The organism is Salinispora pacifica DSM 45544 (genome assembly GCF_000378845.1).
Lineage (GTDB): Bacteria > Actinomycetota > Actinomycetes > Mycobacteriales > Micromonosporaceae > Micromonospora > Micromonospora pacifica.
Genome location: NZ_KB905359.1, coordinates 5205411 through 5261597, shown reverse-complemented (window position 1 = coordinate 5261597; position 56187 = coordinate 5205411). Strand labels below are relative to the sequence as shown.

The 56187-nt window shown below is 67.3% G+C and carries 56 protein-coding genes and 10 pseudogenes (1 of these 66 cut by a window edge); 44 read left to right on the top strand and 22 right to left on the bottom strand.

Annotated elements, in window-relative coordinates; genetic code table 11:
* Window positions 1-53 precede the first annotated feature (53 nt).
* Entirely contained in the window at window positions 54-542 is a 489-nt protein-coding gene (locus tag SALPAC3_RS0124135; RefSeq protein ID WP_018223736.1) for a hypothetical protein, read from the bottom strand.
* Between SALPAC3_RS0124135 and SALPAC3_RS0124130 the strand changes: the two genes are divergently transcribed.
* Complete coding sequence (locus SALPAC3_RS0124130; protein WP_026185862.1) at window positions 543-1202, top strand: acVLRF1 family peptidyl-tRNA hydrolase; 660 nt, start codon at window positions 543-545, stop codon at window positions 1200-1202.
* Window positions 1203-1384: 182 nt separating this feature from the next.
* A pseudogene (locus SALPAC3_RS28145) lies at window positions 1385-1474 on the top strand (methyltransferase type 11); the annotation flags it as partial.
* A gap of 114 nt (window positions 1475-1588) precedes the next feature.
* Here SALPAC3_RS28145 and SALPAC3_RS0124125 read toward each other — a convergent pair.
* Window positions 1589-2101 carry a GNAT family N-acetyltransferase gene (locus SALPAC3_RS0124125; protein WP_018223734.1) on the bottom strand — a complete coding sequence of 171 codons (513 nt, stop codon included), beginning with the start codon at window positions 2099-2101 and terminating at the stop codon, window positions 1589-1591.
* An 826-nt stretch (window positions 2102-2927) separates the two neighbouring features.
* Here SALPAC3_RS0124125 and SALPAC3_RS0124115 point away from each other — a divergent pair.
* The 7 genes from SALPAC3_RS0124115 (at window position 2928) to SALPAC3_RS28130 (ending at window position 7116) form a co-directional block, all read left to right on the top strand.
* Window positions 2928-3227 carry a type II toxin-antitoxin system Phd/YefM family antitoxin gene (locus tag SALPAC3_RS0124115; RefSeq protein WP_188117102.1) on the top strand — a complete coding sequence of 100 codons (300 nt, stop codon included), beginning with the start codon at window positions 2928-2930 and terminating at the stop codon, window positions 3225-3227.
* Window positions 3224-3466 (top strand): type II toxin-antitoxin system RelE family toxin, encoded by a 243-nt coding sequence (locus tag SALPAC3_RS0124110; RefSeq protein WP_018223732.1) that lies wholly within the window; start codon window positions 3224-3226, stop codon window positions 3464-3466. The genes SALPAC3_RS0124115 and SALPAC3_RS0124110 overlap by 4 nt, the downstream gene beginning before the upstream one ends.
* 607 nt (window positions 3467-4073) lie before the next feature.
* Complete coding sequence (locus tag SALPAC3_RS28140) at window positions 4074-4331, top strand: hypothetical protein (RefSeq protein ID WP_157632345.1); 258 nt, start codon at window positions 4074-4076, stop codon at window positions 4329-4331.
* A 391-nt stretch (window positions 4332-4722) separates the two neighbouring features.
* The gene (locus SALPAC3_RS29460; protein ID WP_157632344.1) at window positions 4723-5046 is read left to right on the top strand and encodes a NucA/NucB deoxyribonuclease domain-containing protein; all 324 of its coding nucleotides are present in this window, start codon (window positions 4723-4725) and stop codon (window positions 5044-5046) included.
* Between the two features lie 16 nt (window positions 5047-5062).
* Window positions 5063-5608 (top strand): hypothetical protein, encoded by a 546-nt coding sequence (locus SALPAC3_RS28135; protein ID WP_157632343.1) that lies wholly within the window; start codon window positions 5063-5065, stop codon window positions 5606-5608.
* 416 nt (window positions 5609-6024) lie between these two features.
* Window positions 6025-6159 (top strand): hypothetical protein, encoded by a 135-nt coding sequence (locus SALPAC3_RS29130; protein ID WP_269744927.1) that lies wholly within the window; start codon window positions 6025-6027, stop codon window positions 6157-6159.
* A gap of 576 nt (window positions 6160-6735) precedes the next feature.
* Window positions 6736-7116 carry a hypothetical protein gene (locus tag SALPAC3_RS28130; RefSeq protein ID WP_157632342.1) on the top strand — a complete coding sequence of 127 codons (381 nt, stop codon included), beginning with the start codon at window positions 6736-6738 and terminating at the stop codon, window positions 7114-7116.
* Between the two features lie 399 nt (window positions 7117-7515).
* On the opposite strand, the pseudogene SALPAC3_RS26270 reads toward SALPAC3_RS28130, so the two are convergent.
* The 3 genes and pseudogenes from SALPAC3_RS26270 to SALPAC3_RS29525 all read right to left on the bottom strand — a co-directional run.
* A pseudogene (locus SALPAC3_RS26270) lies at window positions 7516-8190 on the bottom strand (transposase); the annotation flags it as partial.
* On the bottom strand, window positions 8175-8621 hold the full coding sequence (locus tag SALPAC3_RS29530; RefSeq protein WP_456300022.1) for a group II intron maturase-specific domain-containing protein: 447 nt from the start codon (window positions 8619-8621) through the stop codon (window positions 8175-8177). The pseudogene SALPAC3_RS26270 and the gene SALPAC3_RS29530, both read right to left, overlap by 16 nt.
* A 1567-nt stretch (window positions 8622-10188) precedes the next feature.
* A pseudogene (locus SALPAC3_RS29525) lies at window positions 10189-10562 on the bottom strand (IS1380 family transposase); the annotation flags it as partial.
* 35 nt (window positions 10563-10597) lie between these two features.
* Between SALPAC3_RS29525 and SALPAC3_RS0124070 the strand changes: the two are divergent.
* Window positions 10598-11485 carry a hypothetical protein gene (locus SALPAC3_RS0124070; protein WP_018223724.1) on the top strand — a complete coding sequence of 296 codons (888 nt, stop codon included), beginning with the start codon at window positions 10598-10600 and terminating at the stop codon, window positions 11483-11485.
* Between the two features lie 29 nt (window positions 11486-11514).
* Here SALPAC3_RS0124070 and SALPAC3_RS27650 read toward each other — a convergent pair.
* Window positions 11515-11835: pseudogene (locus SALPAC3_RS27650) on the bottom strand (DsbA family protein); the annotation flags it as partial.
* Between the two features lie 304 nt (window positions 11836-12139).
* A complete protein-coding gene (locus SALPAC3_RS28980) occupies window positions 12140-12277 on the bottom strand; it encodes a hypothetical protein (protein ID WP_018223722.1) in 138 nt (45 codons plus the stop codon).
* A gap of 1217 nt (window positions 12278-13494) precedes the next feature.
* On the opposite strand from SALPAC3_RS28980, the gene SALPAC3_RS0124050 reads away from it, so the two are divergent.
* The 10 genes and pseudogenes from SALPAC3_RS0124050 to SALPAC3_RS28120 all read left to right on the top strand — a co-directional run.
* Complete coding sequence (locus SALPAC3_RS0124050; RefSeq protein WP_026185859.1) at window positions 13495-16152, top strand: phosphoenolpyruvate synthase; 2658 nt, start codon at window positions 13495-13497, stop codon at window positions 16150-16152.
* Window positions 16149-17834: an AMP-binding protein gene (locus SALPAC3_RS0124045; protein WP_018223720.1), complete on the top strand. Its 1686-nt coding sequence runs from the start codon at window positions 16149-16151 to the stop codon at window positions 17832-17834. Before SALPAC3_RS0124050 ends, SALPAC3_RS0124045 begins: the two co-directional genes overlap by 4 nt.
* The gene (locus SALPAC3_RS0124040; protein ID WP_018223719.1) at window positions 17831-19504 is read left to right on the top strand and encodes a hypothetical protein; all 1674 of its coding nucleotides are present in this window, start codon (window positions 17831-17833) and stop codon (window positions 19502-19504) included. Before SALPAC3_RS0124045 ends, SALPAC3_RS0124040 begins: the two co-directional genes overlap by 4 nt.
* A complete protein-coding gene (locus SALPAC3_RS0124035; protein ID WP_018223718.1) occupies window positions 19504-19764 on the top strand; it encodes an acyl carrier protein in 261 nt (86 codons plus the stop codon). The genes SALPAC3_RS0124040 and SALPAC3_RS0124035 overlap by 1 nt, the downstream gene beginning before the upstream one ends.
* Window positions 19761-20861: an SDR family oxidoreductase gene (locus SALPAC3_RS0124030; RefSeq protein ID WP_018223717.1), complete on the top strand. Its 1101-nt coding sequence runs from the start codon at window positions 19761-19763 to the stop codon at window positions 20859-20861. The genes SALPAC3_RS0124035 and SALPAC3_RS0124030 overlap by 4 nt, the downstream gene beginning before the upstream one ends.
* The gene (locus SALPAC3_RS0124025) at window positions 20858-21838 is read left to right on the top strand and encodes a nucleoside-diphosphate kinase (RefSeq protein ID WP_018223716.1); all 981 of its coding nucleotides are present in this window, start codon (window positions 20858-20860) and stop codon (window positions 21836-21838) included. The genes SALPAC3_RS0124030 and SALPAC3_RS0124025 overlap by 4 nt, the downstream gene beginning before the upstream one ends.
* Window positions 21805-22743, top strand: coding sequence for a UbiA prenyltransferase family protein (locus SALPAC3_RS0124020; RefSeq protein WP_026185858.1), 939 nt, complete (start codon window positions 21805-21807; stop codon window positions 22741-22743). The genes SALPAC3_RS0124025 and SALPAC3_RS0124020 overlap by 34 nt, the downstream gene beginning before the upstream one ends.
* Window positions 22743-23630 carry an LLM class F420-dependent oxidoreductase gene (locus SALPAC3_RS0124015; protein WP_018223714.1) on the top strand — a complete coding sequence of 296 codons (888 nt, stop codon included), beginning with the start codon at window positions 22743-22745 and terminating at the stop codon, window positions 23628-23630. Before SALPAC3_RS0124020 ends, SALPAC3_RS0124015 begins: the two co-directional genes overlap by 1 nt.
* Window positions 23627-24586 carry an AfsA-related hotdog domain-containing protein gene (locus SALPAC3_RS0124010; protein ID WP_018223713.1) on the top strand — a complete coding sequence of 320 codons (960 nt, stop codon included), beginning with the start codon at window positions 23627-23629 and terminating at the stop codon, window positions 24584-24586. The genes SALPAC3_RS0124015 and SALPAC3_RS0124010 overlap by 4 nt, the downstream gene beginning before the upstream one ends.
* 274 nt (window positions 24587-24860) lie before the next feature.
* Window positions 24861-24974 (top strand): annotated as a pseudogene (locus SALPAC3_RS28120) (alpha/beta fold hydrolase); the annotation flags it as partial.
* 17 nt (window positions 24975-24991) lie between these two features.
* Here the strand turns inward: SALPAC3_RS28120 and SALPAC3_RS0124005 are convergent.
* Window positions 24992-26191 carry an FAD-dependent oxidoreductase gene (locus SALPAC3_RS0124005; RefSeq protein WP_018223712.1) on the bottom strand — a complete coding sequence of 400 codons (1200 nt, stop codon included), beginning with the start codon at window positions 26189-26191 and terminating at the stop codon, window positions 24992-24994.
* Between the two features lie 94 nt (window positions 26192-26285).
* Here SALPAC3_RS0124005 and SALPAC3_RS0124000 point away from each other — a divergent pair, with 94 nt between their 5' ends.
* Window positions 26286-26876, top strand: coding sequence for a TetR/AcrR family transcriptional regulator (locus SALPAC3_RS0124000; protein ID WP_018223711.1), 591 nt, complete (start codon window positions 26286-26288; stop codon window positions 26874-26876).
* A 79-nt stretch (window positions 26877-26955) separates the two neighbouring features.
* On the opposite strand, the gene SALPAC3_RS0123995 is transcribed toward SALPAC3_RS0124000, so the two are convergent.
* The 4 genes from SALPAC3_RS0123995 to rpmB form a co-directional block, all read right to left on the bottom strand.
* A complete protein-coding gene (locus SALPAC3_RS0123995; RefSeq protein ID WP_018223710.1) occupies window positions 26956-27777 on the bottom strand; it encodes a S1 family peptidase in 822 nt (273 codons plus the stop codon).
* A 533-nt stretch (window positions 27778-28310) separates the two neighbouring features.
* Window positions 28311-28616, bottom strand: coding sequence for a 30S ribosomal protein S14 (gene rpsN / locus SALPAC3_RS0123990; protein ID WP_026185857.1), 306 nt, complete (start codon window positions 28614-28616; stop codon window positions 28311-28313).
* A gap of 1 nt (window position 28617) precedes the next feature.
* Window positions 28618-28785, bottom strand: a complete 168-nt coding sequence (gene rpmG / locus SALPAC3_RS0123985) for a 50S ribosomal protein L33 (protein ID WP_018223708.1) — start codon at window positions 28783-28785, stop codon at window positions 28618-28620.
* Window positions 28785-29021, bottom strand: coding sequence for a 50S ribosomal protein L28 (gene rpmB / locus SALPAC3_RS0123980; protein WP_018223707.1), 237 nt, complete (start codon window positions 29019-29021; stop codon window positions 28785-28787). Before rpmB ends, rpmG begins: the two co-directional genes overlap by 1 nt.
* 202 nt (window positions 29022-29223) lie before the next feature.
* On the opposite strand from rpmB, the gene SALPAC3_RS0123975 reads away from it, so the two are divergent.
* From SALPAC3_RS0123975 to SALPAC3_RS0123965, 3 genes are all read left to right on the top strand, one after another.
* Window positions 29224-30543: a CobW family GTP-binding protein gene (locus SALPAC3_RS0123975; protein WP_018223706.1), complete on the top strand. Its 1320-nt coding sequence runs from the start codon at window positions 29224-29226 to the stop codon at window positions 30541-30543.
* Window positions 30540-30800, top strand: coding sequence for a type B 50S ribosomal protein L31 (locus tag SALPAC3_RS0123970; protein ID WP_018223705.1), 261 nt, complete (start codon window positions 30540-30542; stop codon window positions 30798-30800). Before SALPAC3_RS0123975 ends, SALPAC3_RS0123970 begins: the two co-directional genes overlap by 4 nt.
* Before the next feature lie 247 nt (window positions 30801-31047).
* Complete coding sequence (locus tag SALPAC3_RS0123965; RefSeq protein ID WP_018223704.1) at window positions 31048-31545, top strand: YcxB family protein; 498 nt, start codon at window positions 31048-31050, stop codon at window positions 31543-31545.
* Window positions 31546-31677: 132 nt separating this feature from the next.
* Here SALPAC3_RS0123965 and SALPAC3_RS0123960 read toward each other — a convergent pair whose 3' ends face one another.
* Window positions 31678-33060, bottom strand: coding sequence for a hypothetical protein (locus SALPAC3_RS0123960; protein ID WP_050563755.1), 1383 nt, complete (start codon window positions 33058-33060; stop codon window positions 31678-31680).
* Between the two features lie 235 nt (window positions 33061-33295).
* On the opposite strand from SALPAC3_RS0123960, the pseudogene SALPAC3_RS28975 reads away from it, so the two are divergent.
* A pseudogene (locus SALPAC3_RS28975) lies at window positions 33296-33477 on the top strand (hypothetical protein); the annotation flags it as partial.
* A gap of 203 nt (window positions 33478-33680) precedes the next feature.
* Here SALPAC3_RS28975 and SALPAC3_RS27635 read toward each other — a convergent pair.
* A pseudogene (locus SALPAC3_RS27635) lies at window positions 33681-33880 on the bottom strand (DUF817 domain-containing protein); the annotation flags it as partial.
* Window positions 33881-33917: 37 nt separating this feature from the next.
* Complete coding sequence (locus SALPAC3_RS0123945) at window positions 33918-34454, bottom strand: HD domain-containing protein (RefSeq protein WP_018827919.1); 537 nt, start codon at window positions 34452-34454, stop codon at window positions 33918-33920.
* A gap of 154 nt (window positions 34455-34608) precedes the next feature.
* Here SALPAC3_RS0123945 and SALPAC3_RS0123940 point away from each other — a divergent pair, with 154 nt between their 5' ends.
* The 7 genes from SALPAC3_RS0123940 (at window position 34609) to SALPAC3_RS0123910 (ending at window position 41205) form a co-directional block, all read left to right on the top strand.
* On the top strand, window positions 34609-35349 hold the full coding sequence (locus SALPAC3_RS0123940) for a GntR family transcriptional regulator (protein ID WP_018223699.1): 741 nt from the start codon (window positions 34609-34611) through the stop codon (window positions 35347-35349).
* Window positions 35350-35493: 144 nt separating this feature from the next.
* Window positions 35494-36612: a TIGR03364 family FAD-dependent oxidoreductase gene (locus tag SALPAC3_RS0123935; protein WP_018223698.1), complete on the top strand. Its 1119-nt coding sequence runs from the start codon at window positions 35494-35496 to the stop codon at window positions 36610-36612.
* Complete coding sequence (locus SALPAC3_RS0123930; RefSeq protein WP_018223697.1) at window positions 36609-37310, top strand: phosphonatase-like hydrolase; 702 nt, start codon at window positions 36609-36611, stop codon at window positions 37308-37310. Before SALPAC3_RS0123935 ends, SALPAC3_RS0123930 begins: the two co-directional genes overlap by 4 nt.
* A complete protein-coding gene (locus SALPAC3_RS0123925) occupies window positions 37310-38353 on the top strand; it encodes a 2-aminoethylphosphonate ABC transporter substrate-binding protein (RefSeq protein ID WP_018223696.1) in 1044 nt (347 codons plus the stop codon). The genes SALPAC3_RS0123930 and SALPAC3_RS0123925 overlap by 1 nt, the downstream gene beginning before the upstream one ends.
* Window positions 38354-38433: 80 nt before the next feature.
* Window positions 38434-39570 (top strand): ABC transporter ATP-binding protein, encoded by a 1137-nt coding sequence (locus tag SALPAC3_RS0123920; RefSeq protein ID WP_018223695.1) that lies wholly within the window; start codon window positions 38434-38436, stop codon window positions 39568-39570.
* Window positions 39567-40415: a 2-aminoethylphosphonate ABC transporter permease subunit gene (locus SALPAC3_RS0123915; RefSeq protein ID WP_018223694.1), complete on the top strand. Its 849-nt coding sequence runs from the start codon at window positions 39567-39569 to the stop codon at window positions 40413-40415. Before SALPAC3_RS0123920 ends, SALPAC3_RS0123915 begins: the two co-directional genes overlap by 4 nt.
* Window positions 40393-41205: an ABC transporter permease gene (locus SALPAC3_RS0123910; RefSeq protein WP_018223693.1), complete on the top strand. Its 813-nt coding sequence runs from the start codon at window positions 40393-40395 to the stop codon at window positions 41203-41205. Before SALPAC3_RS0123915 ends, SALPAC3_RS0123910 begins: the two co-directional genes overlap by 23 nt.
* 368 nt (window positions 41206-41573) lie before the next feature.
* On the opposite strand, the gene SALPAC3_RS0123905 is transcribed toward SALPAC3_RS0123910, so the two are convergent.
* The 3 genes from SALPAC3_RS0123905 to SALPAC3_RS0123895 are packed head-to-tail and all read right to left on the bottom strand — an operon-like array spanning window position 41574 to window position 42906.
* The gene (locus SALPAC3_RS0123905) at window positions 41574-41870 is read right to left on the bottom strand and encodes an antibiotic biosynthesis monooxygenase family protein (RefSeq protein WP_018223692.1); all 297 of its coding nucleotides are present in this window, start codon (window positions 41868-41870) and stop codon (window positions 41574-41576) included.
* Entirely contained in the window at window positions 41867-42235 is a 369-nt protein-coding gene (locus SALPAC3_RS0123900; protein WP_018827914.1) for a cupin domain-containing protein, read from the bottom strand. Before SALPAC3_RS0123900 ends, SALPAC3_RS0123905 begins: the two co-directional genes overlap by 4 nt.
* Window positions 42236-42249: 14 nt before the next feature.
* Complete coding sequence (locus tag SALPAC3_RS0123895) at window positions 42250-42906, bottom strand: helix-turn-helix domain-containing protein (protein WP_026185855.1); 657 nt, start codon at window positions 42904-42906, stop codon at window positions 42250-42252.
* A gap of 55 nt (window positions 42907-42961) precedes the next feature.
* Here SALPAC3_RS0123895 and SALPAC3_RS0123890 point away from each other — a divergent pair, with 55 nt between their 5' ends.
* The 4 genes and pseudogenes from SALPAC3_RS0123890 to SALPAC3_RS28505 all read left to right on the top strand — a co-directional run bounded on the left by SALPAC3_RS0123890 (window position 42962) and on the right by SALPAC3_RS28505 (window position 45092).
* Window positions 42962-44248 (top strand): APC family permease, encoded by a 1287-nt coding sequence (locus tag SALPAC3_RS0123890; protein WP_018223689.1) that lies wholly within the window; start codon window positions 42962-42964, stop codon window positions 44246-44248.
* Between the two features lie 113 nt (window positions 44249-44361).
* Window positions 44362-44453 (top strand): annotated as a pseudogene (locus tag SALPAC3_RS29520) (IS982 family transposase); the annotation flags it as partial.
* Window positions 44454-44593: 140 nt separating this feature from the next.
* The gene (locus SALPAC3_RS28510; protein ID WP_018223688.1) at window positions 44594-44854 is read left to right on the top strand and encodes a hypothetical protein; all 261 of its coding nucleotides are present in this window, start codon (window positions 44594-44596) and stop codon (window positions 44852-44854) included.
* 61 nt (window positions 44855-44915) lie between these two features.
* Window positions 44916-45092, top strand: a complete 177-nt coding sequence (locus tag SALPAC3_RS28505) for a hypothetical protein (RefSeq protein ID WP_018223687.1) — start codon at window positions 44916-44918, stop codon at window positions 45090-45092.
* Window positions 45093-45504: 412 nt separating this feature from the next.
* On the opposite strand, the gene SALPAC3_RS28500 is transcribed toward SALPAC3_RS28505, so the two are convergent.
* A complete protein-coding gene (locus SALPAC3_RS28500; protein WP_018223685.1) occupies window positions 45505-45660 on the bottom strand; it encodes a hypothetical protein in 156 nt (51 codons plus the stop codon).
* Between the two features lie 220 nt (window positions 45661-45880).
* Between SALPAC3_RS28500 and SALPAC3_RS0123860 the strand changes: the two genes are divergently transcribed.
* From SALPAC3_RS0123860 to SALPAC3_RS0123825, 8 genes and pseudogenes are all read left to right on the top strand, one after another.
* Window positions 45881-47326 (top strand): MFS transporter, encoded by a 1446-nt coding sequence (locus SALPAC3_RS0123860; RefSeq protein ID WP_018223684.1) that lies wholly within the window; start codon window positions 45881-45883, stop codon window positions 47324-47326.
* A gap of 608 nt (window positions 47327-47934) precedes the next feature.
* Window positions 47935-48219, top strand: a pseudogene (locus tag SALPAC3_RS0123850) (group II intron maturase-specific domain-containing protein); the annotation flags it as partial.
* Between the two features lie 108 nt (window positions 48220-48327).
* Complete coding sequence (locus SALPAC3_RS27630; RefSeq protein WP_198290359.1) at window positions 48328-48609, top strand: transposase; 282 nt, start codon at window positions 48328-48330, stop codon at window positions 48607-48609.
* A 213-nt stretch (window positions 48610-48822) separates the two neighbouring features.
* Window positions 48823-49065 (top strand): hypothetical protein, encoded by a 243-nt coding sequence (locus SALPAC3_RS28110; RefSeq protein ID WP_157632341.1) that lies wholly within the window; start codon window positions 48823-48825, stop codon window positions 49063-49065.
* A 109-nt stretch (window positions 49066-49174) separates the two neighbouring features.
* On the top strand, window positions 49175-49393 hold the full coding sequence (locus SALPAC3_RS0123840; protein ID WP_155253050.1) for a hypothetical protein: 219 nt from the start codon (window positions 49175-49177) through the stop codon (window positions 49391-49393).
* A 216-nt stretch (window positions 49394-49609) separates the two neighbouring features.
* Complete coding sequence (locus SALPAC3_RS0123835; RefSeq protein ID WP_018223678.1) at window positions 49610-50185, top strand: TetR/AcrR family transcriptional regulator; 576 nt, start codon at window positions 49610-49612, stop codon at window positions 50183-50185.
* A complete protein-coding gene (locus SALPAC3_RS0123830; protein ID WP_018223677.1) occupies window positions 50182-52602 on the top strand; it encodes an AAA family ATPase in 2421 nt (806 codons plus the stop codon). Before SALPAC3_RS0123835 ends, SALPAC3_RS0123830 begins: the two co-directional genes overlap by 4 nt.
* Window positions 52603-52798: 196 nt before the next feature.
* Window positions 52799-54316, top strand: a complete 1518-nt coding sequence (locus SALPAC3_RS0123825; RefSeq protein ID WP_026185854.1) for an RCC1 domain-containing protein — start codon at window positions 52799-52801, stop codon at window positions 54314-54316.
* 335 nt (window positions 54317-54651) lie between these two features.
* Here the strand turns inward: SALPAC3_RS0123825 and SALPAC3_RS28960 are convergent, their stop codons facing one another.
* From SALPAC3_RS28960 to SALPAC3_RS26230, 3 genes and pseudogenes are all read right to left on the bottom strand, one after another.
* The gene (locus SALPAC3_RS28960) at window positions 54652-54831 is read right to left on the bottom strand and encodes a helix-turn-helix domain-containing protein (RefSeq protein ID WP_232430541.1); all 180 of its coding nucleotides are present in this window, start codon (window positions 54829-54831) and stop codon (window positions 54652-54654) included.
* A complete protein-coding gene (locus SALPAC3_RS26235; RefSeq protein ID WP_232430578.1) occupies window positions 54815-55537 on the bottom strand; it encodes an ISL3 family transposase in 723 nt (240 codons plus the stop codon). The genes SALPAC3_RS28960 and SALPAC3_RS26235 overlap by 17 nt, the downstream gene beginning before the upstream one ends.
* 152 nt (window positions 55538-55689) lie before the next feature.
* Window positions 55690-56187 (bottom strand): annotated as a pseudogene (locus SALPAC3_RS26230) (IS256 family transposase); its annotated part runs 81 nt beyond the window's last position; the annotation flags it as partial.

Sequence of the window (56187 nt, the reverse complement as noted above, 5' to 3'; positions counted from 1 at the left end):
GGCGTCACGGCGGCGCCTCCCCCACTCGTCGGCGGATCAGTCCGCAACAGCACCTACCTGGCCGAGCTGCGGCACGGCCACGCCGCGTCAGGGTCATCGCCCTGTCGCCGACTGAGTTCGTCGCTGCCGGCCGCACTCGCGCTTCCCCACAGCGGCGGCCTCACCGAAGGCGTCAACACCAAGACCAAACAAAATCGCCCGCCGGGGCCGAGCCGCAGGTACAGGTCCCAGGTGAGATGGCAGGGCGCGAATCCGAGCTCGGCGTCGGTACAGGCCCCGGCCGGCGACCTCGCTGAGCGCCGTGGGTGATCGGTGAGCAGCGCCCGCTCGTCCAGCTCGCCCGCCCCTCCGACGAATCGGTAGAGCGAGACGAACATCGCCGGGTCGATGCCGACCGGACCGGCCCCCACATGCTCCCAGTCGATGAGCACCAGGTGCCCGTCGTCAGAGTCCCCGGGTGGCACACTTGCGCGGATGCACTCCTGCAGGTCGCCTTCACGATAATGGGTGTAGGCCGGCCGTTCCCGATAGGTGGTGTTCACGTGGTCAGGGCGCGACCAGCCGCGGGCGGTGGGCGGTGGGTGGAGATCTCCCCGGAGCGAATTCGCGGTTGGCTCGACGGCTTCTACAGCCGCCACGACGGCGCCACCGAGGAGGGCCTCGTGCTGACCGGCATGAACAACGGTGATACCGCCACGCTGTATCCGCCGCCGGGGCTTGCCGAGGCGAAGGATATCGACACGCTGCTGGCCGGCATCATCCGACCGCCCCGGATCGCCGTGCTGCTGGCCCGTAAGGGTGCGGTTGCCGCCGGCGTCGCGGACGGAACGACCATCACCGTCTCCAAGGTCGAGCGCTTCTACGTACAGGGTCGCACCGCGGCCGGCGGTTCCTCACAGCAGCGCTACGCACGTCGCCGCGCCAACCAGGCCCAGGCTGCTACCCAGCGGGCTGCGGACATCGCCGCGCGGATCATGCTGCCCCATGCACCCGGTGTTGTCGCCGACCCTCACGACGCAGTCAGGTCCCTGGTCTGTGGCGGCGACCGATTGATGATCGAGGCGATCCTGACAGACCGGCGTCTGTCACCACTGGCACTGCTGCGTCATCCACACCTGCTCGATTCCGCCGAGCCCCGGCTGGCCGTCCTGGCCGACGCGGCGGTTGCGGCCAGACGGATCCGCGTCCATCTGATGCCATGACCTCGATCAGGTCCGGCTGATCGACGACGACCGACCAGGATGATGCACGAGGGCCCAACAGCGCCGGACCCGTACGTCCCGTGGCCCGCCCCACCCTGCGGCACGATCGGGTATCTGAGGTTCCCCGGTATCTCGGAAACATCATCGCCTCCGCGCTATCGGGGGAACCTCAGCTGGGCTCTTCCCCTGGATCGGACGGAGAGCTGCCGCTGTTCATGTCACTTCGCGTCCGTAAGCCGGCCGGCGACGGTGCGCCCCGGCCGCACGTGGGGTGGCCGGAGTTCACTCTGGGGCTGCCGGGCAACGGAGCCAGTCCGGTTGGCCGCCGCTTGACGGCGGTGCCGTCGCCGCGTGAACACCCTCACCGGCCGATGAGGGTCGGCCGGTCACACCGTGTCGACGGTCGGCACCCGACGGTCGTCCGGTGGCACGTCGGACTTGTCGAGGTGCATGATGTGACCGGTGGCGGTGAACGTCTCGTTGCCGACCAGCGGGCCGGTCCGGGTCTGCGTGACGGTGAACCCCTCGCTGGCGTAGAGCGCCTCGGCAGCCGGGTTACCGTCGAGCACGGTGACCTCGACCCGGGGCCCGGCGGCGGCGACCGCGTGGCCCAGCAGCGCCCTGCCGATTCCCTGCCGGTAGCGTTGCGGGTCGACGTACAGCCAGGTTACTTCGTCGTCGTCGAGTGCGACGAAGCCGGCTACGCTGCCACCGGCCTCCGCCACCCACAGGTGCCCGTCGAAAAGCCCTTCTCGCTCGGCGGTCTGCGCAAGGGTCAGGAAAGCCTCGACCCCGGCGGATCCGCGTAGCTCGTCACGTCGCGCGGCGTCGTGAATGCGCGCGATCGCATCCCAGTCGTCGTTGGTGTAGGGCCGAATCTCGATCTCCACCTGCGGCATGTCGACAATCCTTGCCGCCCCTCTCGACCGACGCAACACATTAACCGCCCAGGTGATGTCGGCATCGGCACGCGACAGGATCGGCCCCTGCGTCTCCGCAGGTCAGCCATATCCGTTGGTTCCTCCGCGCTTACTAGAACCGCAGGTCACGGGCTTCAGACACCTCGCGAACCCCGCGGTCCGGGCTCTTCAGGGAACCGCGCGCACCCTGCACGGCCCAGATCCTGGCGAATACTGGGCTTGCATTGTCTATTGCGGAACTCGTCAGTGGTGTCTTCGGGGCCGAGTGAATTCAATCATGGCAGGAGCCGTGAGCGAATTCGGTGTGTTGGCGCTACAACTCTGTGCATCGGGGTGAGCCGTCGGGCGCGCTCGTGCGCGTGGGTTGCCGTCATCGTTGCCGTCAAGCACGTACATAGCATGCATGTAGAACGATACTTTCGTCCAATGTGCACCTCTGTGGCCTTCGTGCTTGGTCGCCATCGTTGGTTAAGACTGGTTGAGGTAGACGGTGCCGTGCCGCGTCAGCGGTGCGGCGGCGGTCGCCGGTAGCCACCGGATGGCCTGACCGCCCGAGCGATCGTCACGGCCTCTGGCGTTGTGGGCTTGATTGGCTGCCGACATCGGGCGACTTGTTGCGTGGGCGCGTGCGCGCGGGCCGGAACGGCATAGCGCGTGCGCGTGCGTCCGGCGTAGCCGGGCGCTCTTGATTAGGTGAAGCAACTTTTAGCCCAGTGGCTCCGTCGGCGGCGGGTTCGCTTGGCCGGGGTATCGGCTGCGCCGCTTCTTCTCATGCCAAACGGTACCGCATGGTACGGTGTGGTGCATGACGAGGATTACGTTGCGGGAGTTCCGTGATGGCGCGGGTCGGGTGCTGGACGGGGTTGAGCGCACCGGTGAGCCGGTGATCATCACGAAGTACGAGCGGCCCGTGGCCGTCCTGGTGGGTATTGATGAGTGGGAGGAGATTGAGGCGTTCCGGGATCGTCGGGACGCTGCGGTGATTGCTCGTTCCCGTGCCGAGGGTGAGTTCGTGCCGTTGTCGGCGGCGCTGGAGTCGCTTGGGGTGGATCCTCGTGAGGTGGAGGCGCTGCTGGCCGACCGGGCCGGCGGTGCGGCGGCGTGAAGGTGCAGATCGACCGGGACGTGCTGGTGTGGCTGCACAAGCAGCCCCGCAACGTCTTCCTGACCGTCCTGAGCGCGATCCTCGGCCTGGTCTCCGACCCCGCGCCACAGAACTCGACCGAGATGCGCGACGGATCCGGGCGCCGATTGCGCGTCGGTGACTACCGCGTCCTCTACCGCCTCGACGGCAACGAGCTGACCATCCACGCCGTCGGGCACCGCAAAGACGTCTACTCATGAGCCGTCCGGGCCCCGCGTCCCTATCCGGCTGCAATGGGCTCACGGCCAAGGACCACCACTCACCGAGCGGGGTGTGACGCCGGGGCGGTGCGATTGAGCCGGGAGGTGGTCCCGTTGCCTGGCGCTCACGGGTGGTGGTCGGGTCAACGGCTCGTACCTGTAGCCGAGCGTGCGTCGGTGTTGCTGTCATGACTGCTGTCACCATCAATGATGCCGATATTCGACGGCTTGAACCGGGAGCGAACGTGCAGGTAAGGCCCGTCACTACCTAGCGTGACGTCGCCACCGGCTCCACACGTACTATGTGTTGACTTGCAACGGCGGATTAACCCTACTGGCGGACATGAAACACAGCCCGGTGAAAGGGCAAGTGATTTTGGGCGGATGATGGACTCTCTAGGCAGCAAGGTGCTAACAATCAATGGGAACCTTGTGGATGAGAACAAGGCGTCGTTTATCGCAGCACTTGCGGGCGGAAACACGCCAGAACAGGCTGCATAGACGACCTGGACCGGAAAATGACTGAAAGGCATGGCTTCATGAAGCTCTTGCATGTAGACCAAGAGGTATCCGGCGGTGCCCCTGTTCGGCTGAGGTTCGGTAGGCCGTGATGCCTGGTGCGGGAGAGTGGCGTCATATTCTTCGCGCGTCGATTGATTCTGGTGGCGGATTAGTTGATATTGCTCGCATAATCAGGTCTCATGGAGCGTCTGGTCAATACATTCAGGCGGCAGCGGCGTTGCGGCAAGAGTTCGGGTTCAAGATTGTTGAAGCCTTGGCTGTTGTGGGTTGGGCTGAAGGGAGCGATGACAGCGAAGTGTCTCTGTTAGAAATGTGCCGTAAGACAGAAACGGAAATAAAATAGCTGGGTCGGCGTCGCGGAATCGTCTGCGGCGATGGCTGACCGATTGCCGCGGCTCTTGGTGTGCGGACCGGTGTTACCGGCGTGCGCGTCGATGTTTCGGGTATTGAAGGACATGGACGTCTTCCCAGGTTGCCGTCGCCGTCAACACCCATATATTTTCGATACGCAGGGTGGACGCTATACACGAATGGCCAGGTGGAACGCTATGAACATGTAAGTCACACTGCGTGAAGGGCTGGAAATCCCACACGTACTATGTGGTAGCCGGCGACTCGCCGGTCCTCGTACACAACCGCGGCACAGGCGAGACGCCACGAGTTTCGCGGTGGATTCGACTGGGGAGACAACGATCCTGCCGGTTTACTAGATCGATTCGGCTCTCTATCCAGATGTGGCGGACAACTTCACAAATGCTCTGGCGAATGGCGAGAGTCCAATCGTCACTCGCCTCACCGGAAGGGCGGCAATCCGGGCGAACCGGAATGCAGCGCAAGCGGGCGTACCACGTCCTGATACGCTCGGTACCGATGTGAACAGCCAGGCGCTTTCTTGGGAAGAGTTCACATTCGCTTTTACGAATGAAGGCGGAGCGGGAGCGACGTTGCGACTGATCAACCGTGCACAGAACATCGCGCATGGGAGAGATTCGCTATGGCCTTTCCTTCGAGGTAACGGAATTGGCAATGCTGACCCGTATTATGTTCGTGTCGGATAGCGTGATGGGGTAGCTGATGTTGACTACTGAACTTGAGCGGCTGGTTGCTCACCTACGTCGTCTTGAGCGATCTGTGGTTCCGCTACTGCGGCCGGGGGTTGGCGCTGACCGGGTCATTGCCGCCCTGGGGGGTACGAATGTGCCATCTTCGGTGGCGGAGTGGTTCGGCTGGTGTGACGGAGTCAACGCACGGCCGGGTCAGTTGCAGGACGACGTCAATGTCATTCCGGCGTACAACCCGCTCTCCCTTGATGAAGCCATCCATATTATGCCGTACTATGCAGGTGATCCCGTTCTAGGAGATCACTTTATGCCGCTCCTGACGACGGCCACCGGAGATATATACTCGGCCGTCTGGGGCGCGGTCGGAGATGAGGCAAACGCGGCAGGCGTGCTTGTTGGAGAGCCGACCGAAATCGAATTTTCGAGCATTGAGCAAATGGTTTCGGTCTTTAACGCTTGTTACGACAACGGTGCATTTTTTTTGGGTAATACGGGACGCCTGGAGATGGACGTCAAGCGATATGAGGAAACCTATGCGGAAGCTGTTGGTGGTGAGTAGACAACTTCTCCTGAACATCATCGTCAGATGGCGGAGATTGGTTGTCGGTTGGTGGCGAGGCGACGAAACACATGGCGATGCCCGACCACTCCGTCGCGTGCTGGGACCGTGACTTTGTGCACTCCGATGCGAGGTTGTGCGCCCGGGTTGCCGTGACTGGGTTACATAATAGGCATATGAATCGATGGAACAGTCTATTGTAGACGCAAGTTGGCGTTTGCCCTGATCGCGGTCGTCGCTTTGGCTGTGGGCTAGTCGAGGTGCTCGGTGGCGCTCCGCGTAGCGGTGCGGCGTCGATCGCCGGTCGCAGTCACTCGGCTTGACCGTCGAGGCGATCGTCCACGGCCTCGTCCACTCCGGGTTCGGGTCGCCTTGTTGCGTGGGAGCGTGCGCGCGGGGCCGGGATGCTGTAGCGCGTGCGCGTGCTTACCCTGAACGGAATGTGCGTACCGGCGGTGATCGAGGACCAGACCGTTGACCTGGACAAACTGGCAAGGTTCGCGCAGCTGATCGGCGACCTATCAATCAATGAAGCAGTGCTGACGCTTTAACGGGGCGACGAGCGCTGCAATGTGGTCGAGGTGTCTGATCCTGAAGCCGACGGCATCTTTGATGATTGGCCTGATGCTCAACTTCCGAAATCCCCGGTCCCATTTTCAGCGTCGATTACCGTGCACCCGATCTCGTGATTGCGCTGGTGTATTCGATTGCGCAGCGGCGTTCGTTGATCGTCGATACTAATTACGGCCAAATTGTGTCCGGTGGGACTTGGTTCCCGGCATGTTTCCGCATACATGGCGATCTTGGAAGTAATTCCTACCTGATCCGTGCATCATTGAGGCCTGCCGGCTTCGGTTGCGGACCGTAGCGGGCGACTGTACGCGGATGCTCGTGTCTGTGTCGGTTGCCGTCACGGCTGCCGTCAAGCGCCCACCATCTATCCAGAGTCACCGGCGCTTTCGATAATGGATTTGCTAAGAACCTGGCCAACAAAATGGCGCGCCGGTCATTTAATATGTGGTTTTCATCCGGATCGAGGGTCTTTACGCTAAGCGGCTAGAATAAGTGGGGTCAATGGTATCGACCCGCCCCTGGCCAGGGTCTAGTAGCAGTCTCATGGGGCAACGATGATTGAGAATTTAGGCTTCTTCCGAGAGCTGCCGCATGGAGATGCACAAGGTGCTAGCCTGCGAGAATGTGCCGGAAAGGGTGATGTTCAGGTTTCTGTCCAAGTTGCTAGTTACCTTGCCAGCGGAGCTATTCTCGCTGCTACCGGAGAGCGTGTCTTTGATGTTCTAAATGCTGGAAAGGTAGACGTTGGGGCGCTTGCGCTCCAGACGGACGGCCATTGGGTCTGGCCATCCGATTTGGCGTATTATGTTGCCGAATACAATGTTCTCTTGCCCGTAAGATTTATTGATTGGATTCGTTCTTCGGGGTGGATCCCTCCCCAGTTATCCGTCGACGAGTTGGTTCGAGTTGAAAAGGCGTTGCTCCCCGAAGGGTGACCACCTCAAGTTCCCTGCGTTTCCGTCGAGCGCGCCCTGCGCGGATCGGCGGTTCTCTCGCTGGGTGTCAGTGAGGGAGTGCCGCCTTGCTGACGGTACCCTGGGCGCGAGGTCTACGGTGGTTCTCGGTTAGCTTGGCCGTTAACCGATCTATCCAAGTCCTGAACCTTTATCGAGTACCGATGTATCGAGCCTACCTCACCAGCCGAAGGCTCTTACGAGAAGAAACACGGGGCTAACCTCGATGATTCGCGTCTGACGCCGGCTCCTTTGGCCCGGCAGTCCTGATTGCTATTGATCGATATCGTGTGGTGTCGGGCATGGTGGTGGGCCGTTTGTCGCGGCGGTGGGCGTGGTCTCCTGGGGTCCTTCGGGTTGTTGGGGCGGCGGCTGTGCTGGTCAGCCGGCGTCTGGGATGGCGGTGATCCGGTGGATCGCTGTGGTGATCTGTTCGGCCCAGGGCCACCTGAACGGGATCCGTAGCGTGCGGCGACGTTGGCCGTGGACGAGGCGGGCGGCGGTGTGCAGGATCCGGTAGCGCGGTCGTTTCGGTTCGGCTTTGGCCAGGTCGCCGTCGAGGCCGATGAGTTGTAGCCAGGCGATGAGGTCGGCGGCGATCGCGGCGGCCGTGTACCAGGCCTGGTTGGTGGCGAACTCGCGGGAGGGTAGCCGGCGCAGGCCGGTGTCTTTGGCGCAGCGGATCCGGTCCTCGACGCGGGCGTGGGCCCGGTGTCGGGCCTCCAGCCGCTGCAGGGCGCCGGTGGTGGTGTTGGTGACGAAGGCGGTGTAGCGCCAGCCGTCTCGGTGCTCGAAGAGGGTGAGTTGGGCGCCGGGGTGGGGGCGTTCCCGCCGGACGATGACTCGCATCCCGGCCGGCCAGCCTGGCAGGGGCAGCAGGCCGGTCAGTTCGGCGACGGTGGCGCCGTCACGGACACCACCGTCGGCGTCGATCGCCGGTGACCACGCTTGGGCGGGTAGGGCGGCGGTGTTGACTCCCGCGTTGCCCGGCCGCAGCTTCACCGCGAGCGGTTCGGCGGTGTTGTCGCTGGTCACCAGGATCAGATGGAACCCGTAAAGTCGGCCCGGGGCGCCGTGCAGCGTTGCCGCTGTGGGTTCCCCGGGCCGCCTTCCGAACCCGGCGTGCCCATTCCTGAGCACCGGGGTCTCCACAAGCCCGACCGGTCGTGCCAGTTGATCTCGTCAACCTGTCGCCGGCCACGGACAGGGATCCGCGTCCCTCGGTAGCGGTAACGGGTGGTCCACACCTTCACCAGATCAAACAGCGTGATCTTGTCCGTTGGTGGCCACCACGTCGCGGCGCAGAAACGCCGTCGTAGTTCCTTCCAGCCAATGCGGGCGTGCTTGCCTCTGATCCAGAGGATCGCTCTGCGCCAGATGTAGCTGCTGAGATAGGCGAAGGTCTTGTAGGACACGCCCGGCCGGAAGTAGACACACCACCCCTTGACCATCCGGTTGATCCGCAGGATCAGGCTGGACAGGTCCATGTTCTGGTTCTGCCGGCACCATATCTTGACCTTGGCGCAGATCGACCTGACGGCCTTGCGCGCCGGATAGGTGTAGACGTAGCGCTTGTTCGTCCCCTTCTTGCGGTGGCGTTGGATGCGCCAGCCGAGAAAGTCGACGCCCTCGTCGATGTGGGGGATCGAGGTCTTCTCCGGGGACAGGCGCAAGCCTATCCCGGACAGGACCTCGGCGATCTCCTCCTTGAGCGCCTCGGCATGCTGCCGGGTCCCGATGACCAGGAGCAGCCAGTCATCGGCGTACCGGCTACTTGCCCGGCCTCGGTGAGCAGGCCGGACTTCAGGAACGCCTTCACCAGGGTCAGGATGCGCTTGTCGGCGATGCGTACTCGCACCCCGGTCCATCAGGGCCGGATGGGAGATCTCGTCGAAGCACGCCTTGATGTCGCCTTCCACGATCCACTCGTAGCCCTTGGTCGTGAACATGCGCGTCTCGGCGATCGCGTCCTGCGCCCGACGGCTCGTGCGAAACCCATACGAGCACGGACGGAAATCCGCCTCGAAGATAGGTTCCAGGACCAGCTTGAGGACCGCCTACACCACCCGGTCCCGGACGGTGGGGACCCCAGCCGGCGACGCTTATGCGTCCCCGGCTTCGGGATCATCCGCTCCCGCTCCCGCACCGGCACCGGCACCGGCACCGGCACCGGCTGAAAGCTCCACGCCTTCACCTCAGCCGCGATGCCGGCCAGGAAGCCCTCCACGCCACGCACCACCTCGACGTAATGGACGGTTTCGCCGTCCACGCCAGCGGTGCGTGACCCCTTGTTCCCCCGCACCCGACCCCACGCCACCAACAGGAACGCGGGGTCGTAGACGAGGTTGTGCAGATCGTCGAACACTCGACGAGGACCGCTGGTCGCCCAGCGGTGCAGCTTGATCTGGATCTCCCGTACCCGTCGCTCGGCCCGCAATATGGCCAGCTCCGGATCGTCGGTGTTCACCAACGGGCTCCGGGCATCCCGGTATCCGCGCTGCCTGCTTGCTGGCCCCCTTGGCCATGTGCACGCCTCTCGCGTGCTCGGACTGCTACGGGGCCTCCGCCCCGTCCCACACCCAGGTCGGCAACGGACCCTTCCCGGCCCGACGGGTTGGCTACCCGCCAGCGGGAAAGGCGTAGGACGGTTCCCACGTTCACCACGGACACGATCGGCCGGGTCGGTGCCCAGCTGTACTCCGGCAGCCTCGCCACGCCTACGCCGCAGGCTTTCAGCATTACCTCCCCACCGATACATTCAGTCGGCTTCGGAGTCGACCACCCACCTACACAGCGGTCGCGCACTGCGTCCCGGCCCTCATCCACCAGGTTCGAGCCGGCACAAGCGTTACGGAGCTTCAGACACTGGTTCACACGCGGCTACACCTTTCGGCCTCGCTTGCCGGACCCGGACCATCTGGCAGTACCGACCCGTCCCAACGTTGTCAGGGCTGCTCCCACCCCCACCGGCGCTCCCCGGCAGCGGCTGCCCCAGCTTCACCGTCCTGCTACGACAGCACAGCGGTGGAGTCCTCTCACCTCCACTCGCATCCATAGCGCCTCGTGGCGCACGTAGCTGTGCTTGTAGGTGGCCGCAGCGCCTTCCTTGTCACTGTGCGCGATCACGATCGTGGAGTCGATGTCCAGGACCACCACGCCGGCACCGATGTCCCGCCCGGCCGCCCTTGCCACCGGTGGACACCGAACAGCTGCCACATCCGGGCGCGTACCTGCGCCCTGACCGCTGCGATGCGCCGCAGTTGCACCGCGCCGATCTCGTCCAGGGCCCGCCACACCGTGGTATCCGAGGCCACCGACCCGAACACCTCCCGCTAATGGCGCAGCACGTCGATGTCCGCGATGGCTTCCCCACCGTCAGCGATCATCACCGCGAGGTCGACCAGCACCCGACCCCGGTCATGCACCGGCCACCAACGGGCCCCGGCCAGCTCTCGGCCCGGTCGTGGCCGGCGAACTGATCCGGGCCGGTTTCAGCGCTGCGCTACGCGGCCGGACTGCTGAGGAGGACTGGCGGGAGCGGGTCGACCAGTACGGTCGGGACTACATGGCGGTGGGAGCCGTGGCGCTTCAGTCCCGCCTCGCGAACGACCTTGTGATCCTGCAACAGCACCTGGATACGCCGGTCATGTGGTCACACGCCGCCAGGGCGTTGGTGACCTACGGCAAAACCACTCCCAACCCCACTGAGGCCATCCGGTGGTATGACCTAGCCGGCGTGGCCGCCGACCGCTCCGACGATCTCGCCGTGCGGGTGTGGGTCCGGGGCCGGGCCGCGATCGCGTTGGCCTACGAGGGGGCGGCGCTAACCACGGCGCGGCGGTACGCCGATCAGGCTGTCGCGCTGTCGGACCGGCCGTCACTCGGACGTGTCCAGGCGTTGATGGCGCAGGCACACGTGGCGGCCGGACGCGGGGACCGCAGCGGCGCCGTCGCGCTCGACACCGACGCTCGGCGGGTGTTCGACCAGGTGGCATCGGCGGATGGCGCGGTGTCTGATACCGCCGTCCCGCCTTGGCGGATGGCCACGTTCCGGAGCATGTTGTATGCCCGCCTCGGGATGCCCGGCCCCGGGTCCGAGGCCCAGGAGGAGGCCGACCGCACACGACCTGGTGATCTACCGCGTTTCGCTACTCATATTGAGCTGCATCGTGGACTCACGATGGTTAAAGCCGGTGACAGCGCCGGCGGGTTCGCCTACGCCCAGCGGGCAATGGATGCCCTACCGGCCGACCGTCGATCGCAGAGCCTGTTACTCATGCTGCGCGAAGTGGAGCAGGCTGCGCGGCGAAGGGCGAACCGGAACGACGGCACCGACCGGACGCCCACCTGACCGGCAAGCTGCTCGTCGTCGCGGACCCGGTCGGCGTACCCGTCGCCGGTCACCGCGGTGACTTGTTCGCCGTCCATGCCTGCGGCCTCGGCCTGCTCGCGCAGCACGACGTGGTCGGAGAGGTCGGCCGACCGGGCGTGGTAGGCGTCGAAGAGGTGGCCAAGCAGCGGCTCTACCAGGCCGGCGTGCTGTGCCAACTGCGCCACCCGGTGCATGTCGAAGGTGTTGACCGGCCGCACGATCTCCGGGCGCAGCACCGCCCCGTAGGACGCACCGGTGGTATGGATCCGGTCGAAGACTCCCTCGATCTCGGTCGGCGGCATCTCCCAGTCGTCGGTCATGATGTCCACGAGCCGACGCCTCTGGCGCGGCAGTTGGGGCCGCAGCTCGAAGGCGCGGTGGACGGTCCCGACGTCCGCGGCGGCCGGTCAGCCCCGGCCACGCATCGCGTCCACCACACCCCGGCGTACTCGTTGCCGATCTGCTGCGGGAAGGTCACCGGAAAGCCGGAGCCGCCCTGGCGAAGGCCGGCGTCGAACGGCTGCACACCGGTGGCGCCTACCCGGACCTGGATCTGGTCGGGAGTCAGCGACCGGTCAGGCTAGACCCTCAACCGTGCTTGAGGTCAAGCCGCCTCTGGCTCGAACCAGGCTCTCATTCCGGCTCCAACGCGGTCGCCACCCGAGCCTGCAGGACTCGGTCGACGATCAGGGGGATGTCGGCCGGACGACGTCGGCCGCGCGGTAGCTGACCGCCGGTGGGGCGGGCGGTGAGCCGACCGGTGGGGCGCACCGCTGCCGCGAACCTGAAAGGTCCGGCAGGTGCGGCGCTGGTGGCGCGCGTGGAACCCGGGGCGTTGTTCCCGGAACGTCCGCCGAGCTTGTCGGGAAAATCCATCGACCAATTTCGCTTATAGATGAAGGGAGGGAAAGGACTGCGATACCCCGCGAGTAGTTACCGGTGCTGCGGTAAAACCGGAAGCGCAAATCATCTTTCCCGCGAAGCGGCCTGGTTTCCCCGAACCCACACGAGCGACCGCGACGCCACGGTGACACAGGTCACCCGACTTTAAGTAGTTACCGTTCGTGTCAGGCGACTATCCCTGATCTCCGTAAACCTTCCACCAGGTCACAGAGAGTGAACCTTTGTTAAGCCACTGTTTCTGTTATGTTAGGTCGAAATGAGAGCACTCCGTCAGCATCTAGCAGCGATTAGAAACCAGAGCGGGTTAGCTGTAATATCGCTTCATCGCTAGCACCATCGCCCGTTCCGCACTCGCGATATCAGCACACATCATGCCGCCGTAGAGAGTGATTCACGCCACAAGGAGTTGAGCATCGAATGGCGGAATCCACAATCAGTCACGCCATCAATGCCCGCTATTTTGGCCGGCATGGAAAATCAAAGCTGACCCCTCCCGAACTGGACAAAACCCCCAAAGGAAAGCAATATGTGAGCTGGCATGTGCGGAAACCTCGCCGCCCAAAGGCACACACCGCAGTGGTACACCTGCGGGGAGCGCAGACATCCACAGTTGGTACCAAACCTTGCTCCTACCCAGGCACGCGCCGCCGAGAGCGACACCGGGAGGGTCCACCGCGTCGCCCACACCCCGCCTTCCTGCCGAGTTCGGCAAGAGTGACGACACCCCTTGGGTTCAAGGAACCCGCGGAAATCCGGAACCTCCCTCATGCTTACCCAGATAAAGCCAAAGACGATCAACAGATAGGTCCGGCTGCGCCTGTTGCCGACCTCAAGATTCCGGGTTTGATCAGCCGAATAATCGCCGGCGACACGCACTGATCCAGCCAATCCAGCACACCGACCGGCCCGCGAACCGAATTCCCGCGTGGCGGGAAACAAATCCGTGCCACGAATTCATGTGCTCGCCTTCGACCGCGAGCCGCTTGACCACGGCTTTCGCACGGGAGGGTGTCGCAAAGGCTGCCGTAGCCGCAGCACCCAGGGGGACATCGCATGCCGATCAACACACTATCCGAGGAGGAAGGATGTCAACTGTCGCCATTGAAACCGACGTTACGGAATGGCGAGCCATGGGGGCGAAGGCGTCCAAACTGGCGGCGATGAGGAGTCTTGACGTTCATGTTCCGCGCTGGAGCGCGGTTTCCAGCGATATCTTCACCGCCTTCCTGGAACACGTCGAGGGCATCGACGTATTGCTGACCCAGGGTGCCGACGAACCGGAGCGCGTCGCAGCCGAGGTGACCCGACGGATGCGGGCGACCGTGATCCCGGACCACCTCGCCGGCCCGATCCAGGCGGCGTACCAGGCCGCCGGCGGCGGCAGTGTCGCGGTGCGCTCGTCCGGCCTGGAGGAGGACGGCGACACGTACTCCTTCGCCGGCCAGTTCGACACCTTCCTCAACGTCAGCGAGGCCGACGAGGTCCTGGACCGGGTCAAGGACTGCTGGGCGTCGGCCTTCTCCGCACGCTCGCTGACCTACCGACTGCGCAACGGCCTGCCACTGCGCGCGACCGGCATGGGCGTACTCATCCAACAGATGGTGCGCGCGGAGGTCAGCGGCGTGATGTTCACCGCCGATCCGGCGACCGGTGCCGGCGACCGGTACGTGGTCAGTGCTGTCTACGGTCTCGGCGAGGGCATCGTCTCCGGCGCTGTGGATGCGGACACCGTGACCCTCGAGACGGCCACCGGTGTGGTTCTGGAGACCGAGCTCGGCGACAAGTCTGAGCGCTACGAGTCCGCGCCCGGCGGTGGCGTCGAAGCCATCGAGGTACCGGACGCCGACCGTGCGCAGCTGTCGCTCGACCGGGTCGACCTTGGCACGTTGTGGGAGGCCGGCCGCGCCATCAGCGACGCCTTCGGCGCACCGCAGGACATCGAGTGGGCGGTCGCGGACGGCCAGCTGTGGATCCTGCAGAGCCGACCGATCACCACCGTGCCGACCACGAGCAGGCCCATGGGCGAGCTGCGGATCTGGGACAATTCGAACATCGTGGAGAGTTTCCGGGGGATCACGTCCCCGCTGACCTTCACGTTCGCCTCGAAGGTCTATGGCGCGGTGTACGAGAGCTACGCGCGATCCCTACGCGTGCCCGAAAAGCAGCTCGCGCAGATGCAGGAGTGGCTACCCACGTTACTCGGCAGCTTCCACGGCCGCGTCTACTACAACCTCGTCAACTGGTACCGCCTACAGCGGATCGCGCCCTTCTACGATGTCAACCGCAAGCTGCTCGAGGTCGCCATGGGCGTGGACGAGGCGCTGCCGGACGAGATCGCCGAAGGGCTGTACCCGTACGAGTTCGACTCGGCCTGGCAACGCCGACGCGCACGAGTGGTCACCTGCACGACCTTCTTCTGGAAGTACCTGCGCATGGACCGTGACGTCGAGCGGTTCGTCGCCTACTTCTACGAGCAGTACGCAATCTTCGACAAACGCGACTACGCCGCGATGCCCGCCGACGAGGTGCACCGGGCGTTCCAGGACCTGATCCACAGCCTGAACCGGCGGTGGGGTCCGATGCAGATGCTCGACTCCACGATTCTGCTGTCGATGGGCATCCTCACGATGCTCGGCCGGCGTTGGCTGCCGCACGCCCCCGAGTGGCTGACGTGGGCCGCCGCTCGGCCCGGCGCCGACGTAGAGTCCGCCGAGCCGGCCCGCGAGTTGGCCGCGCTGGCGGCCACCGTCAAGGCCGACGACGAGCTGCGCCGCCTGGTGACGGAGACCGATCCGGCGGCGATACCCGACGCGCTCGCGGCTGCCGGGCACACCACCCTGCTCACGGCCGTCGACGCCTACGTGCAGGCGCACGGGTACCGCAGCCCCGACGAGCTCAAGCTGGAGGTGCCCGACCTACACGAGGATCCGTCGAGTCTGTACCTGATGCTGCGCGACGCGCTACAGGCTCCGCCGGAGACAGCGAGCGGCGACAGCGCGCAGGAATATCTCGACCAGCACCTGCGAGGGCCGCGACGCTGGATCTACGAGCTGACCCGCCGCAAGGTGTCACGGTCACTGGCGGCGCGCGAGCGGCTCCGGTTCTGCCGGACGAAGGCGTTCGGCTCGGCCAAGCGGATGCTTCGCGCACTCGGCCGGCACTTGCAGCAGGTCGGGGCGATCGAGCGGTTCGAGGATGTGTTCCTGCTGCGCCTCGACGAGCTGGCCGGGGCATACGAGGGCAAGATCGCTCACGACGAGTTACGCGACATCGTGGCGGTGCGTCGGCGCACGCAGGAACGACAGGCAACGATGTCCGCGCCGCCGCGCTTCCGGACCTACGGCGCTCCCTACTGGGAGGGCAATCTCGAGGCCGCCGGTTGGAGCGTCGGCCGGGCCGCCCGCACCGGCGTCGGTGAACTGCGCGGGACACCATCGTCCCCGGGCGTCACGACCGGACGAGTCGTCGTCACCACGCGACCTCAGGACGTCAACGGCGGGATCATCGTGGCCTACAGCACCGACCCGGGCTGGGTCGCCGCACTACCGTCAGCGACCGGACTGATCATCGAGCGGGGAAGCCCGCTGACCCACGTCGCGATCGTGGCGCGCGAGCTGGGCGTGCCGACGATCGTCAAGGCCAAGGGCGCCACCCAGGAACTGGAGACCGGCATGACCGTCCGGATGGACGGCGGCACCGGCACGATCACGATCCTCGACGACACGGATGGGACGTCCGCGTGACCACCACCCTGGATTTCAGCGATGTGCGCAACTGGCTGGTCGATCCCCGGACCGACAAGGGGATCCGGTTCCTCGGTGACGGGGGCGACTGGGACTACCACTCGTACGCCGACCTGTCTCTCGCGGCACGACGCAGCGCGGCGGCGATGACCGCTGCCGGCGCCCAGCCCGGGGAGGTGGTCTGCCTGCTCATGCCGACGAGCTACCCGACGCTCTGCGCGTACTTCGGGGCCTGGGCCGCGGGCCTCACCCCCTGCATGATCACCCCACCCAGCCTCACCAGCAGCACCGAGTACGTCGAGCTCGTCTCGAGCATTCTGCGTCGGGCGCGACCGGTACTGATGATCACTACCGAGCGCCACCAGGACATCGCCGACTCGGCGCTGGCCGCGGCGGACCTACCCGGCCGCGCCTTCCTGCACCGGGAGGCCGAGGAACCGGTCGAGGTTCCCAAAGCGGGCCCCGACGACCTGGCGATCCTCCAGTTCACCTCCGGCTCCACCGGCGTCCCGCGAGGCGTGCCGGTCACCTGGCAGAACCTCGCCGTCAACGTCTCCTGCACCCGGGCGTGGAGCGACTGGAGCGAGGACGACTCGGTGGCCTCCTGGCTGCCGCTTTATCACGACATGGGCCTCGTCGGCACCCTACTCGCCGCCGTGTGTAGTCAGGCCGACCTGTGGCTGATGCAGCCCACGCAGTTCCTGCGCGACCCGGGCAGATGGTTGGAGTGCATGACCCGGGCCACGATCACGGCCGCGCCGCCGTTCGCATACGAGTACGCGGTGGAGCGAATCGCCGCCGAGCGGATCGCCAGCTGGGACCTGTCCGGATGGCGGACCGCGTTCGTCGGCGCGCAGACCATCAACCCCGCAGTGCTCGACAGGTTCGTGCAGGCTACCGCCGCTGCGGGCTTCGATCGCGGCACGCTCACCCCTGCCTACGGACTGGCGGAGACGACGCTCGGGGTGACCGGCACTGACCACGGTGCCCCTCCGCTGGCGGTGCAGGTGAGACCGGACACGCTGCGATTCGGCCAGCGGGTCGAGCTGACCCGGCAGTTGCACCTCGGTGCGGAGCCGATGCCGACACGCAACGGCTGGCTGACCGGCTGCGGCGGCCCGCGCCTCGGCACCCGGATCAGCATCGTCGACCAGGATGGCGTCGAGTTGCCGCCGGGCCACCTCGGTGAGATCAGGGTCAGCGGGGAAACGGTCACCGCGGGCTACACCAACGACGCCGACTCCGGCGGCACCCGCTTCACCCCGGACGGCCTGCACACCGGCGACGCCGGGTTCCTCCACGCCGGCCAGCTGTTCGTACTGGGCCGGATGGGCGACAGCCTCAAGGTCCGGGGCCGCAACGTCTACGTCGAGGACCTCGAGGCGGCGGTCGTTGAGGCGACCGGCCTGTCCCCCAGTCGCTGCGTGGTGATCAGCGCTCCGGAAACCGAGCGTGCCGGCGTTCTGCTGCTCGTCGAGGGCGGGCGCCGCGGCTGGGAGGAGAGCGCCTACCACACCCTGCGCTCCCGACTGGGCGTCGAGCCGCGAATCCGGTTCGCGGTCGGTAACCGTGGCCTGATCCAACGCACCACCAGCGGTAAGCCACGCCGCCGTGGAATGTGGCAGCGCCTCCAGGAGGGAACCCTGAAAGCGTCGATCGTCGAGCCGGAGGTCCCCGCATGATCCTCGACGAGGCAAAGATCAGCTCACTCGCGGCCGAGACGCTGGAGCGTATCGGTCACCCCAGAAGTGTCGCGCTGATCCTGGAAGGCTCCATCGCCGAGGGTTTCGGCAACTCTCGCTCCGACATCGACTTCCTCCTGATCGCCGACCAGGAGGCCGACCTGCCGACGATGCCCACGATCTTCTTCATCGCGGGGCGTCGGGTGGAGATCCGCACCCGATCCGTCGGCCAGATCGTGGACCACCTCCACGAGGTCAACGGGTACGTCGGACACACCCCGCGCCGTGTCGCCACACTGGACGAACACCTGCTCAACCGGTGCCAACGGCTGCTCCGAGCGCATGTCGTGTACCGCCCGGACCTGGTCGAGAAGGTCCGCGACCACCTCGCGTACGACGACTTCGCCGTCGTCATGACCACGTGGTGGGCGGAACACGCACGGCAGTCCATCCGACACTCCATCGCGCTGCTCGCCCTGGACCAGGTGGAGTCGGCCGCCGTGTGGGCACGGGCGGGACTCCAGCAGGCCGCCAAGAGCTACCTGGCACGCCACGGCGAGACGTACATCGAGCCGAAGTGGCTCTCGCTGCAGCTCGACCGGCTCGTCGGGGATCCGCTGGTCGAACGCTACTGGCAGACCATCAACGCGGAGCCCGGCGCCGGCGAGGAGATCGAGCACACGCGCGACTGCATACGCCTGGTCGCGGACCTCGGCGTGCCGGGCTGCGCCGAAGATCCGCAACGGCTGGTCGTTGCCCGAGTGCCAGCAGTGACCACCTGGCAGATCGACGACCAGGTACACCTGGTACGTGACCGACGTGACGTCTTCGTCCTCGGCGACGCCGCCACGCGGGTGTGGCGACGCATCGTCTGGGGACGACCGCTCGCGGCGCTGATGGCCGACGCCGAACGGACGGGCGTCGCCGACCCGGGTGAGCTGATCGCCGCCTACCTCCGGTACGGCCTGATCCGGATCACCTGGCAGGGTGCTCCGATCTCACCACGGATTCCGATGGCCGCGCCGCTCGGCCCCATCACCCCCGCCCCGGCGACCAGCAGCCCGATCCTGGGTATCGCCGGCGCCGAGCCGCCGCATCCCCGCGCGATCGCGTTGCTACCCCTGCCGGCGCCGCGCTTCGCCGCCGCCGCGATGGCACTGATGTGGGGCAACTTCATGATCGAGAACGCTCTGGAGGACCTGCAGGGCGCACTCGACCGCGAACAGTGGCGGGTCGCCGCACTCACCACGGCGCGCGCGGTCAACGGCGGGCTACGTGCCCTGCTCAGCGCGCACGGTGTGAGTCCGTTGCCGCCGGATCCCGAGCTGCTGCACCGACTCGATCTGCTGCCCGATGGGCACTCGCACATCCGTGTCCTCGCCGAACGGCTGTACGCCACCGTGGCCACGACCGAGGAGGACGCCCGGCTTCTGCTCACCCTCCTGCACGAGTACGTGACCAACATCCGGAAGGCCTCGGGCGGTGGGGCGTTCCCGTCGTCGTTCGACTCCGCGGACGGCTGGCAGCGCACCCTCGACATCGGTTACGACCTGCTGCGCCTCGGCGCATATCTGGACCAGCAACTCCCCCTCGACGAGGCGCAGGACCTGCTCTCCAGCGGCGGTGTGCAGCCGCACGCACGGGCCGGCGCCGCAGCACAGGAGACGTGATGGACAACGCGTTCGACGAATCGACCGGTTACGCGATCATCGCCGCAATGGCACCGCACCCACTCCCCCGCGTCGGGGCGGAGACCCACCTACGCGACGACCTGATGTTCGACTCGATTCGGCTGATCGAGCTGGCGATGGCCCTGGAACGGCAGTTCCGGCTGCCCGCGCTCGACCTGAACGAGTCGGCGGACCTGACGACCGCTGGAGACGTCCTGAACCTGGTTCGGCGGCAACTGAAGACCGGAGGAAGGGCATGAGCAAGCCGAAGCGGATCCTGGTCACCGGGGCGGCCGGCCTGGTCGGCGCCGAAGTCTGCGCCCGCCTGCTGAAAGCCGGGCACCGGGTGTCCGGCCTGGTGCACCACACCCGAGTGCTGGTCGCCAACAGCGGCCGAGGCGTCGCGTCGTCGACGGACGACCGGGCGGGCACCGTACGGTTGGTCACCGGTGACGTCACCGTTCCGCGGCTGGGCCTCGACGACGACACCTGGACGGACCTGGCGAACGGGCTCGACCTGATCGTGCACTCCGCCGCGATCACCGACTTCGGTCACCCCCGGGAGGTCTACCAGGCGATCAACACGACCGGTACGGCGCACGTGCTGGAACTGGCCCGCGAGCGATCCACCCCGCTGGTGCACGTCAGCACCGCCTACGTGTGCGGCGAGCGGGACGGCATGATCCTGGAGTCCCAACTCGACGTCGGGCAGCGGTTCGGCAACCCGTACGAGGAGAGCAAACTCGCCGCGGAGCAACTGGTGCGAAAGGCCGCCGCGGAGAGCCTGCCGACCGTGGTGATCCGACCCAGTGTCGTCGTCGGTGCCGCCCGCACCGGCGCGGTCCGTGACTTCAAGAACCTGTACGTCGTGCTGAAGCTCCTGTCCGAGGGTCGGATCGGCTCGATCCCGGGCTACTTCGACGCCTGCGTCGACCTTGTGCCGGTCGACCATGTGGCAGCGTTGATCACCGCCGTGGCCGACGACATCGACCGGGCCAGCAACCACACGCTGCACGCGGTGGGATCGTCGGTGCGGATGCGCGACATCTCCGACGTGCTGGCCGAGTACCCATCGTTCCACGTTCCCCGCTACATCGCCCCCGCCAACTTCGACCCAGCCATGCTGTCGGACCTCGAACGCGCCTACTGGCACCGGGTCATGTCGCTGTACGAGAGCTACTTCCGCCGCCAGCAGCACTTCGACGACACCGCCGCGGCCGGGTTCCGGAGGCACAAGCGCCTACCCAACGGGCCGAACCACCTGCGGCGGATCATCGACTACGCGGTCAGGGCGGGCTACCTGGGCGCGCCCCTGCCGAGCGTGGCGGAGGCCCTGAGCCGGGCTAGCCAGCGGTGAGCAGTGTCGCGGCCCACGGACCGCCGTTCCCCGAAGGCCTGACCCACGATCCGGACAAGCAGCGCTATCACGGCACCGACAGCTACTTCCTGGAGGCGTACGAGCAGCTGTCCACGCTGGCATCCGACCCGGTGCGATTCGCGTACGAGCATGCCATGCTGTTGATGAAGCCGGACGCGGTGGCGTCGCGTTCGATCGAACGAGTCGTCGAATGGCTGCGCGAAGCGAACTTCCGGGTCGTGGCAGTGCGGCGACTGCGGATGCGCCGGGAGTCGGTCCGGGCGGTCTGGCACTACCAGCTGAACCGAGCGACACCCCAGCGCTGTCTCCTTGCTGACGCGCTGTGTGAGCGGTCTGACTCGTTGGTGGTCCTGGCCCGTCTCACCGAACCCGCCGATGTGCCGGCCACGGTCGCGCTCAGCGTCAACAAGGGACCGGCCGATCCGGCGCGGCGCCGTCCGGGCCAGCTGCGCGCCCGGCTCGGCGACTTCGGCTTCCTCCTCAACCTGGTGCACGCCTCGGACGAGCCGGCCGACCTCGTCCGGGAGCTTGGCATCCTGCTGGACCACCGGGAGCGTCGCGCACTGATCGGCCAGGCACTGGCGAACACGGACCAGCATGATCAGACGACCGCGATCGCCCGAGAGCTGTACGCCGCACATCCCCCGCATGATCTGGACTTCGTTGCCTCGGCCCGCCGCCTGACCAGGACTGTGCGGGACCTACTCGCCACGACGGCCCTGCCGGACGAGGTACGCCGGACCCTGGGTCACACGCTGGCCTCGACGACCAGCGACCCGGCGAGCTGGGCACCGCTGGTCAACGTGATCTGGTCGGCGGACCTACCGCTGACCGGTTGGGATTTCATCGTGGTGGGCAGCCACGCGGTATCACTGTCCCGCCCACGGTACGGACAACTGCTGGCCGGAGCCGATCCTGGCCGGTGGCGGTCCCTGGCCACCGTGGCTGCGTCATGAGCAGCGCTGTCGGGCAGGCCCCGGCGCTGCTGCGCTACCGCGCGTTCCTGGGCGCTGTCTTCGCGCCGGGAGTGCACGTCACCTACGGACTGCTGTGGGCATGCGCATACGAGGCCGCCGCGGTCATGACAGCGGGGGGCATCTGGCGGCCGTCGGTCGGGTCGCTGGTCCGGGCCATGACGATCATCGTGGTCCTGCTGCACCTACGGCTCGCCGACGAGCGAATGGACGAGTCGTACGACCGGATCCACAACCCGGACCGTCCGCTGATCACCGGTCTGGTCAGCGTGCCCGAGCTGCGCCGCGCCGGTTGGGCGACGGCAGCCCTGGCGATCGTCGTCAACGTTCCGCTCGCCCCCTGGTCGGCGGTGGCCGTGGCGCTCCTCGTGGGCTACACCGCGCTGGTCACTCGGCTCACGCTGCACTCGCCGAGACTGCGTGATCGGGCGCTGCTCTACATCGTCGTGGCGTACCCGGTGCAGTTGCTGATCGGCGTCTACCTGTACACGTCCGTGACCGGCGCGGGGGTGGTACCGCCGGGGATCCGCCCAGCCCTGCTGATCATTGTCTTCGCCGCCGCGTTCCTGCACTTCGAATTCGCCCGCAAGACAGTACGCGATCCCGACCCGGGGGCCCGGACATACTCGGCGACCGTACTCGGGGTCACCGGCAGCGGTGTACTCACGCTCGGCTGGGCTCTGCTCGCGTGCGCCCTGCTGGCCGCGGTCACCGAGCCGTGGCGAATGTCGGTCGCGGCGCACCTGCCCTACGTGGCTCTCGTCTTCCCGGTCGCGGGCGCCTTCTCCTACCTCAGCGGCAGGGAGCAGAAGTGGCCCACGTCGCTCGCCATGCTCTATCTGATCGTCCTCGACGCGGCGCTCGTCACCAGTGGGTGGCTCGGATGATGGAGATCGGCGTGGTCCTGCCCCAAGGCGAGCTGCACGGCGGGCCACGAGCTCTACGCGAGTATGCGAGCGCGGCACAGGAGCTGGGATTCCGACACCTCCTCGCGTATGACCACGTGCTCGGTGCCGACCCAGCCGGGCATCCGAACTGGCAGGGTGTGTATGACGCGGATAAGCCGTTCCACGAGCCACTGGTGCTCTTCGGCTACCTCGCGGCGGTGTGCGACCTCGACCTGGTGACCAGTGTTCTGGTCCTGCCGCAACGGCAAACCGCGCTGGTCGCCAAGCAGGCGGCCGAGATCGACCTGCTCTCCAACGGCCGGCTACGGCTGGGGGTCGGCATCGGCTGGAACACAGTGGAGTACGAGGCTCTGGGCCGGCCCATGCGGTCTCGGGGTGAGCGGCTCGACCAGCAGATCGACCTGTTGCGGGCCCTGTGGGCACACCGGTCGGTCAGCTTCGAACACTCCGGGGAGCGAATCGTCGCGGCCGGGATCAACCCACGACCGAAACGACCGATTCCCATCTGGATTGGCGGCACCAGCCCAGCCGCCTACCGCCGGGCGGGCCGTACCGGCGACGGCTGGATGCCCCGACTCCAGCCCGGGCCGGAGCTCACAGCGGCCCGGATGATCGTGACCAGGGCGGCGGAGGCGGCGGGTCGACCCCCCGAGGCGATCGGTATGCACGGCCGGGTCCGCTACATCGACGGCGGCGCGGTCAGTGTCGCCGCCGCGGCTCGGCGGTGGCGTGAAGCCCGCGCCACACACCTGGCCGTGAGCACGCTCGGCGCTGGGTTCACGTCGCTCAGCGAACACCTCGAAGCGCTCACCGCGATCGCCCACACCCGACTACTCGACGAAAACATGGAAGGGCTTGAACGATGACCGACACCCGGCTACTGACCCAACCTCACACGACCGTCGAACCGGCGGTTGTCCATCGTCGTCATGCTGACACCGCCTTCCTCGCCGATGTCCATCCGGACGGCACCGGCGGATATGTGGCGACGGCGTTGCTGCCCGAGCGACACGCGTACTACGCAGCACACGTCGCGGAGGCGAATCGCCGTCTCGATCCGATGCTGCTCCTGGAGGCCTGCCGGCAGGTCGTCATCTACATCGGCCACAACGGCCTCGGCCTGGCCGACGACACCCAATTCCTGATGGACTCCTGCGAGCTGTCCGTGCCGGCCGACGCGTATGTGCAACGACCCGACGGCGGCGCGACCAAGCTGACGATGCACGTCACCGTGGCGGCGGTCCGGGTCGGCAGCCGGCTCCGCGCGTTCACGTCCCGGTGTGAGCTGTCACTCGGTGGTGTGCGGATCGGATCAACAGTCATCACCTCGTCGGTCGTGTCCCCGGCCGCCTACACGCTGCTGCGCCGCCGGGCTCGTGGCGGGTCGCCGCCACCTTGGTCCGACCAACTGTGCCCGTACCTGGACGGGGCGGCTCCCCCCTCGACCGTGGGCCGCCTGGTACCCGCCGACGTGCTGCTGGCCGAGGTGCGTACTGGTGCGAGTGAGACCAGCGCGCGGGTGCTGCTGCCCTTCGATCACCTGGGCTTGTTCGACCACCGGCTGGACCACGTCCCGGGGACCCTGCTCGTCGAGGCAGCCCGTCAACTCGGCACCGCGCTCAGTCCCGCGCCATCCGCGGCGGTGATGACCGGGCTTGTCGGCACGTTCGACACGTTTGTCGAACTGGACGCTCCCGTGCACCTCGTGGCCCGGCCAGGCACGAACCACGGTGAGCGGTCGGTCGAGGTGGTGCAGGGCGGCACCGTACGCGCTGCGATCAACGTTGCTACCGCCCGCGCGTCGAGCGGGTTGCCACAGTGACCAGCCATCACCACATCTCGGCGATCCGGCCTACGTAGCGGAACCAGCGCTTCGGACCGCACCATCGGCGACCCGCGCCTGGAAGGCCCATCAGTTGATGGGAGCGGCACAGCGCATCGGCATCCTTGGTTACAAGGCTCAAGTCCCGCGGTGCCGGCTCGCCGCTTCGTGCGTCCCCGAGGCGGGCGTCTCCCCCCTTCGTCGAGCCACAACCGGCGGGTGCGCCCGCGGCAGACCGCCGTCACCGTGCGACGGCGGCCGCGCTGCGCCACGAGCTGTGGTGGGCCACGAGCTGTGGTGGGCCGACGTGGTGGCGCTCGCGCCGACGCTCGCCTACGACTCGGCGGTCCTGGGTGACCTGCGCCGCGGTGGCACCCTGCCGGTGGAGGGCTGCGGTGGGGTGGATCAGCGTAGGTGCTCGGGGCGTAGACCGATACCGACGAGCCGGGCGGCGAGGGCTTGCAGCGCCGGGATCCGCTGCAGCAGGCGGACCGGCGCCGGCGCCTCGATCCGGCCGGTGGTGTGCAGCAGGGGATCGACGACGCGCCGCTGGGCGGCGCGCTGGAGGTTCTGCGTCACCACCGCCGGCAAGCGCCGGCGCTTCTGCACAGCGGCGAGGTCCGCTTCGGATACTGCCTGCCCGGTGGCGAGTTTGGGACCCAGCATCCGGGCGGTGGCCGCGGCGTCCTGTACTGCCAGATTGATTCCGACGCCGCCGATCGGGGACATGGCGTGTGCGGCGTCGCCGATGAGCAGCGCGCCGGGCGCGTGCCACCGCTCCAACCGGTTGACCTTCACCGTCAGCAGTTTGACGTCGTCCCAGGTGGCGAGCTCGCCGACCCGATCGGCGAGGGCTGGGTGCCGCCGGGTCACCTGCTCCCGCAGCGCCTCCAGCCCGGCTGCGCGGATCTTGTCGTAGCCGCCCTTGGCGATGACATAGGCGCACTGGTAATAGCCGCCGCGGTCGACGGCGAGCATCAGCCCTCCGGCGCCGATCCGCATCGCCAGACCGTCGCCGTCGTCTGTGTGGCGTGAGATCCGGAACCACAGTACGTCCATGGGTGCGCCGTACTCGAGGGGCTTCAGACCGAGTTCCCGGTGCACTATCGAGTCGCGGCCGTCGCAGGCGACGGTGAGCGACGCTCGGACCTCCTGTTCGCCCTCCGGACCCACGGCCCGGACGCCGGCGACGGCACCGGACGGGTCGCGGAGCAGGCCCGTCACTTTGGTGGAGCGAAGCAGCGTGAAGGTCGGGAACCTCGCCGCCTCGTTCGCGAGCATCTCCAGGAAATCCCACTGGGGGACGAAGTACAGGTAGTTGTGGGGCGCCGGCAGACGCGTGAAGTCCACGATGGTGTAGCTGCCGTCGTCGAAGGTGGCGCGCAGCGCACCAGCCTTGCGCCCGTGCAGCGCCGCCATCCGTTCGCCGAGCCCGATCTCGTCGAGCATGTTCAGTGTGGAGGGGTGCACGGTGTCACCCCGGAAGTCCCGGAGGAAGTCGGCGTGCTTCTCCAGCACGGTGACCGCCACTCCCTGCCGGGCGAGCAGCATCCCGAGGACGAGCCCCGCGGGCCCGCCGCCGACGACGCAAACGATGGTCTTCATGGATCCGCCTCCAATCGCAACTCGTGTTGCTTTTTAAGCCTGCCATGATGGCACGATGCAACGCAACAGTCGTTGCGATTAAAGGAGGTGTCCGATGCCAGCCAGCCAGCGACCGGGCGGGCGCAGCACCCGCGTCCGGGCCGCAGTCCTCACGGCCGCCCGCGGCCTCCTCGCCGACGGGTACGCCGAGCTGACCGTCGAACGGATCGCCCAGGCAGCCGGCGTCAACAAGACATCGGTCTACCGTCGATGGACCGACCTGGAAGGCGTCCTCGGCGACCTGCTAAGCGAGTACGCCAGTGAGGTCGTCCCGATCCCGGACACCGGCGACCTCGGCATGGACCTCGAAGAACTGGCGTTGCTGGTCCGACGCGGCATGACCGGTGAACCGGGCGAGCTGATCACCGCCCTTGCCACGTCCGCACCCCGCAACCCGCGCGCCGCGCAGATCGTCCGCGGCTTCTTCGCCGAACGATTCCGCCTGGCCGAGGCCGTCGTCGGCCACGCCATCGCCCGCGGCGAACTACCCCAGGGCACCGACGCCAGGGCCGCGATCGAGATCCTCGGCGCGCCCCTCTTCCTGCGGCTGCTCGTCGTCGACGAACCCATCGACGAGGAGTTTGCCCGACGCACTGCCGCCGCGGCCACCGCAGCCCTTCGCGCCGGCGTCTTCGAACCGAGGTGAGCGCCTCATCCCGCCATCGATGACGACCAGGGCACCCCGGTCAACGCTTGGTGTTGACCGGGGCCCTTAGCGGAGAGGCTCAGGCGGGAAGGCCGCCGACCTGGGTGTCGATCCAGGAACGGATCGACGGCAGGTCACCGTAGATCGATGGACCGGTGGCACAGATCGGGTGATTGTTGCCCGACCGGCTGGTGGCACCGACCACGTGCCACACCCCGCCGATCCGACGAACCTGCGGGCCGCCCGAGTCGCCATAGCAGGCGCCCGAGTCACCGTTCGTGTTGTTGGTGCAGATCTCGTACGGGCCGTTGATACCGATACACGCGCCGTCCGACCGGATCGACGTATCCAACTCGTGCGCGACCGTCGGCGTCGAACCGCAGCCCCGGAACGGACAGGTCAGACCCCAGCCGATGATCCGGGTAGCGGTACCGACCTCCCCGGACGTCGCCGGGATCGGGGCCGGGGCATAGGACACCGCACTGGACAGCTGCAACAGCTTGACGTCGATCGTGGGATTGTTGACGGCGCGACGGACCCCGACGACCGTGCCACCGCTGGTGCGGTTGACGCTACCCACACGGACCGAGGACGGTGTCGGGCAGTGCCGCGCTGTGACGACCCAGTCCGACTTGACCAACGTGCCGGTACAGCCGGAGGTGTAGACCAGCCACGAGTAGTTCTCGGTCGCCGGCCGGCCGCCAACCACGAACGGCGTGACGTCGGCATCAGCCTGGGCCGCCTGGTCGAAGTTCGGCCGGAACTCGCCGGCCCGGCTCGCGTCGTGGTAGGCCGTCTGGGACGCGGCGGCCGGTGCACCGGTGACGATCTGCACCCCGGTCGCTGCCAGCACCGCCGCCAGCACGGCGCCGAACGCGCGCAACAGTTGTCTTCTGACCATCTCACACTCCTGGGGTTGCGGCGGTATCGCCATCCATTGATATAGATGGATACTAGCCGAACATCTGCAATGTTCGATATAACGGAACCATCACACCCCATGCCACAGCGCGGCGCGTGCCACCGTCGCCGCACGGCCTCGCCCGTCAGCCCGAACTGGCGGCCTGGCCGGCCACTTCGGTCCGCCATCGATCGATGATCGTTGTTTAACCTCAGTGGTCACTCCGACCACCCCGCGTTCATACAGAACGAGCCCTGGCCCTGAAAGATGACCGACGATGCGGTGGTGCCGCTAGCTATAGGTCTGGCTGAGCTCGCGCGCCGGCCGGTTCGTCGCTTGCACCCCGGCGGACGTCCGCGTTCAGCCGCTGGCGCCGAAAGCAGCGTCCGGGACAGCCGTCGCAGTTCCAGGTCTTGCCGCCGGAGGTGACGGCGGCGCCGGTGCACGCGAGCGAGGTGGTTACGCCGAAGGTGACGCTGAGTGGGCGACGCCGGCGGAGCGGGTGGCTCGCGCCGGACCGGTGCGGGCAACCGTCACCAGGACGCCTTGCGGATGCCTGGCAACTCGCCGCGCAGCGCCATCTCCCGGAACCGCACCCGGGACAACCCGAAGCGGGTCAGCACACCGCGCGGGCGACCGTCGACCACGTCTCGGTTGCGCAGCCGAACCCGGCTCGAATCTCGGGGCAGGCGGGCCAGCTGACGAACGGCGTCGGCGCGTACGGCCGAGTCGGTCTCCGGGTGCGCGATCAGCCGCTTCAGCTCCGCCCGGCGGTCGGCGTGCCGGGCGACCAGTTCCTCCCGGCGGGCCTGCCGGTTACTCAAGCTCCTGCGGGCCACGTCAACGCGCCTCGCGGAACTCGACGTGCCGGCGGACGATCGGGTCGTACTTGCGCAGCACCAGCCGGTCCGGGTCGTTGCGGCGGTTCTTGCGGGTGACGTACGTGTAGCCGGTGTCGGCGGTGCTTTTCAGCCGCACGATGGGACGGATGTCGGTCTGGCGGGCCATCAGAGCTTCACTCCCTGGGCTCGCAGCTCGGCGACAACCTTCTCGATGCCCTTGCGGTCCACGGTCTTGAGCGCCTTTGCGGTCAGGGTGAGGCTGACCCACCGCCGCTCCGACGGCAGCCAGTAGCGGTGGTTCTGCAGGTTCGGGTTCCAGCGGCGCCGGGTACGCCGGTGGGAATGGGACACGGCGTTGCCAAAGCTCGGCTTCGCGCCGGTGACGTCACAACGTCGGGACACAGTGCTCACTCCTCGATCGGATTCAAACGGTAACGACAACGGTTTTCAGTTTGACATCAGCCCTCGGGCAGATCCAACCCGGGGCCGTCGGCGATCTCCACCCAGGCGGGGCGCCGGGTACGGGCAGTTGGACCGCGCTGGCTTCGGGAGCCTCTCGTATGCTTAGAATGACAATCGTTTTCAGTAAGTCGAGAGGAACTCCATGTCGTCGTCACCACAGGCCCCGACCCATGCTGTGACAGCCGACGCCGATACCCGCCCGTCGTTGACCGTGTTGTCCGGGTTCTGGCCGGCGGCGACGTTCGCTGCCGCCCGCGCGCTGCTCGCCGCGGACCCCTCGCTGCTGCTGATCCGGCACGACCTGGCCGGGATCCGGGACGGCGCCGTACGGCGGGTGATCCGCACCGGCACCGGCATCATCGAGGACGAGCGGGTCGAACTGCGGCACGGCTGCGTCTCCTGCACCCTGCGCGAGGACGTACTGCCCACCCTTGTCCGGCTCACCCGCACGCACCCCGGCCGGGACCTGCTGTTGATGCTGCCGGAGACGGTAGAGCCGGAGGCGGTGGCCGCTACCGCCGCGCACTGCCTCGTCAACGATGCCCCAATCACCGACCTCATCCGGGTGGACTCCTACGTCACCGTCCTCGACGCCGAGCACCTGCTCGACGGCCTGGCCAGCACCGACGACCTCATCTCACTCGGTATCCAGGCCGCCGACAACGATCACCGCGCGCTCGCCGACGTCGTCGTCCGACAGATCGAGTACGCCGACACCCTCGTACTGTGGGGGCAGTCCCGCGACGGCGAATTCGATACCGGCCGAATGTCTGTCCTGCTACAGCGGATGGCGCCTTGGGCAACCCACCTACGGGTCGACGGCGACCTCGTCGACGCCGGCATGCTGACCCGTCAGCTGCGCCACACCCATCGGCACCGGCCAGAGACCCCGGGGGTACTCGCCCGCGGCCTGCAGGGCTATCTCCTCGGCGCACACGAACCGGAGCCCGACTACGGGGTCGTTTCCGCCGTTTTCCGCGCCCGCCGCCCGTTTCACCCGCAGCGCCTGCACGACGTCCTCGAAGAGATAAACGCCGATGTCATCCGCTCCCGCGGTCACCTCTGGTTGGCCAGCCAAGCCGACACCGTCATCGCCTGGGAATTCGCCGGCGACGGCCTGGCCATGGGATCCCTCGGGCACTGGCTGGTCAGCCTGCCCGAGGACCGCTGGGACCAGGTCGAAGACCAACGCCGGCTCGCCGCAGCGATGGACTGGGACCCCTACTACGGCGATCGGCACCAGCACCTGGTCTTTATCGGCCTCGGCATCGACCCCGTCGAGCTGCAACAGACCCTCGCCGGATGCCTGCTCACCGACGCCGAACTCGCCGACGGCGAGGACACCTGGCGCATCTATCCCGACCCGTTCGCCGGCTGCTTTCCCCTCGCCGTAGCGGAGCAGGCCGACACCGACACCGACACCGACACCGATACCGACACCGAAGGAGCACGATCCAGATGAAACCCGGCATCCACCCCGAATACCGGCCCGTCGTCTACCGTGACAAGGGCGCCGACTTCGCCTTCCTCACCCGCTCCACCGCCACCAGCGACCAGACGATCGAGTGGACCGACGGCAACACCTACCCGGTTATCGACGTCCAGATCTCCTCGGCCAGTCACCCCTTCTGGACCGGCAGGCAGCGCCTGCTCGACACCGCCGGCCGGGTCGAGAAGTTCCGCCAGAAATACGCCCGCCGCGGGCCCCGGAGTGGTTGAGCACCAACACCCACGTCGACTGGGCGGAGCTGGCACCGCAGTTGGTCAATGCTGCCCAGCAGGACCGGGCCTGGTATCAGACGCCCGCCCGCGGAGGGCCACGCGCACCGGCGCGGCCGGGCTCCCTGCCGGTGCGCGTGCGCCTGGCGCTGACGTGCTGGGCGGTGCTGGTGTCACCGGCAGCGGTATGCCGGGCGCACCTGACACACAGCTGCCCGTCGGGCCTGTGGGGCACTATCGTTCTGGCGTGCACATTCGTTTTGACGTCCCGGCCGATCCCGCCTACCCGAGCCGCGTGGCCGCAGCGCTCACCATCGATCAGCTACGCAAGTACCTATACCTCGGCGCGGCGCTGGCAGCGGTGGGGGCGGCGGGTCTCGCCGTATCGCGGAGCCTCGGGTGGGGCGACCAGATCCAGCCGCTGTGGCTGACGGTGCTCATGGGCGGCCTGCTGGCGATGCTGTACTGGCCATGGGTCCGGCTGCGCGCCCGGCGTCGGTCCAGTGACTACGCTGTCGAGGGCGCCTATGAGATTACTGACGACAACATCCTGATGCGTAGTGGCTCGCAGTCCAGCGGCATCGCCTGGGACGGGGTCGATCAGGTGAAGGCCACCCCCGAGTTCTGGATCCTGTACGTCGGTCAGATGCCGGCGACTGTAATCCCCCATCGGTTGCTGTCTGCCGAGGACGCCGAGACGCTACGCGCCTACCTGGCCGAGCGCGGGCTGCTTCAGGTCCGATGAGATCGCATTCGGAGACGCGGTCGTCGAGCCGCAGCTCCACGACCGCATCCCCCGACCCTAACCAGGAAGGGCCCCGCCTCCTGCCGCCCGTAGACGGTAGGGTGGGACCCCTCGTGGTACCCGGACGACGGGTCAGTCCGGGCAGCCGATGACATCGACGCAGTTGTTCGGCCGGTTCTTTGCCACGACGGTGCCGGTGGCGGTGTTCAGCTCGACTGCGCCGCCGTTGTTGAAGATGCCCCCACCATCAACGGCTGCGGTGTTCTTGATCACTTTCCCGTCGAAGACGGTGACGATGCTGGTGTTGTAGATGCCGCCACCCTGGTCGTTGGCGGTGTTGCCGGCGACCTTCGTATCTCGCAACACCAAGTCGCCATTGTTGGCGATGCCACCACCGTCGGTCGCGGCGGCGTTGTTTTCGATCACGCCGTCTTCGATGACCATGGTCATACCGATATCCATGAACAGCCCGCCGGAGACGCCGGTTGTCGCGGTGTTGTCGGCGATGACGACGGACCGAAACGTGTACGCCCCTCCTCCGACCGCGGTGACACCGCCGCCGGCGGTGGCGGTGTTGCGCATGATGTGAGTGTTGGTGACGGTGCCCGTACCCGTTCCTATGACGAGCCCGCCGCCTGACGGAGCCTGGTTGCCGGTAATCGTGCTGTGGTCGACCCGGGTGGTGCCCGCGCTGGCGATGCCACCGCCGAACAGAAGGGCGGTGTTGGCGTCGACCCGGGACTTGCTGACTGTGAGCAGGCCGCTGCTGACGTTGATCCCACCGCCGCCGCTGTTGGCGGTGTTGTGGCTGACGGTGGAGCGCCGTACGCGTACGGCGCCGTTGACATCGATGCCGCCTCCCGCGACGTTGGCGATGTTGCGGGAGATGGTGCTGTGGTTGGCGGTGAGTGCTCCGCCGGCGTTGACGAGGATGCCCCCGCCGCTGTCGTCGGTTTGGCCGCCGGTGATCTTCAAATGGTGGAGGGTGAGGTCGCCGCCGGCCTCGACGGTGAGGATTCTGAACAGGGGTGCGGCGGCGGCGCGTTCGATAGTGGTGTTCTTGCCGCCGTTGAGGGTGATGGGGGCGGTGATGGCGGGTAGGCCGGCGTCGTCGATGGCGGCGGTGAGCAGGTAGGTGCACTTCTTGGCGAGGTCGAGCACGGCACCACCGCGGGCGTTGGCCAGGGTGATCGCGGCGATGAGCTTGTCCGCGTCACAGGGGACCGGGATGCCCTTCGGCCTCACCTCCTTCTTCCCCCTCATGTCGCCCTTGCCCCTACCCCGGTTTTCGTGCTTGCCGCCGTCGAGTTTGCCGCGGTGGTCGTCGGCGGACGTCCGGTCGTCCGTGGCGTTGGTGGGGTGTTCGGAGGCGTCGGCGGCAGGGGTGGCGGTGGCGACGCCGACGGTGGTCAGGGCCAGGCCGGTCATGCCGGCCAGTCCGACGGCCCACCATCGTGACCTCGCCCGGCGTGCACCTGGTCGGTCCGGTTTGTGTTCGTGGCGCTGATAGTTCATCGCGGTGTTGGTGTCCTTCCCCGTCACGGACGAGGAACCACCAATCCCGGAGGGCAGGACCCGGGGTGGTGTTCCTCGGCTACCAGGCAGGCGGCAGCAACCACTCTGAGTTAAACCGACACCAACCCCACCAAGACATGAACCCGAAAAATATGCCTAAACGAGACATGTATCCGCCACGAACACCAGGCGCGCCCCGCACACCCGGAGAGGAACCCCGACGACTCACGACTACCTGATCTCCCTCATCCGCACCGCTGTCCCGCCGCCGTCGGCGCCGCCCTCGCGTGGGCTGGCCTCGACGGTGGGCATCGCCCTCGACGACGACTCGTCCACCGCCCGGACCACAGGCGTGGTCGCGTTGACGTGGCCGGCTACTACGCCCTCATCAGGGTCGCCGAGGCGCGCTGGCCGTGGGACAGCGTAGATTTCCGTGTTTGGCCTGGGTGCGGACCGTTGGACAGGACGTCGGTCCTGTCCAGGAGAGACCACGTCACGGCAGACACGAAGAACCCGGTTCAGCTTCCGGAGCCATCGGCAGCGGAGCAGGAGTTCGCCCAGCAACTGATCGAGCGGGCCAAGACCGACGGAATTCGCACATAAGGTCTCAACGACATCGACCACCTTCGTACTGCGACAACCACCGCGAGCATCGTGCCCCCGAACAGGCAGGCCGACGCCTGCTTGGCGGTGAAGCGACGAGTTCGACTGCCCCGGCGTTCCACCTGGTACGCGGAGCGTGCTCGAGCCAGGCGTGCACCCGGCGGTCGAGGGCGCGCTCGGTGCCGGTGAATACCGCGTTGCCTTGGGCCGGGGTCATGCGAGATCGCTGGGATTCCGGGCCGGGTCGGTGGCCATCACACACCACCGGCGTACGTGAGTAGGCGCGGTGCCCACACGTCGAGACCGGGAACCTGATGCCCGACGATCTTGGCTGCTTCGTCGGCGCGACGCAACGTCACCGCGTCGGCCGCAGCCGGATTGGCGAGAAATTTCTCCTGCTCCTCGTCGGTCATCACGGAGCCCTGCCGCAGCAAGCTCAACCGGCTCGCCTCCGACAGCTCGTAGTCGGACTCAGTCGAGGCGAGGTAGCGCTTCGCCGGGACGTGCAGGGCGACGAGGTCGGCGACCCGTGGGCCAAGGACCGGACGGACGATGTCAGCGCCGACCCGGGCATGGTCGGGGTCGTCGCCAACGGCGTGGCCTATGTCGTGAACCAGTCCCGCCAGTTGGAGCCCGAGGTCGTCTGGTCGGTCGTTGTGCAAGACGGCCGCGCACTGCAGCCCGTGTGCCAGCAGGTCCACCGGGTCTCCCAGCGGTGGGGGTGCGTCGTACACCCCGTCGAGCCTGGCGAGGAAGACCAGCAAACTCTCGGCGTCGACCACGGCATGCATGACCGGCACCCTACCGGTGGTCCGCCGCTCTGAGTCGCCGTGGGATGGGCGCCCAAGGTGCCGGCGATGACGGCCAAACCGGATCGTGCGGGCCTGCGCTACCCCGACCGGCTTCCAGAATGGGCGGTGCGCCGCTGAGGGTTAGGGTCAGCCGGTGTTTGTCGACGCGGTTCGTGACGGAGTGCCCGAGCATGGTCGGGTCCCCAAGTATTTTGTGGTCAAAAACCAACTGGCTGATCTCCTGGCCGAACTGGGGGAAGGTGCCCTGCTGCCGCCGGAACGCCAGCTCGCTGCGACCTACGGGGTGGCTCGCTCCACGTTACGGCAGGCGATCTCCGAGCTGACCATGGAGGGACGCCTGCGTGCGTACCGTGGACGCGGCACGTTCGTCGCCGCCCCCAAGCTGTTTCAGCCGCTTGGCCTGCACAGCTACACCGAGGCGCTACACGCGATGGGCCGCCAGCCGAGCCGTCGTGTGGTCACGATCGACCGTCAGCCCGCCGGTGACTCGCTCGCGGCGGATCTGGGAGTAGCTGCCACTGACGAGGTGGTGCACCTGGAGCGGGTGCTGCTTGCTGATGGCGAGCCGTTGGGGCTGGAGAGCACCTACCTGCCGGTACGCCGGTTCGCCGACCTGATGACTGATTTCGACGGGACCGGCTCGCTCTACCAGCACATGATCGACCGGTACGGCATTCGCTATGCCGAGGCTACCGAGCGCATCGAGACCGTGCTGGCCAACCCGCGCGAGGCGATGCTGCTCGGCACGAACCCGGCCCAGCCGATGCTGCTCATGCAGCGGGTCTCGGCGGACCAGGACCGGGTGCCGATTGAGCGAGTCCGTTCCCTGTATCGCGGTGACCGGATAGGGTTCGCCACCCGACTTCTCGGCTGACCTGGGATTTCGTTCGACCGACCGGGCACGCGCACCGAATACTAAAGGTGCGAACCTTTCGGGCTCATTCACCGGCGCGTCATCCTCCCTGCACCTGGAGGTCAAGGCTCTCCCCAAAGCTGCTCGCTGAGCAAGGGAGAGAACATGCGAATGATCATCGTGGGCGGCGGAGTGCTCGGCACCATGCACGCCTGGCAGGCCATCCGACGCGGCCACGAGGTGCTGCATCTGGAACGGGACAAGGAAGCGCGCGGCGCTACCGTCCGCAACTTCGGCCTGGTCTGGGTTTCTGGACGTGCCAGCGGCGCCGAGTTGGAGACCGCCCTGCGGGCTCGCGAACTCTGGGAGGAGATCGGCACCGAGGTGGCCGGCATTGGCTTCCGAGCCAACGGGTCACTCGCCGTGTGTCGAACCCCCGAGGAAGTCGCCGTCGCCGAAGCCGCCGCGGCGGCTCCCGACGCCCCGGCCCGTGGGTTCAAGCTGCTCGACCGGGACGAGACGCGGGTGGTCAACCCAGCCCTTGGCGGCGACTTCGCCGCCGCCCTCTGGTGCGAGCGCGACGCCGCCGTGGAATCCCGGGTGGCGTTGCCGGCGCTGCGTGCGGCGCTCGCCGCCAGCGACCGCTACCAGTGGTTGCCTGGCCGCGAGGTGCGTGACCTCAACGATCGCGGAGTCCGGGACGACCACGGCGACGTGCACGTTGGCGACCAGGTCGTCCTGGCCACCGGCGCGGTACTCACCGGCCTGGTCCGCGAGCTCGCCCCCAACCTGCCGGTGCGCCGAGTCTGGTTGCAGATGGCCCAGACCGCGCCTCTCGATGTACCGCTGACCACCTCGGTCGCCGACGGGGACACCTTCCGCTACTACCCCGGTTACCGGGGGCCGCAGCTCGACGAGATGAACTCCGTCCAGCCGCAACCGCCGGTCGCCGCCGAACATGCCATGCAGCTGTTGATGGTGCAACGCCTGGACGGTGGCCTGACCATCGGCGACACCCACGCCTACGCCGAGCCGTTCGCCTTCGACCAGGTCGAGGAGCCCTACGAACACCTCGCCGAGGTCGCCTCGGCGTTGCTTGGCCGGCCGCTGCCGGCGATCCGACGCCGTTGGCACGGCGTCTACGCCCAGTGCCTCGACCCGAACGAAATCGTGCAACGCCAACGGGTCGGCGACAACGGCGTCGTGGTCACCGGGCCGGGCGGACGGGGTATGACCTGCGCGCCGGCGATTGCCGAGCAGACCGCGAAGGAGCTGAACTGGTGAGCGCCCTGGTGGGTACGACGCGACTCGTCTGTTTCGACATGGCCGGCACCACGGTCGCCGACGACGGCCTCGTCGAGCAGGCATTCACTCGTGCACTGGACGAGGTCGACTCGATCGCCATCGGCCGGGACACTGCGCTGCGCTACGTGCGCGACACCATGGGCGAATCGAAAATCACGGTATTCCGGCACCTCAGCGGGGGCGATGAGGCGGCGGCACGGAGTCTCAACGGTGCGTTTGAGCGGGCATACGAGCTTCTCGTGGACGCCGGGCTCTGCGCACCGATCGACGGGGCCGAACAATTGATCACCAAGCTCCGTGCTGCTGGGGTGCGTACCGCGCTCACCACCGGCTTCTCCCGGGCTACCGCCGACCGCATCCTCTCCGCCCTGGGCTGGCAGGACCTAACTGATCTGACCCTGGTGCCGGCCGAGGCCGGCCGAGGGCGTCCCTATCCCGACTTGGTGCTCACCGCGCTGTTGCGGCTGGGGGTCGATGACGTCCGGCAGGTTGCCACCGTCGGTGACACCGCCTCGGACGTGCTCGCCGGCCGTCGCGCCGGTGCCGCCATCGTCGCCGGAGTACGCACCGGCGCGCACGATGCCGCCGCACTGCGTGCTGCCGGGGCCACCCACGTTCTCAACTCCGTCGGCGATCTCGAGACCCTGCTTCTTCCCACCGACACCCCTGAGGAGTAATGGCCATGCGACGCCTCCCGCTAGCCCTCGCTACCCTCGCGGCGGCCGCACTCGCGCTCGCCGCATGTGGATCAGGCACCTCCGACTCCGGTGGGGCCGACAGTGACACAACCGTAACCGTCTACTCCGCTGACGGACTCGGCGACTGGTACAGCAAGCAGTTCGTCGAGTTCGAAAAGCAGACCGGCATCACGGTGCAGATGATCGAGGCCGGTTCCGGTGAGGTCGTCGCCCGGCTGCAGAAGGAGAAGGCGAACGTCCAGGCGGACCTCGTCGTCACGCTGCCGCCGTACATCCAGAAGGCCGACGCCGACGGTCTGCTGCAGCCCTACACGCCGGCCGGCGCCGACCAGGTGACCGGCGCGACCGACACCTACGTGCCGTTGGTAAACAACTACCTTTGCTTCATTTACAACCCGGACAAGCTTGACGCCGCCCCGAAGACGTTCGACGAGCTACTCAGCCCCACCCTCGCCAAAAAGTTGCAGTACTCGACGCCCGGCCAGGCCGGCGACGGTACCGCCGTGCTGCTGCACCTGCAGCACCTCCTCGGCAAGGACAAGGCCCTGGAGTTCCTGGCGAAGCTCGAGGCCAACAACGTCGGGCCGTCGTCGTCCACGGGCAAGCTGCAGCCCAAAGTCAGCAAGGGCGAGATCTACGTGGCCAACGGTGACGTCCAGATGAATCTCGCGTCAATCAACAACGACAGGTCCAACTTCGAGGTCTTCTTCCCGGCCGGTCCGGATGGCAAGGCCTCTACCTTGTCCATCCCCTACACCATGGGCCTAGCGGCCGATGCCCCACACGCCGATGCTGGTCGGGAGCTGGCCGACTTCCTGCTCTCCGCCTCCGCCCAGGAGCAGGTGTCCCAGCAGGCATACGGGGTTCCGGTGCGCGCCGATGTCAAGCCCACCGACGCCCAATTCCAGCAGGTCGAGCAGGTGCTGCAGGGCGTGGAAATCTGGCCAGCCGACTGGGCGAAGATCCTGACGGAGATGGACGCGGACATCGCTGCCTACAACACGGCCCTCGGTCTGGCCTGACCGACCGCACCCAGTCCCACCGCTGTCTCCGGTCCTCGCCACTGCGGACCGGAGACAGCGGATCCAAGGAGGAACACGGTATGACCGAGTCGTCGGCGGTCCAGTTTGACCGCGTCAGCGTCCGCTACGGGCAGGTCACGGCGCTGCGGGATTTCTCGCTCGACGTAGCCACCGGCGAGACGGTGGCCTTGCTCGGCCCCTCCGGGTCGGGCAAGTCAACCGCCCTGAAAGCGCTAGCCGGATTCGTCCGGCCGACGTCCGGTCGGGTCCTGCTCGCCGGCCAAGACGTCACCGGGGTGCCACCACACAAACGTGGCCTCGGCGTCGTGGTGCAGCAGTATGCCCTCTTCCCGCACCTCACCGTCGCCGACAACATCGGGTTCGGCTTGCGTGCTCGGCGGATGCGGCGCACTGAGTCAGCCCGACGGGTCGAGGAGATGCTGGAGCTCGTCGGTATGGAGCGCTATGGCCGCCGCTACCCGCGAGAGCTTTCCGGCGGACAGCAGCAGCGGGTGGCGATCGCCCGCGCGTTGGCGATCCGGCCGCCGGTGCTACTGCTCGACGAACCGCTCTCCGCCCTCGACGCGCAGCTGCGTGCCGACATGCTCGACGAGCTGCGTCATCTTCGGGACGAACTCCCGGACATCGCGATCCTCTATGTCACCCACGATCAGACCGAGGCGCTCACTCTGGCACACCGGATCGCCGTCATGCGCGAGGCCGAACTACTCGATCTGGATACCGCCCAGGGCCTCTACCGACAGCCACCCAGCGAGTTCACGGCGGCCTTCCTGGGCGGGGCGAACCTCTTGCCAGCCACGGTGCGCGATGCCAACGGCACGGTCGAGGTAGGTGCGGTCACCCTCACCGCCATGGCGCCTGGACCGCTCGTTCCAGGTGCCCACGTGCGGCTCGCGGTAAGGCCACACACCATCGGGGTACGTCGTGACGGGCCCGGCTTAGCAGCTGTCCTCACCGGCTTGCAGTGGCGGGGTGCAAACTATCGCCTGACCTGTCTTATCGCCGGGCTCGACGAGCCGGGCGGAATCAGCGTGCATGCCGACGTGCCCAGCATCGACGGGCTACCGCGGGTCGGCTCTCCGGTACGGGTTCGGTTGCCGGAGCACGGTGCCGCAGTGGTAGCCAGGGCGGGTGCCGGGTCAACCGCCGGAGACGCCGGCGAGAGCTTTCCGCAGAATTTGGCAGGTGTGGCATGACCACCGCGGCCCTCGCCGTTGTAGGGCCCGCTCGCGCCACCCGGGTCTCGCCGCTGCTCTGGGCGCTTCCCCCGTTGGTGGTGCTGGCCGGCTTCCTGATCTACCCGCTCGTCCTCGTCGGCGTCCAGTCGGTCACCAACGAGGACGGTGTAGCAACATTGGAGACATGGCGCTCCGTGCTAGGGGCAGGTGAATTTCACCGGGCGATCGGCAACACCGTGCTTATCGCGGGTGCCGCTACCGCTGGTTGCATCGTGCTCGGCACCTTCTTCGCTGTGGTACTGGCGCTCGTTCCGTTCCCTGGTTCCGGTGCGGCTGCCCGGGCGGTCGACACCTTACTCGCTTTCCCCTCCTTCTTGATCGCGCTCAGTTTCACGTTTCTCTACGGTGCCGCCGGTGTGTTTCAACTCGGCGACTTCCTCTACTCACGGTGGTGCGTCATCCTCGCGGAGATCACCTTCTACACGCCGTTCGTGATGCGGCCGGCCCTCGCCGCCCTCACCCACCTGCCGGCGGAGCGCCTCGCGGTCGCCGCCTCCCTCGGTGCACGGCCAGGCCAGGTCCTGCGCCGCGTCGTGCTGCCGGAAATAGCCCCGGCGGTTGCCGCCGGTGGTGCGCTGACCCTGCTGTTGACCCTCAACGAGTTCGGCATCGTGCTGTTCATCGGCGCCAAGGACGTCATCACGTTGCCGATGTTGGTGCACTCCAAGGGCGTGGTCACGTTCGACTATCCGAGCGCCTGCGTGGTTGCCGTCGTCGAGGTCGCCCTGTCCGCCCTGCTCTACCTGCTCTATCGCCGCATCTTCAGCCGTAAGGGAGCCCGTGGTGCTGATCTGGTCCCGTAGCGCCCGCTGGCCCATCTGGGCGCTGTTCGCCGCCGCCTTCCTGGTGATCGTGGCAGCACCGCTGGCGGTGTTGGTGGCCGCCGCACTGGCTACGGAGTGGAACGATGTCCTGCCCGGCGGCTTTACCGTCGCCCACCTGGGGGCCGCCCTGACCGGCGAGAACCAGGACAGCCTCCTCGTCAGCCTGCAGACCGCGGCTGTCGCCGGGCTGGCCGCCGTAGCCGTCGGCACCTGGGCGGCGCTCGCGCTCGCCGCGGCACCCCGCTGGCTACGCAAAGGCGCCGACGGGCTCCTGCACCTACCGGTTGCCATCCCTTCGGTGGTGGTTGGGCTCGGGCTACTGGTCGCGTACAGCCGACCGCCGCTGCTGCTCAACGGCACGCGCTGGATCGTGCTGATCGCCCACCTGGTGCTCGTCCTGTCCTTTTCCTACGCCACCGTGGCCAGCGCGCTGACCCGCATCGACGACTCGTACGCCCAGGTCGCCGCGTCGCTGGGGGCGCGGCCCGCGCTGGTACTTTTGCGGATCCGCCTGCCGATGCTGCTGCCGGCAATGTCGGCGGCCGCGGCCCTCGCGGTCGCGTTGTCGATGGGCGAGGTCGGTGCCACGATCATGGTGTATCCGCCGGACTGGCGCACGTTGCCGGTCACCGTCTTTACCTTGACAGACCGGGGCCGGACGTTCGATGCAGCGGCGGCCACGCTGATCCTGCTCGGCGCGACCCTGGTGACGTTGCTGATTCTCGGCCGGGTATCCCGCGGCCGGGCGACCACCGGCGTCTCGCCGTGATCATCAGAATTCGCTCAACCCGGTCAACGGCCTACCGTTCGGGGAGCAGGTTCCGGCGCTCCGGACGGGGTGGCAACATCCGTTCGGTCTCGGATCTGGGGCGGCCCGAGACAATCCTCACCGGCAGGATGGCAGCCCGCTACAAGGAGATGGTCTGCAAGGGGGCGGCCTGGAGCATCTTCCATCCCACGTTGCTGCTGCCGACCCTTCGCCGCCGCACCGCCGCGACCCGGAACGGAGCGGCGCGCCGCCACCGCGTGAGCTGGCGAACTGGTTGTCGACGCCGGGTCTGGACCGGTTTCGGGCACATCCACCGCCTGATCCCGCCGGGCCGGGGTAGCTCTGACCCCGGCCCGGCAGGGGCGGCCTCAGGCGGGGTTCGCCGCGGTGAGGACGTCGAAGGACCACAGCTCCCACTTGTTGGCGTAGGTCACCGATTCGGGGGCGCGATGCGGGCGGGTGGCGTACCAGGCGTCGTACGCCTCGGTGTCACGCCACTGGGTGACCACCAACCAGGTCGTGCGGTCGTCGGTGGGACGCAGCACCTGGAAGCCCTCGAATCCGTCCGCATGTTCGATTTTTCCTGGGCGTGCCGAGAACCGTTCGACGAATTCGTCACCGTGACCCTCGACGATGTCTATCGCATTAATTTTGACGATGCTCATTTGTCGCTCCTTAGGTCGGCGGCCGCGGGTGGCTCAGGCCGGTTGGCATCTTTGACGAACGTCAGCATGACGACAGCGTCACTGACCGCTCGCAGGTCGTGTTTGTGATCTGGGATCACCAGGTAGTCGCCCGCGGAGCCGTGCCACGTCATCTCGGTGGTGCTCACGGTGGCTGTTCCCGACAACAGTTGCAGGGTGGCCTGTCCTGGGTTCTCGTGCTCACTCAACGCCGATCCAGCCCGCAGTGCCAGCACTAGTTGCTTCAGGCTGCGGTGATCGGCGTTGAGCGTGGCCGCGGCGCGCCCGGACGAAGCTTCGTGGGCGCGGGTCAAGAGTTCCTGTCCGAGTTCGTGCAGACTTTTCATCGGCGTCGTGGGCATTAGTCTTTCCTTCGGGTGCGGCGGGTCAACGTGATCTGACACGAGTCAGGTCGCGGGAAAGGGGTGAGTTGGGCCGCCACCGACGTCCCGGCAGTGGCGCGGGTGATCCCGTCCACCATGCCGTCGTGTAGGGAGCAGATGACGTCGCCGTAGTCAGGTATGAGGTCAAGGAAGGGGCAGTGCCATAACGTGATGTCGGCGCGGTCCCCGGTGAGCGTGGCGGTCGGCGCGAACTCGTGGGCATCGAAGCGGGATGTGAGCGCGGTTGTGGCCCGCGTGAGTGGGGTGCCGTCGATGGGCACCGTCGGCTGCTCGGATGCCCACGCCCGTCCGGCGGCACGTGCGAGTGCGCGACCATTCGGCTGCTCGCGCAGTGCGCGCGCGAGGAGCCCCGCCAGCAAGCGGTACTGGGTGGGTCCGGCGGTGTCCATGCCGACGGTTGCGCGATAGGTCATCGGTGGGCGGCCACGGCCGCGAGGAGCGCCGGGTACGCGCTCGGCGAGCCGCGCGCCAACCAACTCCTCCAAGTGCAGCCGGGTGGTCTCGACCGGCCAGCCCACTTCGTCTGCGACCTGCTGGGCGGTCATGGCACCGGCCGCCCGGTGGAGGACCTGCCGCAGGGCTGTTCGCCGACTCGCCACGAACCAAATATACACAAGACACCTTGGGTAAAATTCACGCTGTTCACCTCGGCCCCCTAGGGTCTGATCCGTGGAGCGGTTGGCGCGGCGGCTGGGGGTAACTGATGCGGTGGTCATCGGGATGGGGGCGATGCTCGGCGCGGGCGTCTTCGTGGTGTTCGCTCCAGCTGCGGCGGCGGCCGGCGGGATCGGACTGCTGGTGGCGCTTACGCTGGCCGGGTTCGTAGCGTTCTGCAGTGCGACCAGCTCGGCCCGGCTGGCGGCCCGCTACCCCGAGTCCGGCGGCACGTACGTCTACGGGCGGGAGCGGCTCGGCCCGTTCGCCGGGTTCGTGGCCGGCTGGGGCTTCGTGGTCGGCAAGACCGCAAGCTGCGCGGCGATGGCGCTGACGGTTGGGGCATACCTCTGGCCGGATCGGGCCCGGCTCGTTGCCGTCATCGCCATCGCGGCCGTCACCGCCGTGAACCTGCGCGGTGTGGCGAAGACGGCGCGGGCCACGAAGGTGCTGGTCGGAGTGGTGCTGGGGGTCCTGTCCCTGGTCGCGGTGGTCGGCCTGACCGGCTTCGCTGCGGAGCGGATCGGCGGCGTCGGTTCGGTCGGCGGCCAGGTGCTCAGCGACGTCGGCGGTGCCGGTGCGCCCGGTGTGCTGACCGCCGCAGGGCTACTCTTCTTTGCTTTCGCCGGGTATGCCCGGATAGCCACTCTCGGCGAAGAAGTACGCGACCCGAGGCGAACGATCCCCCGAGCGGTGCCGCTGGCGCTGGGTACGGTGCTGGCGATCTACTTGATGCTAGCGGTGATCACGTTGGGAGTGCTCGGCCCGGACCGGCTGGCCACCTCCGCCGCGCCCCTGGCCGACGTGGTGACCGCCGTCGGGCTGCCCGGCCTGTCCTGGGTGGTCCGGGCCGGCGCAGCCGTGGCGGTGATCGGGGTGCTGCTCTCGCTGCTCGCCGCGGTGGGTCGGACCCTGCTGGCGATGGGCCGCCGACGGGACGTGCCGGTCGGCTTGGCCGCCGTGCACCGGGTGCACCAAGTGCCATACCGAGCTGAGCTGGCGGTGGCCGTGGTGGTTGCGGCCGTGGTCTCCGTCGGTGACGTCCGCGGGGCAATCGGCTTCTCCAGCTGCACCGTGCTGGTCTACTACGCAATCACCAATGCCGCGGCGCTCACCCTTGGCCGTGACCCGGGCCGTCGGCTACCGGTACGGCTGCTCGCCGTGCTGGGGCTGGCCGGCTGCGTCACGCTGGCGGCCAGCCTGCCCCCAGCCACCGTTGGGGCGGGAATCGGCGTGCTCGCCATCGGCGCTGCCTGGTACGCGCTACGTCGGCGGTACCTCAACCGCGCCGGAGGCCGTTGACCAGCTCCAGACGAGTGATTCCCAACTCTGGGGGTTGGGCGGCGTGGCAGGTCGACCAACGCATGGGGAGATGCCGTCGATAGTTGTTTGTATAGACAGACCTCGACACCCTCTTGACCGCACTGTACGTGCGGATCGACGACCACGTCATCCCGGCTGGCCGCAAGCGCCCTGGCCGGCCGAACGGCTCTCCGACGCGGAGCTGGCCTTGCGGGTGCCGAAAGCCTCGTCCGTCCTGCTCAGGGGTCGCCTTGATCACGAGGATGAGGTCACGGATGCGCTGACGAGCGCTCTCTTGGACGCGTCGGTGATCGACGTCTGCGTACTGCGCGAGGATGACCAGTTGTGCTCTTTCAACTGGCCTACCTCGGTGTGACCAACGCTCTCACGCTGCTACGGCTGCTACCGATGAGCGACCGGGACAAGGATGCCGAGATCCTGGCGCTACGCCACCAGGTAGTGCTCCTGCAACGGCAGCTGCACGGCGAGCGGGTGCGGTTCACCCGGGCTGACCGGACCTGGCTGGCTGCTCCGCTACGCCGGCTGCCGCGCGACATGCTGGGCAACCGGCGGCTGCTGGTCCGCCCGGAGACCGTGCTGCGGTGACACCGGGATCTGATCACCCGCCAGAATCTCCCGACCCCGGCGGGTCGGACGGCCACGAACCGTGCGGTCGATCCGCCGGCTGGTGCCGCGCCTGGCCCGCGAGAACACCACGTGGGGATACCGCCGCATCCACCGAGAACTGCTCGTCCTCAGTGTGAAGGTCGCCGCCTCCACCGTCTGGGAGATCCTCCACCAAGCCGGCATCGACCCGGCACCCCAGCGCACCGCCACCACCTAGGCGACGTTCCTGCGCTCCCAGGCACACGCCACCATCGCCGCCGACTTCTTCGAAACCACCACCCTGACCGGCGCCCGCCTGTACGTCCTGGCGATCATCGACCACGCCACCCGCCAGATCCGGGTCCTAGGCACCACCGCCCACCCAACCGCCGCCTGGGTCACCCAGGCCGCCCGCAACCTCGTAATGGATCTCGAGGACGCTGGATGCCAGATGAGGTACCTGATCCGGGATCGAGACAGCAATACCCTGCCCTGCTCGACACGGTCCTCGCCGACTCCGGGATCACAGTCGTGCGCAGCAGTGTCCGGATACCCCGCATGAACTCGATCATGGAACGCTAGATCCAAGCCTGCCGCCACGAACTCCTCGACCGGGCACTGATCTGGAACACGCCCACCTGCTACACGCCCTACACGAGTACGAACACCACCACAACCAGCACCGCCCGCACCACGACACCGCCAACACCCGACCACTGCGTCCGCTGCCCAAGCCGATCACCGACCCCACAACGCTGACGCACCTGCACGTCCACCGACACCACAGACTCGGCGGCCTCCTCCACAAATACGAGAACACCGCCTGACCAGCACGGATGAGTTTTTCGGCACCCGCAGCGTCACGTCCACGGCTCGATTGCCCAGCGGGATGGCTGTGGTGCGGGCGATTGCGAGCGAGGCTGGCGGAGATGTCGTGACCAGTTCCGGGGCCCCGAGTTGATAAGTAAATGCACGTTCATTTACCCTCAGTAGGGACTGCGACGCACCCATGAAGGTAGACCGAACGTGACCGAACTGAACCAGAAGCCAGAGGCGACAAGCCAGCCACCTTTCGCTGCCATCGCAACGCTGTGCCTGGTCCAGATGCTGCTGATCCTCGATATGACGGTGCTCGGCGTCGCAGTGCCCGTCATCCAGGTGGACCTGAAGATGGACGCTGCGGACACGCAGTGGGTGGCCAGCGCCTACATGCTGACATTCGGCAGTCTGCTCGCCCTGTCCGGACGACTCGGCGACCTGTTCGGACCGCGGCGGTTGCTGCTGGTCGGCCTCGGGGTGTTCGTGGCCGCGTCGGCGTGGTGCGGCTTTGCGACGAGCGGTACCGAGTTGTTCGCGGCCAGGGCTGTTCAGGGCGTGGGCGCGGCGATGGTTTCCCCCACCGCCCTGGCCCTGCTCAACCTCGTCAGCACCACCGGCTCCGGGCGCAACCGGGCTGTCGCGTGGTGGAGCTTCACTGGTATCGCGGGGGCGGCGCTCGGCCAGGTCGTGGGCGGACTCGTGACCGATGCATTCGGGTGGCGCTGGATCTTCTTGCTCAACCTGCCGATCGGGCTCGTGGCCGGACTCGCCGTGGCATCGCTTTTGCCGCGCACCCGGCCGGAGCAGCGGGTGTCGCCGGACGTGCTCGGTGCGCTCACGCTCACCGGCTGGCTCGGGATGCTCGTGTTCACGCTGACGAGGGTCGAGCACGGGTCAAGCGCCCTGGTGATGACGATGAGCGCGGCCGCGACGGTGGTGTTGCTGGCAGCCTTCGTGGCCGTGGAGCGCGGGCACAGCGACCCGCTCGTGCCGTTGGCGGTGTTCGCCGAACCTGGGGTTCGGGCGGGCAATGTGACCAACCTGCTGTCCACCGCCGCCAACCTCGGCGTCATGTTCTACGTGACCTTCTACATGATGCGTGTGCTCGGCTACTCAGCCACGGACGCCGGCCTGGCCTACCTGCCGATCACGCTGTTGATGGCGGTGATCGCGACCAGGGTGGCGTGGTTGATGGAGAAGGTGGGTGCGCGAGCACTGCTTCTGATGGGCACAGCAGGTGGCGCGGCCGGTTCACTGTGGTTCGTGTTCGCGCCCGGCGACGGCTCCTACCTGGCGTGGATCTTCCCACCCCTGCTGCTGATCGGCGTCGGCGCGGCGTTCATCGAGGCTCCCGCGATCATCGTGGCGACGCGCGGGCTGCCGGAACGAAAGCAGGGGCTCGCGGCCGGCCTGATCAATACCTCCGAACAGGTGGGCCCGGTGCTGGGTCTCACGGTGGCGGTCACCATGGCAGCGGCGATCGTTCCGGTGACGGCCGACGACACACCCGTGCGGCTGCTCGACCACTACCACGTCGCCTTCGTCGCCGCGGTGGTCATGTACGTGTTGGCAGGCCTTGCCACGTTCCTCGTACCGCGGCGCAGCTACATGGGATCGGCTCCGGCACCCCTTGCGGCGAGTGCCGAAAACTGAACACAGCCGTGTAACGCCAAACGATCACTACTCCTGTGCGTATCGAACGAACCGGGGAGAGATACAAGACTGCACCGATTCGCGCGAGGACTGGACTCGCGCGCCGATCGTCAGAGACGACTTCAACGCCCGGCTGACCAGCCTGCGAGTGAAGGCCAATAATTTCCGCCCGCACATCGACGAGAACCAGGTTCTCCATTTTGAGAACCGCGCCGTACCACTCATCAGTGAGCGTTTTCAGGCGGGCCCCGGAAGGGTGACCTCAGGGTTGGCGCAACGGACAGGGCTCCCGTGCCGTTGAGAAAGGTGTTCTACGTCGCAACTCGCCAGCCCGGGACGCCATCGCGGCCAGCGATCTGCGGCCTCGGACCGGGGGCCGGGTTCGGCGAGGAAGTCCGTCATCGGTGGGCGGCCGCGCTTGCGGAACCGGATGTCGTGGGCGTTGCAGAGTCCGCGCCTGGCCGACGCCGCCGTCCGGTCGCAGTCCGTGACCGCGCACTCGTCGGCGATGAAGACGGGGTCGTCCGGAGCGGGGACGTAGATCTCGGTGCGGAACTCGGATCGAACGACGGCCATGAGCTGCTCAAGCAGCCTCGTCCGTCCGTGCAGCCACCGCTGTCTCGAAGGCTACGAGACCGGTATCCGCCGTGGTCGCCGACCTCAATCCCGTACTACGGGGCTGGGGTGCGTACTTCCGCAACGGGAAGTCCGGGCGGAAGTTCAACGCGGTCGACGGCTACGTCCACGAACGCCTGGCCATCCTCGCCAGCCGGAAACACGGCCGGCGAGGCCGGAACTGGACCACCCGTTTCACCTACGGGTGGGTCACCCGGCTCGGGGTCTACCGCCTTACCGGAACCGTACGCAGGGCGAGGGCTCATGCCAGTCGGTGAACGATGTCGGAAAGCCGTATACGAGAGAACCGTACGTACGGTTTGAAGCGGCGGGGGCTGGAAACGGAGCGTCGGCTACCGCGCCAGTCCCCGACCCTACTCAGTCCGGTGGAGAAGTCCTCAGGCAAGAGCCAGCGCCGCCGGCCCAACCGCGGCGGAGACAGGCAGGCCAATGCCGCGCTGCACCGCATCGTGGTCACCCATAAGCGACAAGACGAGCGCACTCGCCTCTACCTTAAGCGACGCACCGCCGAAGGAAAGGGAAGACGCGAGGTCATGCGCTGCCTGGAACGCTACACAGCCCGCGAGGTGTACTGCCTGATCCGCGCCGACATGATCACGCGTCACCAGCAGCCTGATACTTCAGCGACCCTGATGACCGCAGCTTGACGAACATAGGGGCAACTGTGCATTATGCGCGTCCGCCGGCGCATCGCACCATTGGGCCTCGTCCTGCGCAATAATCGAGGACGGGGCTACGCGCTCGAACAGGCGGAGATCGCAGCGGGTGCGTGAACCACCTGCAGGCTGCGCCGTGACCTCGCGGCCGCCGGCGCTCCCGCGGACCTGATCACCACCGGCCACGCCGACTACTCGATCAAGGTGGAACGCGGGCGGCTCGACACGTGGGCCTTCGAGGAACTGCTGCGGGGGGCGCTGGAGCTCTTCCGCGGACCGGTGCTGGACAACATCGGCAGCCCGGTGCTGCGGGTTGCGGCGCTCGAATGGGAGCACTCACCGCCAGCCGCACCCTCCCCCACGCCACCAAAGCCGGACACTGCATTGAACCCGGCGAAGTCCGCACCATGCCGCTCAGCCACGACGAGGTGGCCGAAGCGGCGGTGACGTTGTGCGGCAAGGACCTCGGGGCCCACGTGAACCCGGTGCTCGCCGAGGAGGAGATCCGGGCCCATCTGTCGGCATCGTTGTCCAGGCAGCTCGTGCCGTGGTTCTCGTGTTCCTCGACCACTTGCCACACGCAGTCAACGGCAAGATCGATCGCAACGAGCTGCCCGCCCGCGTCACCGCGGCGAGCCGGAGGAGCACTCCGCCGCGCACCGAGGTGGAACGCACCCTCGCCGGCATCTGGCGCGAGGCGCTCGCGATGCCGGAGGTCGTCGCGCACGGCAACTTCTTCACACGATGGTACTCGCTCCTGGCGTCCGCGCGATGAACCGCATCCGGGCGACTACCGGCATGCAACTGCTGTTGCGTCGGCTCCTCGAACGGCCGGCTGCCGTCAAGCCGGCTCTGGCAGCGGAGAGGCGCGGCCATGAGGAGGCTTCTGTCATCTCAGTGCTGCGGCGGAAGGTCAGATGATCACGCGACGCGGCGTTAGTAAACGCCAATTCACTTATCGGGTATTATCCGTGCCATGAGCCCGCGACCGATGTCCGTCACCAACGAGCAGATCTTCGTCAGCGCGTCCCGCACGCTGGCCCGCATCGGCCCGCTCCGCGTCACGCTCAACGACGTGGCATCCGACCTCGGAATCTCGGCAGCCACGCTGGTCAAGCGGTTCGGGTCCAAGCACGACCTGCTGGTCGCGATCAACGAGTACGAGGCGTCCAAGGTCGACGAGTTCTTCACCGAGATCGTCGCCAAGTACGAGTCGCCGCTCGAAGCCCTCTACGCATTCATCGCGGCGCTCAGCAGCGACGTGGACAGCCCCGCGGAGATGGCCAACCACGTGGCGTTCCTGCATCTCGACCTCAGCGACGACGCACTGCACTACCACGCCGTGAGGTTCGCCCAGTCGATGCGCACGGGCATCGCGTCATTGCTGGAGCGGGCCGTTGAGCAGGGTGAGCTCGTCGAGTGCGATGTGGATGGTCTTGCCAGGGCGGTGCAGACGACGTACAACGGCGCGCTGATCATGTGGGCGATCCTCGGTGACGGCGAGCTCTCGGAGTGGGTGCGGCGCGATGTCGCGTTCCTGCTCAACCCTTTCTTGGTAGCGAAGTGACCGGAGCGAACGACGTACGGCGTCACGACGACCACGGCTGGATCGAAGTAACCGGTGCCCGGACCCACAACCTGCGCGACATTAGCGTACGAATCCCGCGCGGAAAGCTGGTGGCGTTCACCGGCGTCAGCGGCAGCGGGAAGACCTCGCTGGCGGTCGACACAGTGCACGCCGAGGCACAACTGCGCTACCTCGAGGGCATCTCGCCGTTCGTGCGGCGCTACCTCGGCCAGCGCGACCGCCCCGAGGTCGACCGCATCACCGGCCTCGGCGCGACGCTCGCGGTGGACCAGCGCCGACTCAACAACAATCCTCGTTCCACCATGGCCACCGTCACCGGCATGGACGCGTACCTGGGCCTGGTCTACTCACGCCTGCCCGCGCTCCGCACCGGCGCCGAGCTCGCGACGACCAGCTTCGACAGGTTCAGCCCCGAGGGAGCCTGCCCGGTGTGCCACGGAGCGGGCGGTACCGTGCGCGCCGACGCGGAGCTGATCATCAACAATCCTGAACTTCCCCTGTTCTCAGGGGGTTCGCATTGGTTCGCGAAGTGGCGCTCCGGCGAGCACTCGTTCATTCCCGCCCTCGCCGAGTTGCACCGCGTCGATCTGTCCGTGCCTTGGCGCGACCTGCCAGCGACTTTCCAGCACGCGGTCCTGCACGGCACCGGTGAGCAGGTCATCGACGCCAGCGTCACCATACCGAGCCGGGCCACCGGCACCGAGTGGACCTACAGCAGCAGCCAGCCGATGCGCGGCGCCCTCGCCGAGGTGGAGCGCGTGTTCGCCAACGCGGGCAGCGAGACGAGCAAGCAGCGCTACCAGCGGTACATGCGCATGACGCCCTGCCAGGAATGCGCTGGCAGTGGGTTCGGCGAGGCGGCCCGCACCGTCACCGTCGGCGGTCGCACCTATCCGGAACTGATCACACTCACCGGCACAGACCTCATCTACTGGGTGCACCAGGCCGAAGCCGAACTCGGCGACCAGGATCGCGCGGTCGGCCTCTCGCTGCTGCGCGAACTGGGCGCCCGCCTGACCGTCCTGCACCGCACCGGCCTGTCCCACCTGCAACTGAGCCGCGAGGCCTCGACCCTCTCCGGCGGCGAGCTGCAACGCGCACGCCTCGCAGCCCAGCTCAGCACTCCGCTTGAAGGCATCACGTTCGTCCTGGACGAACCCACCTCCGGCCTGCACCCCGCAGACAAGGCAGATGTCCTCGACATGCTGAAGGCGCTGCGGAACAACGGCAATAGCGTGCTGCTCGTCGAACACGACCCGGAGATCGTCAAGGCCTGCGACTGGGTCGTCGACATCGGACCGGGAGCCGGCCGCGACGGTGGTCACCTCCTCATCTCCGCACCACCAGCCGAAGCGGCCCACCACGAGACCTCACCGACCGCGGCCTACCTCTCCGGCCGCAAACAACGCGTCGAACGCAAGACCCGAGACGCCGATCCAGCCCGTTGGCTCACCGTCCGCGACATCAGCAACCAGAACGTCGACGTCGCGGAAGTACGGGTGCCCCAGGGCAGACTCACCTGCCTGACAGGCCCGAGCGGCAGCGGCAAGAGCAGCCTGCTGCACGCGTTCGCCTCCGCCGTCGAAGCCGACGACACAGCACCCGTCGCCTGGGTGGCCGTCGTCGACCAGGACCCCATCGGCCGCACCCCGAGGTCGAACCCCGCGACCTACAGCAAGGCCTTCGACGCGATCCGCACCCTGTTCGCCTCCACAGACCACGCCCGCAGAGCCGAGCTGAATGCTTCCACGTTCTCCTTCAACACCGCCGGTGGCCGCTGCGTGGACTGCTCCGGCCACGGCCGCAAACTCGTCGACATGCACTTCCTGCCAGACGTCTGGGTCACCTGCACCACCTGCGCGGGCCGCCGCTTCACCCAGCAGGTCCTGGACGTCGAGTACCAAGGCCTCTCCATCGACGCGGTACTCGACCTGACCGTCGACGAAGCCGCGGAGTTCTTCACCGACCCCGACTCCCTGGTCGCCACACTCCACGCCCTGCGCCAGGTGGGCCTCGGCTACGTCACCCTCGGCCAGAGCGCGACCGACCTCTCCGGCGGCGAAGCACAGCGCCTCAAACTAGCTACCACGATCCAACGAGGCAACCGGGGCCGCAAACGCGGCCTGGTCGTCCTGGACGAGCCGGTGACGGGCCTGCACCCCGCCGACGTCCAGCGCCTCGTCGAAGCCCTCGACGTCCTCATCGACGCCGGCAACACCGTGGTTGTGGCGGAGCACGACCTCCACCTCGCTGCACGCGCGGATTGGATCATCGACCTGGGCCCGGGAGCCGGCCCTGCCGGTGGCCGAGTGGTCGCCACCGGCACACCAGCAGATCTGGTCACTGCCGACACCAAGACAGCACGCTACCTCAACCTCCAGCACGTCCTGAGCTGAGCAGCGTCGTGCGCGAGGTCGTCTGCCACGGGGACTGCTGAACGGCCCGCCTCGGCCGCCGTTTCCGTATCGGGTGTCGACCGGCGGCGTCAGCTGGATGTCAACTTCAGGGCGTTTCTCCATATCTACGTGGGATAGGTGGTTGACACTTACGCCTGCCCTATTGACGGTGCTTGCCTGCTTGGAGGTAGGAACGATGGAGAGACTCTGCCGATCGGCAGGACGTGGCGCGGGCCGGGTGAGCCGGGCCATCACCGGCTGGTTCTTTGTGGTGTTGGCCGCGGTGGTCACGCAGGCAGTCGCCGTGTGGCCCGCGGCCGCGCAGCACGCGCCATCACCATCCGACGTCGCGTCGGACACCGTCCTTACCTGGGGTGAAAATGTCTTCGGTCAGCTAGGGGACGGGACCACTACTGACAGCAGTCTCCCTGTCGACGTCGACCTGCCCGCAGGCACCACGGTCACCGCCATCGCCGGCACCGACGGCAACAGTTTCGCCTTAACCTCCGCCGGCACCGTCCTCGCCTGGGGCGAGAACGGCTCCGGCGACCTGGGTGACGGCACCAACACCGACAGCACCACTCCCGTGGACGTCAAGCTGCCGGCCGGAACCACAGCGACCGCCATCGCCACGGGCACCTTCCATGCTCTGGCGTTGACCGCCACCGGCACCGTCCTCGCCTGGGGACTCAACTTCTTTGGTGAGCTGGGAGATGGAACCACCCTTGCAAAGAACAAGCCCGTTCCCGTGAACCTACCCGCAGGAACGACGATCACCGCCATCGCCGGCGGCCGTGGCCATAGCTTGGCGTTGACCTCCACCGGCACCGTCCTCGCCTGGGGCAGGAACAGCCAGGGCCAGTTGGGCGACGGGACCAACACCGACAGCACCACACCCGTCGACGTCGACCTACCCCCAGGCACCACGATCACCGCCATCGCCGGCGGCGGCCGCCACAGCCTGGCGTTGACCTCCACCGGCACCGTCCTCGCCTGGGGTCAGAACTCCGCCGGCCAGCTAGGCGACGGCACCAACACCGACAGCACCACACCCGTCGACGTCGACCTACCCCCAGGCACCACGATCACTGCCATCACTGCCCACGACGGCGATCACAGTCTGGCCTTGACCTCCACCGGCACCATCCTCGCCTGGGGCAGGAACAGCCAGGGCCAGTTGGGCGATGGCACCAACACCGACAGAAGCACACCTGTGGACGTCGACCTGCCCGCAGGCAGCACGGTCACCGCCATCGACAACGGCGACGACCACAGCATGGCCCTAGTCGCACCACCAACATCCACCACCACCCTGCAGGTCGCCCCAGCCACCCCGACAGCGAATCAGGACATCACCCTCACCGCCACCGTCACCTGCAACGTCGACACCCCCACCGGAACCATCACCTTCCACACCAACACCACCCACCTCGCCACCGTCCCCCTGACCACCACCGGCACCGCAACCCACGTCACGACACTGCTCGTCGGCACCCACACTCTCACCGCCGGCTACACCAGCACCAACACCTGCCCCAACAGCCAATCCACACCGATCGGCGTCACCATCAACCCACCACCCGACGAGCCCGACCTACCCATCACCGGCTCCAACATGACCGCCGGCATCGGTGCTGCCGCCCTGTCCATCCTGGCCGGCGTCATCCTAATCAACGCCGCACGCCGACGCCGACCACCACACCAGCCCGAATAGAAACAAAGCCCCGCCCTCCCGATCGGGGAGAACGGGGCCGCCTTGGTGGGCTGTCCTGAACCGGGCAGGCGCCCCGGCTGCCCATCGCCTGACGCGGTGGGCAGGAACTACCTGGGCTACACCGACGCGGGCTCCGCAGGTGGAGCATTGCGACTGAGATGCCATGACTGGACTCCCTGGGGGATCTGGTAGTCCGGATTCGGGTCGGTCTCGGGCTCGGACGTGTCCCCAGATGCCGCGGCAAGGGCGACATGAAGCGCTCGACCGGTGTCGACGGCTACGGCATCCCACTCGGGATCACCGGCGCTGCGGCCAACCGGCACGACTCGCCGCTGCTACGCGATACCTGCGAAGCGTTGCTCGGTGACAGCGGTCAACTCGGCGACACTGGCGGCGTTCAAGTATTTGCGGACCGTGGCCTGGTGCAGACCAAGCTTGCGGCCGATCGCCGACTTGTTCAGTCCCTGGGCAGCCAGCTGGTGAACGGCGGTGTGGTGTTCACGAAGGCGGGTCACGATCTTCTTCTCGGGTAGCGGCTGCACCTCGGCGGGCATGGTGTCGTCCTCTGGCGGGGACCGCTTGGCCCAGGTTCTGCCAGAGATGGAACCGGTCCGCGACCTGAACCGCCTGCGGGGCTGCGCAGCGGGCGCCTTCGCCATAGCCGCCGGCCCGGTCCCGGCAGTCACCTCGATCTCGGGGGTGCTGCCGCAGCCACTCGGCGAGGCTGTCACCGTCGCGTCCGTCGAACATGCCGACCGGGCGGTGGCTGTCCATGTCGATCAGCACAGTGCCGTAATGACGGCCCCGGCGGAACGCGAAGTCGTCGACGCCGAGGACGGTGATCGGCGTCTTCGGCGGTTCAGGCAACGCCTTGACCAGCCGCAACAACGTGTCGCGACCGGCAGCTACCCCGATCACCGACGCCAACCGGGAACCGGCCCGGCCAGCCAACGCCAAACCAATCTGCGTCAACACGCCCCGCAGCCGCGACGTCAATCGCGCATGTGGACTGGTCAACCCCTCGATCTGCTCAACGAACGTCCGCGCCGGGCAGGTGGCGTTGTCACAACGAAACCGCCGGACCCGCACCTCAAGCAGCAACCCCGTCCTGGCGACCGCGACATCACGCAACCGGCGCGCATACCGGCCATGAACCCTGGCTGACCGCTGCTGACACCGACCACACCGCGCGGTCTCCGCCCGGACCCGCGCGGACAGCACCACGACGCCGCCACGCGGCTCAACCGTCTCGATAGATAGAAGCGAGAGATGCGGCAGTAGTTGCTCCACAAGCGCACACGCCGGACATGATCACCGAAACCAACGCATGGGCGCCGGCAGTGTCCACATCACAAGATCGGCGACAGAGCCCAGACCTTGACCACGATGGCGTCGATGAACACCGCGGCGTAAATTTCGTCCAGGGGCCGGTGCGACCAATCCGCCATCTCCTCGAGCACCTTGTCGGTGATCCGGGAGATCGTCTCCTTCGACACCGAAGCCCCGTAGATCTCGGCGAAGTGCGCGCTGATCTCCCCGGTCGTGAGGCCTTTGGCATACAGCGACAACACGACCTCGTCGACCCCCGACAGGCGCCGCTGCCGCTTACCGACGATCTGCGGCTCGAACGTGCCCGCCCGGTCCCGCGGCACATCGATCTGCACCGGGCCGTTGCCGTCGGTCACGACCGTCTTCGACCGGCTGCCGTTGCGGATGTTGCCCGACCCGACACCGGCCTGGTCGTGCTTTTCGTAGCCGAGGTGCTCGGTCATCTCCTCGTTCAGCGCGGTCTCCAGGACCGTCTTGGTCAGCTGCTTAAGCAGCCCGTCCGGGCCCGTCAACGACAGCCCTTGTTCCTTGGCGGCTCGGAG

What these genes read in the sequence shown, in the direction of transcription:
- SALPAC3_RS28130 (WP_157632342.1), top strand. Translation starts at nt 6,736, where the DNA reads ATGATTGAGAATTTAGGCTTCTTCCGAGAGCTGCCGCATGGAGATGCA.
- SALPAC3_RS0124015 (WP_018223714.1), top strand. Translation starts at nt 22,743, where the DNA reads ATGGAGATCGGCGTGGTCCTGCCCCAAGGCGAGCTGCACGGCGGGCCA.
- SALPAC3_RS0123995 (WP_018223710.1), bottom strand. Translation starts at nt 27,777, where the DNA reads ATGGTCAGAAGACAACTGTTGCGCGCGTTCGGCGCCGTGCTGGCGGCG.
- SALPAC3_RS0124035 (WP_018223718.1), top strand. Translation starts at nt 19,504, where the DNA reads ATGGACAACGCGTTCGACGAATCGACCGGTTACGCGATCATCGCCGCA.
- SALPAC3_RS0124040 (WP_018223719.1), top strand. Translation starts at nt 17,831, where the DNA reads ATGATCCTCGACGAGGCAAAGATCAGCTCACTCGCGGCCGAGACGCTG.
- SALPAC3_RS0124125 (WP_018223734.1), bottom strand. Translation starts at nt 2,101, where the DNA reads ATGCCGCAGGTGGAGATCGAGATTCGGCCCTACACCAACGACGACTGG.
- SALPAC3_RS0123825 (WP_026185854.1), top strand. Translation starts at nt 52,799, where the DNA reads ATGGAGAGACTCTGCCGATCGGCAGGACGTGGCGCGGGCCGGGTGAGC.
- SALPAC3_RS0124115 (WP_188117102.1), top strand. Translation starts at nt 2,928, where the DNA reads ATGACGAGGATTACGTTGCGGGAGTTCCGTGATGGCGCGGGTCGGGTG.
- SALPAC3_RS0123920 (WP_018223695.1), top strand. Translation starts at nt 38,434, where the DNA reads ATGACCGAGTCGTCGGCGGTCCAGTTTGACCGCGTCAGCGTCCGCTAC.
- SALPAC3_RS0123945 (WP_018827919.1), bottom strand. Translation starts at nt 34,454, where the DNA reads ATGCATGCCGTGGTCGACGCCGAGAGTTTGCTGGTCTTCCTCGCCAGG.
- rpmG (WP_018223708.1), bottom strand. Translation starts at nt 28,785, where the DNA reads ATGGCCCGCCAGACCGACATCCGTCCCATCGTGCGGCTGAAAAGCACC.
- SALPAC3_RS0124010 (WP_018223713.1), top strand. Translation starts at nt 23,627, where the DNA reads ATGACCGACACCCGGCTACTGACCCAACCTCACACGACCGTCGAACCG.
- SALPAC3_RS0124000 (WP_018223711.1), top strand. Translation starts at nt 26,286, where the DNA reads ATGCCAGCCAGCCAGCGACCGGGCGGGCGCAGCACCCGCGTCCGGGCC.
- SALPAC3_RS0123960 (WP_050563755.1), bottom strand. Translation starts at nt 33,060, where the DNA reads ATGAACTATCAGCGCCACGAACACAAACCGGACCGACCAGGTGCACGC.
- SALPAC3_RS0123935 (WP_018223698.1), top strand. Translation starts at nt 35,494, where the DNA reads ATGCGAATGATCATCGTGGGCGGCGGAGTGCTCGGCACCATGCACGCC.
- SALPAC3_RS0123970 (WP_018223705.1), top strand. Translation starts at nt 30,540, where the DNA reads ATGAAACCCGGCATCCACCCCGAATACCGGCCCGTCGTCTACCGTGAC.
- SALPAC3_RS28135 (WP_157632343.1), top strand. Translation starts at nt 5,063, where the DNA reads ATGTTGACTACTGAACTTGAGCGGCTGGTTGCTCACCTACGTCGTCTT.
- SALPAC3_RS0123835 (WP_018223678.1), top strand. Translation starts at nt 49,610, where the DNA reads ATGTCCGTCACCAACGAGCAGATCTTCGTCAGCGCGTCCCGCACGCTG.
- SALPAC3_RS0123915 (WP_018223694.1), top strand. Translation starts at nt 39,567, where the DNA reads ATGACCACCGCGGCCCTCGCCGTTGTAGGGCCCGCTCGCGCCACCCGG.
- SALPAC3_RS0123900 (WP_018827914.1), bottom strand. Translation starts at nt 42,235, where the DNA reads ATGAAAAGTCTGCACGAACTCGGACAGGAACTCTTGACCCGCGCCCAC.
- SALPAC3_RS0123925 (WP_018223696.1), top strand. Translation starts at nt 37,310, where the DNA reads ATGGCCATGCGACGCCTCCCGCTAGCCCTCGCTACCCTCGCGGCGGCC.
- SALPAC3_RS0124050 (WP_026185859.1), top strand. Translation starts at nt 13,495, where the DNA reads ATGTCAACTGTCGCCATTGAAACCGACGTTACGGAATGGCGAGCCATG.
- SALPAC3_RS0124005 (WP_018223712.1), bottom strand. Translation starts at nt 26,191, where the DNA reads ATGAAGACCATCGTTTGCGTCGTCGGCGGCGGGCCCGCGGGGCTCGTC.
- SALPAC3_RS0124030 (WP_018223717.1), top strand. Translation starts at nt 19,761, where the DNA reads ATGAGCAAGCCGAAGCGGATCCTGGTCACCGGGGCGGCCGGCCTGGTC.
- SALPAC3_RS29530 (WP_456300022.1), bottom strand. Translation starts at nt 8,621, where the DNA reads ATGGACCTGTCCAGCCTGATCCTGCGGATCAACCGGATGGTCAAGGGG.
- SALPAC3_RS0123905 (WP_018223692.1), bottom strand. Translation starts at nt 41,870, where the DNA reads ATGAGCATCGTCAAAATTAATGCGATAGACATCGTCGAGGGTCACGGT.
- SALPAC3_RS0123975 (WP_018223706.1), top strand. Translation starts at nt 29,224, where the DNA reads ATGTCGTCGTCACCACAGGCCCCGACCCATGCTGTGACAGCCGACGCC.